This is a genomic window from Chryseobacterium sp. YIM B08800 (assembly GCF_026163565.1).
GTDB lineage: Bacteria > Bacteroidota > Bacteroidia > Flavobacteriales > Weeksellaceae > Chryseobacterium.
In genome coordinates this window covers 1-57,671 of record NZ_JAPDKN010000003.1, presented here as the reverse complement: position 1 = coordinate 57,671, position 57,671 = coordinate 1, and the positions used below count along the sequence as shown (strand labels likewise).

Genomic DNA, 57,671 nt, shown 5'->3' with positions numbered 1-57,671 from the left:
GATGTACAGCAGATAAAACACTTCCGGTTAATAAAATTCCTGCAATAATATCAGAAATAATTCCTTGTCCCATGAATCCTGCAAAGTAGTAAATTACAGCAAGAACGGGAAAAATATAGGTGTATTGTAAAAATTCTTTTGGCTTCATAAAGTGATTCTAAAATATAAAAAATCTATCAAATTCACAATATTAAAAGAAAATATTAATAATATTTTAATGACACCACAAAACAAAATCCTGATAATCAGTCAACATATGAAAGAGCAAACCGATGCCAATAATTCTTAAATTTCCTTTAAAAAAGAGCAGCAAAAAATAAACCGCAATTGCATAATAAGAATGCAAAAAATGAAAACCTACACTCATTCTGTCGGGATCGAAAATAGGATTCGCAAACAAATGGTCGAGATCAACCAACATGGTCGCCAAAAGAATAAAATACACTCTTTTCCATTGATTACGGTAAAAAACGAACGCAATAACTGCAGGAAAAGCCAAATGCAGAAAGTAATGTGTACATGTTTTAAGTAAAGCAATTTCAGGAGGACACATCTTATTTTATCTTAAAATTAATGGATATTTTTCTTTTTTAAATTTAATTTTCATCGTGTAATCCTGATTTTTATTTCCGTAAAAAAGGTATTCTATTTCTTTAAAAAATGGATTATTTAAAGTTTTAAATGCTGAAAACAATAAATGATTATTTTTGATGAAAATATAATTTTGTTTTTTGGTTTCGTTTAATGCAACTGATTTTCTGGTAGACATTATAGAAATCTGATCCTTATTTGAACTAATTAAATTAGGCTGAAAAGGAATTGCCGTCAACTGATTTTGCGCATTCATCCATTTTTTATGCTGGAAATACTCCAAAGTTTTATTTGGATTGGAAGATTGAAGCAGAATTTCATAATCGGGCTGAACGATTTTCTGATAAGAAATTTTTTCAATTTCATTAAAGTTATCGTCGTAACCATAACTGATAATCGTATCGTTTACTTCCGCAAGATTAGCACTCATTTTCAAACGATTAACTAATAAAGAATCTGAACTATTTTCTTTAAAAACAGAACTTATTTTTTTTATATTTTCTGAATCTAATTCAGCATTAAGAAATTGAGTTTCATTATTTAAATCTGAAATTAATGATTCAAAATCGATAGAATTCGTTTCGTTTTTTATTTCAATTTCGTCATCTTTTACATTGATTGAAAAGTTTTGTGTGCGCAATTCTGAAAGAAAAGAAAGGCTTCCCAAGCCATCATTCATAAAAGAATCTGCATTCAAAACCTGATTTCTGAATTTTTGAGATAATGGTTTTCCAATATTATTAAAATTCAGGTTTGACGTTCCTACAATACATTTTTCGCCATCAATTTTTATAAAAAACTGATCGTTTTTAAATTGATCTTTTCCATTATTTACAAATTGACGATTCTTTAAAAATTCTGAAAACTTCGCCTGATCTTTGATTTCTAAAACAGTGTACCATTCAGAAATTTTGGTATTGTTTAAATGAAAAATCTGCAGAAAATCCGGGATTTTTAAACCGGAATCAGAGACAGAGATTTTGTTTTTATCTTTTTCAGAATCTTCAAACCACTTTGAAGGATGCGTTAAAAAGCTGAAAATATATTGTCTTGTCGCTTTTTTAACATCAACCAAAACAACAACATCTGCATTTTCGGGAATGTATTTTAAGCTTTTATCTTTATGAAAAAACATAAAATAAATTCCAGCCGAAAGCAGGATTATAATGACAAGAAAAATATATTTTTTCTTCATGAATTTTTTACAAAATTATCTTTTTTGGCTACAGCCAATTTACATTAAAATTAAGAAAACGGGCTAAAGCCCGTTTCTATTGATACCTTTTAAAACGTTTTTGAAGGTTTTTCAGACTCTGAAATCTTGTATATTTCATCAAACAAATCGAAGAAATACATCAAACTGTTTTCTGAAGAATTTTTAATATTATAATTCATTTCCGTCTGAATGCTTCCGCCTTTTGCTTCAGTTTTAAAATAAACCTCACCTACATTTTTTCTTAAGAAATCTAGTGTTTTTCTTTCAGATTTACTTTTAAATTCTTTATCTAAACCAATCAAAAGCTTCTGAATATTTAATCTTCCGGACAAAGGATATTTAGAAGAATCTTTCATCCACTGCTTAGAAACTTCAGACTGATTATTCGCATTGACATTATCTTTCGAAGTCGTCACGTAAACAATTCCTTCTTTTACCGTGAAAAATAACTGATCAACATATCCGTTTTTATTTTTCTCATCTTTAAAGACGTAAAACTCGCCATTTTTAGAGAAATTTTTGGCAAAAACTTTATTGGAAGTCAATACATTGAAAACACGTTTCCAATAGTTTTCGTTTTCCGTAGCGAAGGCAAACGTAAAATCGGGAACCATCACATCTTTGGTTTTCTTTACTTCTTTTTCGTTATAATCGTCGTCGTAATCGTAATCGGTGTATTCTACGTTTTTAGATTTCAATTCATTCAGAACGAAAATTCCGTTTCCGGGAGCAATTTTTGCAATAGCTTCTTCATCCAAAACAATTTTCATCGTTTCCATCATCAGTTCCATTTCTTTCTGATATTCAGTTTCGCCCGTATTTTTCAGCAAGCCGTACATCATATCAAAATATTTAAAACCATTCACATTCATCACATAATAACCCACACTTTTATCATTGATTAAAGCAGTCAGTTTTTTGTTTTTCTTCCCTTTATAAACCTCAGAAATATTCTTTTGTGTTTCAGGATCTTTATGCTGATAATTATTAACGAGCCTTACTTTATCTTTATCGAAATACAGGTTGTAAGAAGTATTCGAATTATACATTTTGCCTAAAACACCCATAAAATTGAAGTTTGCAGGCATTTTGCCGTAGATTCCTTCGTTCACAATCTTTCCGTAATCTGCGTAGATAAAGACATCCGAATTAGGGTCTCTGAAACTTAATAGATCTTTGGTCACCGAAAGTTCACCGTTTGAATTGAAATACTCATTAAAACTATTTTCAGCAAACTTTTTAACGATTTTAAATTTTTCAATATTCAGCGAATCCATTTCTTTCTGATAAGCGGAATCTACTTCATAAGGATCTTCACTATAATAATCATCCTGCGAAACTGAAGGTGGCAAAATTTCTACGTTTGGAGTATAAACAGAATCTTTTACAGCTTCATCCGATTCGGGAACTTTCTTTTCTTCCGGATATTTGTGATGCTTTTCAAGGTATTTAATGTCTTTCTGGAGCTTTGAGATTTCAGCATTATTATCTTTAATGCTTTCTTTTAAATATTTAATATCATCTTTCAGATATTGAATTTCTTCTTTATAATCGAATGGTTTTTCTTCTTCCACATACGCACTGTCAATGGCAACAGCAGCACTATCTACCACCATTGCAGCACTGTCTGCAGCTGCAATATCATCCATCCAGCTTCCTTTATAAGGCTTTTCGTAGCTAATTAGGCTCAAAACAGCACGTTTTCCGTTCCAGCCAACAAAAATATTGTCATCAATATCGACGTATGAGTAATTATTTTTCTTAGTTACCTCCTGCCCTTTTTTCTTGATCGAATTGATAAACTCCTGAAATTTTTCAGGATTTTCTAAAGTAAAATGCGTGTTGTAAGACTTCACAGAATCATTCATCGTTGCATAATGATACTGTGTGGCATCGTATTTCACTCCTGTTTTAGAATAATCATTCCACGATGCTTTTTTATTTTTGTCTTTATCTTTTGTAATTTCCTGTAAGAAAGGATTGAATTTTTCCCAGTTAACTTTTTTATTAAGCTGTTTTCCGTTCACTTCCATGTAAAAAACCACATTCTGTGGAATTTTCATGTTATTTTGTGCAAAATTTAGCACAAAACAGAAAAAAATTAAAAAAATGGTTTGTGTTTTTAAAAGTAGAGATTTCATATTTGAGTTTGGTTATTGTAGAATAATATTGTTTTGAATCTGTTTTTTCTGAAGAATAAAATCTAAGATATTTCCGTTCAGCTTTAAGGCTTTCTTGTTGGGAGACAATAAATAAGCGGAATTAGATTGAGATTTAATGATACTTTCAAACTGTAAGATCGAAGTGTATTTTGCATCATTAAAAATCTCTTTATCAGCTTTACTCAGTTTGTCGTAATCACTTTTGAAAGTATTGATTTTATTTCTGGTGAAAGTCTTTTTGTCCGAACTTTGACTGTAAATTTGGGTAGGAACCATTTTTCCTAAAACATTTTTAGCCTTAAGTTGCTCTAATCCGGCATTTATATTTTCTATTTTTTTGAAATTACAGCTTAATTTAAGAATGTAATTATCAAAATCCATAGAAGTTTTAACGTTGGATATTCCGGGAACGCTTTTAAAAATTCTTGCAGCTTCGTTAATTTTAGCTTCAATTTCAGCTTTTTTAGGAACTTTTTTCCCATTTACGGTTTCCATTTTTGAGATGGAAGCCAATCTTGTTTTGCTTTTACTGGCATTCAAAATGAGCGAATATTCTCCGCTTCCGTCTGCTTTGACATTTACTTTATCAAGAATATCAAAACAGCTTGTCAAAAGAAATAAAGGGATCAGCAGAAAAATGTGCCTGAAATATATTTTCATAAGTTCGTGTTGAGAAGCAAATTTACTTAATTTTTAATTTACCTCTTCAAAAGGTGAAATCAATCATGTTTAAATTCTGCCTTTCAGATAATCCTGACGCAATTCTTCGTCTAATTTTTCGATGGCATAACGAAGGCAGGTTCTTGGCATTTTTTTGTAATATTGATTTAAATAGGATATTAACTCTGCCTCATTTTTGTTTCCCATTTCTCTTAAAAGCCAGCCGTTTGCTTTGTGCATCAAATCATGCGGATGATAAAGATTTTGCGTAACAAACTCTTTCGTCAGTTCAAATGAACCCTTTTTTATATAATGCATCGTTCCTACAACAGCAATTCTTTTGTGCCACATTTGGTCAGAATCTGCAAGTGTTCTCAAAAGGTTTTCTTTCTGATTTTCAAAAGCATATCTGCCTAAAATTTTATAACAGCTCGTATCAACCAGATCCCAATTATTAACAAAATCAAGATGTTTAAGATAGAAATTGATGATTTCTTCTTTTACGGATAGATCTTTTGTTTTTTCAAATTTTGAAATCAACATTATTAAAGCCGTTAAACGATGCTCATGATAAGGCGAAGAAAGCAACTCGCTCAATTCATCTAAAGAAATTTTAGCATAATATTCTTTGGCAACAGTTCGTTGATCGGGAACTTTTACTCCCAAAAACAAATCACCTTCCCCATATTCTCCTTTTCCTGTTTTGAAAAACTTAGGAAAAAAAGCTGCTTTTTCGGGAATGGATAAAACAACTAATGATTCTTTGATTTCTTTAAGAATTGTACTCATTGATTTATAAAAGATTAATGACCTTCTTCTAAAGCAATACTTTCCTGCTCTTGTTCTTCTTTGGCAATCTGCTTAGGATTGGCAACTTTAGCAATCGTAAGACCCTGAACAACAATAGAAAACACAACCACACAATAAGTAATACTTAAAATAGCATTGCTGTATTCGTTTTTCGGAATCGACATTGCCAAGGCGATGGAAACACCACCTCGAATTCCACCCCAAAACAAGACTTTTATTGTTTGCGGACTAAATCTCGTTCTGAAAGACATAAATTTTGTAGGTCCCCAAATTGAAGCAAATCTCGCACAAAGAACCACAACAATCGCCAATAATCCAGGAATCATGTAATGGTTTAAGTCTTTAATCATCAACAATTCAAACCCAATGAAAAGGAACAAAACAGCATTCAGAATTTCGTCAATCAGCTCCCAGAATTTAATCAGATAATCCTGAGTGATGGATTTCATTTTAAATTTAACATTAAAATTACCCATAAATAAACCTGCCGCAACCATCGTTAAAGGACCGGAAACATGCATTTGTCTTGCGACAAGATAACCTCCCATTACTACAGCAAGCGTTACCAAAACCGAAATAATATAATCATCAATCTCACGCATCAATCTTGAAGTTACCCATCCTAAAGCAACTCCCAAAGCCAAACCTCCACCCGCTTCTTTCGCTAATAAAACTGCAATATTTTCGATTCCTAAATCTATTTCTTTTCCTACAGCCAACTGTAAAACCACTGTAAAAACCACAACCGCCATACCGTCATTAAATAATGATTCTCCGGCAATTTTTGTTTCTAAAGATTTGGAAACATTCGCTTGTTTTAAAATACTTAAAACCGCAACTGGATCGGTAGGCGAAATCAATGCTCCAAATACCAAACAGTAGATAAATGGAATTTTTAATCCTACCAACGGCAACAAATAAAACATTCCGAATCCTACGATAAAGGTAGAAATAATCACCCCGGCTGTTGAAAATATAAGAACCGGCCGAAATTGTTCTTTTAAATCATTAATATTAATATGGATTCCTCCTGCGAAAAGAAGGAAATTAAGCATTGCTCCCATCAGAACTTCGGTAAAGTCGATACTGTTCATCAAATCATTCAGATGACCGAATGTTTTAGGAAGAAAGTTTTCACCAAACAAAACCAAAATGATCGATACCACAATGGCAATAACCATAATCCCGATAGTACTCGGAAGTTTTAAAAACCTGTAGTTGATATATGCAAAAATTGATGCTAATACGATGAGTGCTGAAAATGAATAATATAATTCCAAAAATTTGTTGTTTAAAAAATTAAGTTTAAATAAAGTACTTTGATATAAATTTTGTTGCCGTCTTTTTCCCAAACGTCAATAATACCGTCTTTCAGTGTTTTAGAACTTCTGGTATAACCTTGTCCTACATTCATCACATTGAGGAAGATATATTCATCTCCCACGTTGTTTACTTTATAGGCGGTTTTTTCTGATTTACCGTCTCCCGAATTTTTTATAGCACCTGTAAGAAGTCGCAGTTGTGCGATGTGATGCGAAAAGTTGCTTATATCTTTTGTCTGATCATAAGCACGGAGCAGAATAAGAATCACATCAAGGTTGGTAGGATCTTTTGCGTAAAGTATTTTACCAAGCCTGATGCATTCTGTAAAATTATTGCTCTTGAAAGCTTCTGCCAACTCTTTAAAATCGTCTCCCGTTTGAGAAACCAGATCGTTTCTGAAGTTTCTTCCGTAGTACAAATGCTCTGCTTCTGTACTGTCTATTGATTTTGGAAGCCCTTTATATTTAAAAATAAGTCTGTCGTAGTTGTAAACAGACCTTGGATTGCTAAGATTTTTTTCGATATTTTTCAAATCGAGCTTTGTCTTTTGGCTCAAACCAAAAAACGGAAGAATAAGTAAAAAGAATACAATTCTGTAATTCATTAATCTTCTTTTTCTGATGCTTCGTCTTCGTCGTTATCGAAATATTCGAAAAGAAAATCGTTGTACGGAAATCTTGAAATATGAATCTTCATTACCTCATCATACACCAGTCTTTTCATTTCTGGGAAATTTTCTTTCGTAAGAGCAGAAATGAAAACTGCAGGATGTTTAGATTTTGCCATCCATGTTTTTTTCCATTCTTCAAGAGAGACATTTTTGTTTGAACTTGGCGTAAGATCATCTTCATCTTTTTTCTCGTAGCTGAAATCATCAATCTTGTTGAAAACCATAATCATTGGCTTCTGATGCGCATTGATTTCCATTAAAATCTGATTTACAGACTCGATGTGATCTTCAAAGCTTTCGTGCGAAATATCGACCACATGAATCAAAAGATCAGCTTCACGTACCTCATCCAGAGTAGATTTGAAAGATTCGACCAACTGAGTCGGTAATTTTCTGATGAAACCTACGGTATCTGTTAAAAGAAAAGGTAAATTTCCGATTACTACTTTTCTTACTGTTGTATCTAACGTTGCAAAAAGTTTATTTTCAGCAAAAACATCAGATTTAGAAATAGCATTCATCAATGTTGACTTTCCTACATTGGTATATCCTACCAAAGCGGCACGAACGACTTTTCCTCGGTTGTTACGCTGGGTTGCCATTTGTTTGTCGATGATTTTCAGTTTATCTTTCAGCAAAGATATTCTGTCACGGATAATCCTTCTATCGGTTTCAATCTCTGTTTCACCGGGACCACGCATTCCGATTCCCCCTTTCTGTCTTTCAAGGTGAGTCCACATTCTTGTCAATCGGGGAAGAAGGTATTGGTACTGAGCCAGTTCTACCTGAGTTCTTGCGTAAGAAGTTTGAGCCCTCTGTGCGAAAATATCGAGAATAAGATTGGTTCTGTCGAGAATTTTTACTTCAATTTCTTTTTCAAGATTTTTAAGCTGAGAAGGAGATAATTCATCATCAAAAATAATGGTTCCTATCTCGTTTTCCTTTACATATTCTTTTATTTCCTGTGCTTTTCCGCTTCCTACAAAAGTTTTAGAATCGGGCTGGGTTAATTTCTGAGTAAAACGTCTGTCTACCGTAGCGCCTGCTGTGAAGGCTAAAAACTCCAGCTCGTCCATATATTCCTGCAACTTATCTTCATCCTGATTTTGGGTGACAACGCCCACCAAAACTGCCTTTTCGTAGTTATGTTGTTTCTTTTCTAGCATTAATTTCTGTATAATTTATGAGATTTACAAGATAATATTTTTAATCTAAAAATGCAACTCAAGTCTTTAAAAACAGGGATTTTCCGGAAAATATTTATATTATTTCTCTGGATAAGAAATACTTATTCTTATTTCAAAAGAATACTTTGTTTTTTTAGCTTCTGAAAACAAAAGAGAAATTAATCCCAATCTGCTGCAACAAATTTCATCTGAGCGCCTTTTTCATCATAAAGACTAAGAAAATGACCATTAATTTCATAACGAGTCATTTTTTCAAAAACTTTTGTAAACTTATCTTCGATTTCCATTTCCTGACAAGCCATCAATGTGCTACCCAATCCGGAAATTTTCACTTTGCTTTTAGACTTAAATTCTAAAGTAAAAAACATTCTGTTGCAACCCATCATGGCTGTACCTCTTATTTTTCCGTTTTTGATAGGTTCGGTAAGGTTGATTTCTGCTTTATTTTTCACAAGCTGTTCTTTGGTGAAACCATCAAACGAAACCATCATCCATTCTCTTTGATAGTGCTGATTATTCGGCTTTACAGCGGAACAATTTACAACTAAAACTAGAATAAAAAAGGCGAAAAGAAATGATAAAATGTTTTTCATATCACCCTCCCTCCCATTTTCATACCAATTGCTGACAAATTATCGTAAAAATTAGTAATTTAGCCCCACAAAAAATTATTTTATAAAATGAAAAGAATATTTTTACTATTCACTTTCTTATTAGGCTTTGCTCAAATGAGGGCAGACGAAGGAATGTGGCTATTGATGCTCATCAAACGACTTAATGGAGTAGATATGCAAAAAGAAGGTTTGCATTTAACTCCGGAAGAGATTTATTCTGTAAACAATTCTAGCTTAAAAGATGCTATCGTAAGCTTTGGAGGTTTTTGTACAGGAGAAATTGTTTCAGACAAAGGTTTGATTTTTACCAATCACCACTGTGGGTATGGAGCTATTGCAGCTGCTTCAACTCCTGAAAAAGATTACCTTAAAAATGGTTTCTGGGCAATGAACCAGAAGGATGAGTTTAACTCTAAAGATCTTTATGTAAGATTTTTAGTAAGAATGGATGATGCTACGCAAAGAATCAATTCTAAACTAAACGACAACATGTCTGGAGCTGAAAGAAAGGCAATCATCGATGCTGAAACAAAAGCAATCCAGTCAGAAAATTCTGAAAACGGAAAATATACTGTTGTAGTAAGAGATTTCTTCAACGGAAATGAATTCTATTATTTCGTTTATCAAGACTATAAAGATATCAGATTAGTAGGTGCACCACCATCATCTTTAGGTAAATTCGGAGGTGATACAGATAACTGGGAATGGCCAAGACATACTGCAGACTTTACAGTTTTCAGAGTATATGCTGATGCTGCAGGAAATCCTTCGGAATTTAAGCCAACCAACGTTCCTTTAAAGCCTAAACATTTTTTACCTGTTTCTCTTAAAGGAGTAAAACCTGGTGATTTCTCAATGATTTTAGGATACCCTGGAAGAACAAACCGTTACCTTACTTCTTACGGTATCGATCAGATGGTTAACAAAGATTATCCGGCTTGGGTAGAAGCTTCAAGACTTGCAATGGATGTGATGAAGAAGTATATGGATAAAGATAAAACAACTCAGCTTGCTTACGCTTCACAATATGCTTCTGTTGCCAACTACTGGAAAAACAGACAAGGAACAATTGATGCTGTAAAAAAGAACGGAACAATTGCCGATAAAGAAGCTTCAGAAAAAATCTACAGAGACTGGTCAGAACAACCTAATAACGAAAGCTATGATGGTGTTTTAGAAAACATCAAAGGGTACTACAAACAAGTATCTAATAGAAACGTTGAAAGAAACTATGCTTCTATTCTTACAAGAAATACAAAGTACATCAGTCTTGCTTATCAATTAAGCAGTCTTTTAGACTCTTATGCTTTGCAAGATATGAAAGGAAGATTGGCAATGAAACCAAAAGTAGAAGAAGCTATTAAAAATGCTTACGAAAGCATCAATACTGATCTAGAATCAGAAATGATTACTTCTATGGTTAAACTTTACCAAAGTAAAGTAAACCCAGATGTTGCTTCTAAAACAATTATGGAATTAGACGCAAACAACCTTTCAAAACTTGCAGCTTCATCAATTTTCGCCAACAAAACTTCAGCTACAAACTTCATGATGAACCCAGATCGTTTGAAACTGGATGCAGATCCGCTTTCAAAAATCGCAAAAGGAATCGTGGCTGATCAGAAATATTCTGCAGAAAGATTTGTAAAGGTTGACGATGGCTTTGCTAAAAACAACCGTCTTTTCTTAGGAGGTTTAATGAAAGCTATGCCTGAGAAAAAATTCTATCCGGATGCAAACTCTACCATGAGATTAACTTACGGAACGATTGATACATTACCAATGAGAGACGACAGAAACTACTTTGGTATTACCGAAAACTATTACACAGATATGAATGGTTTGGTAGGAAAATACAAAGCTGGTGACGAAGAATTTGATCTTCCACAAAGAGTAATTGCTCTTCATAACATGAAAGATTACGGTCAGTATGCAGATAAAGCAGGTTACATGCCTGTAAACTTCCTTTCTACTAATGATATTACAGGAGGTAACTCTGGTTCTCCGGTAATTGATGCAGACGGAAACCTTATCGGTATTGCATTTGACGGAAACAGTGAAGCATTGAGCGGAGATATCGTATTCGAAAACGAATGGCAAAAAACAATCAACGTTGATGTTCGTTTTGTTCTTTGGACAATCGATAAATATGCAGGTGCAAGAAGATTAATAGACGAACTAAAATTAGTTAGAGACGAAAATACTCCAGCTGATACAGGAAAATCTAAACTAAAAACTGTTGCTCCAGCAAAAAAGAAAAAATAATCTTTTCAAAAATATTTTTAAAACCGTGAAATTTATTTCACGGTTTTTTTGTTCCCTATTTTATTCATTTAAAACGAATAGTTTTTCATAAAAACACAATCTCATAAAATAATTAAAATTTTAACCACTAAAAATCAACACCTTACATGTTTCACTTCAATAAAATGATATTTTTTTGTCAGGATTTTTAAATAACTCCGACTATAATTATAAATCAATTATAACTATAAAAAATACTTTTTATGAAAAAGAACATTTTAAAACTAGCAACGCTTAGTCTTGGGTTTATGACAATTTTCGGACTTACCTCTTGTGATGATGACGATATGATGATGGAAAGCTCTATGGAAAAAACAATTACTTTTGAAAATATTGTCGCTCCAAAAGATTTTGTGGAAAGTGGAAGTTTTCAGGGAACCAATACTCCTGTCATTATGCCCGGAGAATCTGTTTCCGTTAAATTCAGCGCAGGCAAAGCACAATCTTTAATGTTTGCAACAATGTATGGTGCTTCGAAAGATTGGTTTTTTGCGTCAAAACAACCCGGAATAAAATTATTTGATGCTAACGGAAATGCCATTACAGGTGATGTTTCTTCAGAAGTTTTATTGTGGGACAATGGCACAAAAGATAACGCAACAGGAACTGCTCAAAGCAATCCTATCTCACAGGTAAACGTAAATGCCTCTCAATTGGTTAAGCTTAATCTTAGCTATGATATTACGAAATCTGAATTTACCTTAACCATATCAAATACTTCAGGCGGAACAGCCAACGAAACTCCTTTATCACCCGGAGTTTGGGCAGTTTCAAACTACAATGGTTCGCAATTGCTAAATTCGGCTCCGTTTTTCACACCTAATGCTTTATCAAATCCTGAAATTACAGATATAGCTCAAATGGGAGATATTACCAAAATGGTAACAAAACTCAATGCAAATACAGGAATAATGACCGGTCTTTCTCCAGCGTTGGTCGTGGTTTACAGTGGCAACCAAAATCCTATTTATCAATTAGGACAGTTGGATTCCGGGAATGGCTTAAAAGAAGTTTCTCAGACTGGAGATGTTACGAAACTTCAGAACAGCCTAAAAGCCATGTCTAATGTAAAAGGGGTTTATGTCGCAGGAAATGCTCCTGTAGCACCAGGAAACAAAGTGATGACCAATTTTAAATATACATCAGGAGATAAAATAGCTTATGTAACAATGTTTGGTTTTTCTAATGACTGGTTTTATGCGAATGAACAAAGTATTGACGCAAATACCACAGGAGATTTAACTTCAAAAACTGCTTTATTTGATTCCGGAACGGGTGTTAATCAATATCCAGGGGCAGGAAATCGCCAAGCTTTATTTGGTGGAACTCCGCAAGCAGAAAGCATTGTCATTTCAAAAGTCGGAGCACAATATCCTATACCTGCAGTACAAAATGTCTTAAAAGTTAGTATCAATTAATAAAACATCAAATGATTTCAATGAGCATCCCCGAATAATAATTCAGGGGTGCTTTTTATTTAGACAAAACTGGTATCAGACATTCCAAAATTCACGATCAAGGCTTCTGTATTGTATCGCTTCTGAAACGTGATGAGACAAAATATTTTCAGATTCTTCCAAATCAGCAATTGTTCTGGCAACTTTAAGAATTCTATCGTAGGCTCTTGCTGAAAGATTTAGTTTTTCCATTGCCATTTTGATAAGGTTAAAGGATGCATCATCCAATTCGCAAAATCGTTCCAATTCACGTGAACCAATTTGAGCATTATAACTGATTGACAAATCTTTATATCGTTCATTCTGTATCTCACGAGCAATTAAAACCCGCTTCCGAATGTCTTCACTTTTTTCGCCTTTTCTTTTTTCGGCTAATTGTTCAAATTCAACTTTTTGTACCTCAACATGAATATCAATTCTATCTAAAAGCGGACCCGAAAGTTTATTCATATACCGCTGCATTTCAAAAACGGAAGAGGTATTATTGGGGTCATCCGGAAAATATCCGCTCGGGCTGGGATTCATCGAAGCAACCAACATAAAACTTGAAGGATAATTTACCGTAAATTTTGCTCTTGAAATTGTGACTTCACGATCTTCCAACGGTTGTCGCATTACTTCCAGAACCGTTCTTTTAAATTCCGGCATTTCATCTAAAAATAAAACGCCATTGTGAGCCAAAGAAATTTCTCCCGGTTGCGGATAACTTCCTGTAACTTAGCCGAGTAGATGATAAAATTTGGCTAAAACTTACTATTTTTCACATAAGTATCTGATAATTTACCGCCATTTTCATTAGACTACACCATAAAATAACAAAACATGGTGATAATTAGTTTTAAAAAGTCAAGAAAAATTGGGAGAAATTCATTAAGCCTCACAGGACAAATAACAAGCATTAAAAATAATGACACTGTTGAATTTGAATCCCAGCTAGAGAGAAATTTAACTTACATTTTAGAACGACGATTAGACGTTGAAATGTATTGCGAACAACCAATTACTATTGAGTATTTTGAGGGGAGCGTAAAAAGATATTACACCCCGGATTTTTATGTCAAGTATTTTGGTGGATCTGAAGAGCTTATCGAAGTTAAATACCAAAAGGATTTGTTAGAAAAAAAAGAAGTTTTGGAAGGAAAATTTCGAGCAGCAAAAGAATTTTGCACAGGAAACAATATGTCTTTTCGAGTCATAACTGAAGAAGATATAAATTCCGATGAGCTTTTTAATTCTAAATTTCTTAGTAATTATAGAAGACCTCCAGTAAAAACAAACCTTGGTGATATTGAGTATATCTTAGAAACACTGGCAAGATTCGAAAAAATGACGGTTAATAATCTTTTGGATGAATGCTCAAAAAATGATCAGCGTAAAGCAGAATTATTATTTCATGTTTGGTATTTAATTAGTAATTATTTGATTAATTTTAATGAAGAAGAAAAACTTTCTATGAACACGCTAATTTGGAAATAATTATGGAGAGAGTTTATATCACTAAAGGAGAAAAGATTTACTATAATGAGGTAGAATGTATTATTACCAAAATTGTAGATATAAATACCGTTACTATAGAAGAAGTATATACTAATATTCCTCATACTGTACCTGTACATGAGTTGCACGCAAAGAATTCGATAAAAACTGATTTACTAGAGACACTTAACGATGTCGAATGGGAAAAAGCTAAAAAACGTTACGAAATTATCGTTCCAATTCTATCTAACAGAGGAAATTTAGATGCAATAAACGAAGTTGCAACAAGCAATAAAGTCAGCATCCCCACAATTTACCGATGGTTAAAACTTTTTGATGAGTCTGGTTTAGTTTCATCGTTAGCTGGAAAAAAGAAAACCGGAGGAGCTGGAAAAAGTAGATTAACTAATGCACAAGAAGAAATCATTAACAATAAAATCAATTCTGTTTATCTTAATCAATCACGTAAATCGGTTACTAAACTAATCAGAGAAATTCAATTAGAGTGTAGCAAGTTGGGGATTACATGTCCACATCCTAATACTATTCGGTCAAGGGTAAAATCAATCTCTGACGAAGAAAAATTAAGAAAGAGATTGGGCGTTAAAGAAGCAAGGTACAAGTTTGAACCACTAAAGGGACATTACAACGAAGCCACTTACCCCCTTTCTGTTGTTCAAATTGACCATACAAGGGTTGATATTATCTTAGTTGACGGATTTGACCGTAAACCATATAAAAGGCCTTGGATAACTGTTGCTTTAGATGTGTATAGCCGAATGGTCGTTGGGGTTTACTTGTCTTTCGAACCACCTGGGGCGTTAGGAACTGGAATGTGTATTGCCAATTCTATATTACCAAAAGAATTGTGGCTCGAAAAACATGGTATTAGTGCTGATTGGCCTTGCTGGGGCATTATGCACACAATACATGTTGATAATGCAAAGGAGTTTCACGGAAATATGCTAAAAAAAGCAAGCCATAATTATGGGATATCTCTACAATTCAGACCCATTGCTACTCCACATTGGGGAGGGCATATTGAGCGAATACTAGGAACATTTGCAAAAGAAATACACAATCTTCCTGGGACAACTTTTTCTTCAGAAGCTGAAAGAAAACAATATCAATCCGAAAAGAACTCTTCATTTACTCTTGACGAGTTTGAGAAGTGGTTATTAATTTATATAACGAAAATCTATCATCAACGGAAACACAGTTCATTGGGAATGTCTCCTTTGGAAAAATACAAAGAAGGTATTTTAGGAAATAATAATGTAATAGGAAGGGGTATTTCTCCAAGAATAAATGATTACCGCAGAACAAAACTTGATTTCATGCCATTCTTCGAAAGATCGGTACAAGAATATGGAATCGTTATCGATCACATTTACTATTATGATGATGTATTAAGACAATATATTCATACCACTAACAATAATGAAAGTAAAAAATACATTTTTAAACGAGATCCTAGGGATATAAGTGTTGTTTATTTTCTTGATCCGAAAACAAATACCTATTTTGATATTCCTTATCGGAATTCTTCCTACCCTCCAATGTCAATATGGGAGTATCGTGATATCATCAAAAAAATTAAGGATTCAAATGTTTCTGTATCTGAAGAAAAAATTTTTGAAGCCTACCGAGAATTAAATTATCTTGAACAAAAAAACGTTAAACAAACTGCCATAAAAAGGAGAAACATTAAAAAAGATGGTGATTTAATAAGTAATTCGTTTTCTGAAATTCATGAGAATTCGATTGACTCTCAGAGTGGAAGCGTTGAAATTATTTTACCTTTTGAAGACTTGGACGATGAAACATTTAACAGATAAAACAAAAAAATTTGTAGAGTCAGCTACAATTGAAGACAGGATTCATTCTTGCAGAAACAGCAAATGGATTGGGTACACCCAAGCTTCCAAAATTATGAATAAATTGGAAGAGCTGTTGATCTATCCGAAAACTGTCCGGATGCCCAATCTTTTACTTGTAGGAGATTCAAATAATGGCAAAACAGCAATTCTCGATAAGTTTAAACAGAAAAATTTATCCTATGTTGACGAAGATGTAAGGGTTATTAGCCCTGTTGTTCTAGTACAGGCTCCTCCCGAACCTGATGAACGACGGTTTTATAATGCCATTTTGGAAGTCCTCTATGCGCCATATCGAACATCAGAAAAATTAGATAGTAGATATTTAAGAGTTAAGAAACTATTACTTAACCTTAAAACTAAAGTTTTAATAATTGATGAAATACATCACGTTTTAGCAGGCTCTCCATCTAAGCAAAGAAAATTTTTGAATGTGATTAAGCATTTATCAAATGATCTGCAGATCTCGTTGGTTTGCGCGGGAACAAAATTAGCTTTCAATGCAATACAATCTGATCAACAACTGGCCAATAGATTTGATCCAAGAGTTTTACCTCGATGGAATAATGATATTGAATTAAAAAGGTTACTCGTGAGTTTCGAAGCTTTACTTCCACTAAAAGAAGAATCTCTTTTGATAGAACCCTCCATGTCAAATAAGATACTCTCATTGAGTGAAGGACTCATAGGAGAAATTGCCAAAATACTTGAATTAAGTAGTATTGAAGCAATCAAAAGCGGTAAGGAAAAAATAACAAAAGAGATTTTAAATAACATTGATTATATTTCTCCCGAAGACAGAAAGAAAAAATTCATTTCTTAATGGTTTACATTCCATCTCTAAAAAAGAATGTTCTTCCAATTATACTTAAGCCCAAGTATGATGAATTGTTCACGTCATGGCTTTGTAGAATGTCGGTTGAATATGGATTAAAGCCACATACTTTTTTGCAGAATTATCTCGAAGATAAAGCACCACCGCTAAGAAGAGATTTAGACTTGTTCGAAAACAATCATCTAATCAATTTTATAATTAACCATACTTCATTTCCAAAAAATAAAGTTAGAAGACTATTTTTAAACGACTTGAATCTGTTTGCATTTAAAGACTTTCAAGAAAAAAAGAGCTATATTTCAAACGTACTCCCTTTGGGTGTTTCAAATCGAAAAATTGGGATTAATACTGGAATTCAATATTGTCCTTCATGCTTAAAGCACCAACTTTATTATAAAATTAAATGGAGGTTGGTCACCTCAGTCATTTGTTTAAGATGTTACGTCCAGCTTAAAGATCAATGTCCACATTGCAAATCCCCAATAAACTTCATCAAAATTTATACTTCGAGTAATACATCTACTGTTGAGAAACTATTCCTAAATCAATGCTTCAAATGCAAGCAAAATCTTTCAGTCGATAGTGATTTAGTAAAAGCTACCTCCAGCGAAATTATCTATCAAAAGTTTATTAATGGTAGTATAAAAAACGGGTTTAACACTTTTTGCAATTACTCATTTCATTATATTGAGACTCTACTTCATTTCTCATTATTACTTGGCTCTTCACGTCAAAAAAATAATTTTAGAAATTATATTCTTGATATACATAAATTGGAGATAGAGCCAAACAAAGCCCATATTCATTATTGGTCAGTAGAGTACCGAAGAAAAATTTTGCCTGTTGTAAATCAATTTCTTCAGTCCAATCCAACCTACGAAGAACTAAAATTTTATCAAATCACAAAAAGTTATATCGACCCCGAAAACAGACTACCCTTTTGGGTGTATCAAAAGTTTAATCTATAGATGTTCTTTAAGTCTCTCAACAAGGTTTTTAACACTTTTATTGTGGTCATTTTCGATAATTTTATGATTAAATGAATGAACTAGAACAACACCCATACCTTGAAAAATATTCGTTAGTTGCTGTGCTGTTTTTATTTCAGACCAATTTAATTGGTATTCATTTATCATCTTTATTAAACATGTTTCGAGTATAGGATCTCTATTTAACACGAATCTAAGTCCTTTAACAGAATGTCTGACAAGCCCCATTCTTCCATAGTTGCCGACTGTTGAAATCAAACAGTAATTATAATCATTAATAAGAATAGATGCTAAAATGAGTGTTCCTACTTGCTTAATTTTAACTGGCGGATAACTCACATTTTCAAAATCTGAACGCTCAATCATTAAATATTCAGTTTCAGCTCCTTCACTTTTTAAAATATTAATAGCATCAAAAATAACCTGTATATAGTCAACCGTATTTTGACTGATAAAATTAATTCTAGAAACTTTATCTTTACTACTATGTTCTTTTATTAATTCTGAAACTTCTGCAATTTCGTTAATTTGCACTTGAGTCATTTGAAAATGATTTAATTGACTCTCCTTTTCAAGCTTTTTCACATTGGGTGATTGATAAAATCTTTTTCTAGAGTCATTAACAGAAACATTCAGAGGATTCAAGTTATGATTGGTTGGATTTGTAGTTGAATCAGCATCCTCGTCAAAATTATCAACCTGACCAGTTGTTGGATTCTTGTCTTCGGAGTCTTCATTTAATGATGATTTGTCCGAAATATCTTTTAATAGAAAATTATCATATTTGAAAATGCCTTCCCCAGATTTCAGACTAAAGTCTTCGATAGAAAAAGCTAAAAATTTATTTGCCGATATCTTTTTCCCAATCAATGTTAGGTTTACGTCATCACTATGTGGAATTCTAGAAGCTAAATAAGCCTTTCGATTATCCGGTTTACATTTTTCCAATGCAACATAAAAATCAGCCTTGATATGAGCTAAAGAATTAAACCCCTCTTTAATCAACATAAACTTTGCTATATTCTTGGCTTCATCATATCTTAAATATTCGGAATCGTATTTAATAATAGGTATCCCGTTTTTGTCAAAACTTGATATTGGCTGTAGCCCCGCAAAATAAACACCGTAAATAATGTTATAAATTGTAAGAGTAGATAAATAATAAAAGTAAGATAAAATGACATGTCCCGGTACAATAATCGTTGTACCATTGTGAACACTACTGTAGTAAGGTGCTCCTGAGTATATTTTGTCATCTTCGTTATAATAAGGAGGCATATAAGTATTTTGTAAATGTTTATACACCCAATTAGTCTGGTAATCTGCTTTTGGATTGAAAACAACATTTTCAAATTTTTCTATCGCTTTACTACTTTCCAGGTATTGGGGATTTTTTAAAAATCTCCCATTGTATTTAAAGTATGTTCCCAATTGGATAGTAAATGTTTGTTCTTCTAGAACGAATACTTTGTATTGCCTTTCTTTACCACTAAAATAGTAATGTACATTATCTATATTCGTAATAATTACCTCTCTTTGAATTCTATCATCTTTCCAGTAGCTATGACCTAGCCATGTCACTACCCAATAAGTAGCGGGATTATCAACTTGATCAAAAATTTCTTTTGGAATCTTTATTTTTCTATGAAAGTTTTTAAATTCTGGTAACATTTATGTATTTTTAATAAAAATACAAAAGAAGATGATATTAAATAGAATTGTTTTTCTAATAATTCTTTCTTTTCCAGCTTTTCTTTTTTCGCAAATCAAGGCAAAGGTTGTTGGAGTAAAGGATGGTGATACCATTGTTGTTCTACTTGATGGAGACCAACAAAAAACGTTAAGATTGGCTGAAGTTGATTGTCCAGAAAACGGACAACCTTTTGGAAAGAACTCCAAACAATTTACAAGCAATGAAGTCTTTGGAAAATTTATTACTTATTTTCCAACTGACATTGATAGATATGGAAGAACTATTGCTAAAATATATTATGACAATGAGAAGTACTTATCTGAAGAAATAATTAAAAATGGTTTTGGTTGGTGGTATTTTTATTTTTCTAAAAGTGAGAGCCTTGGGACTATGCAAAAAGAAGCCGAAAATAAAAAACTAGGACTTTGGATAGATGCAAAACCGATTAGTCCTTGGGAGTGGAGAAAAATATCACGAGAAAGATAGTTTTGTAAAACAATCTAAACACATGATGAGTTATTACATTATGTTAAATAATTATTTATCAGCACTTAACATAATTATTTTTTTTTCACAATTAATGAGAGTTATTTCAATTTTAATTTTATATTTGTCACTTAACATTAAATATTAATCTATGAAAAAAATTATTTTAGCGCTGTTTTTAACAGCTGGAATTTCAGGAATTGCTTTAGCAAATAATTCAGTACCTAATGTTTCTGAACATAAAATGGAAACAAAAGTTGTAACGAAGGAAAGCGGTGACAAAAGACAAGTTATAACTTATAACTATGTAAATGGAGTTTTATTTTCTTGTACAATTGCTACACATACAAGACAATATGATACTTGTGGAAATTACGTAGGTACAGTAAAAGAAGCATACGAAGCTTATGGAAGTGATTGCAGTGTAGCCGGTGAAGGTGGGTTACTAATTAAGGTAGAAAGAATGATGACAGGATTTGGAGATTGTCCAGCAAACTATAATGACAGTATATATTAGATTTATTATGATTTTGTTTTGTGTTTTTTATAAGGCACAAAACAATTTTATTGTTTACAATAAAATCATAGATGACGCAGGTGGAAATGAAAAAATTTATGAAAAAAACATCCTTGTTTTTGAAGATAAATGGTCTATTTTTTTTAGCTACAGAGGAAATTTGGAAGATGTGAATGATTTTTTAACAAATAGTGAAAAAATTAGAAGCAGCCAGATTATAAAAAATTCACTGGATGAGAAAAAATTTTATATAAAAGATAATTCTTTTACTAAGGATATTCTCTTTACGTTAGACAACTATCAAAAAATTGATTGGAATATTATTCAAAAAGACGAGGAGATAATTTTAGGATATAAATGTCATAAGGCTTTAGGAAAATTTAGGGGAAGAAATTTTATTGCTTACTTTACAACCGATTTGCCAATTGATTTAGGTCCTTTAAAGTTTAGAGGATTACCTGGTATAATTTTAAAAGTTTCAGATAAAGATAACTTGTTTACCTATGAAGCTTCTAAGATAGTATTAAATTTTCCACAGAAAATTGATATTAATTCTAAACTTCTTTTCTCATTTCCTAAAGAAAAGTCTGGATACATTGATTATAAAGAATATATAAATATTGAAAATAACTACTTAAGGGATATTAAGTCAAAAGTTGAAGCAAATAGACCAGCTGGAACAATAGTAGTAAGCTCTTCCAAAGAAAGAGACTTTAAGATAGAAAAATCTTTCGAATGGGAGGAGTCTAAAAAACCTTAATGAAGTACTTATGTTTATTATTCACCATACTATTTCTTAAAATCTTTGCTCAAACAGAGATAAAAGGTTTAGTATGGTCAGAAAATAAACAAACGGTTTCACAAGCCAATGTGATTCTTACCGATTCACATGATAACATTATAACTTTCGTCTTTAGTAATAAAGACGGAAGTTTTTTGCTTAATACAGACAAATTTGGAAGTTTCAATTTGCAGATTTCTGCTATGGGTTACATTTCCAAAAAAATTCCTGTTTCTATTATCAAAAGAGGTGAAAATAAAGATTTTAAAACAATCATTCTTGAAACCGATAAAGTAAAAGAAATAAAAGAAGTCGTGATTAGCAGAACTTCGCCGATCAAAATAAAGAAAGACACTATAGAGTATTCTGCTAAAAATTTTTCTAACGGAACAGAGCAAAACGTAGAAGATCTTTTAAAAAAACTTCCGGGAATTACTGTTCTTAGTGATGGTAAAATAAAATTCGGAAATAAAGAAGTTTCCAGAGTGATGATAGAAAATGATGATCTTTTTGAAAGAGGTTATCAGACACTTACTCAAAATATGCCTTCCAAACCTTTAGATAAAGTTCAGGTTCTTAAAAATTATTCAAAAAATAAGCTTCTCAAAAATATTGAAGCTTCAGAAAGTATTGCCCTTAATCTTACTTTAAAAGAAGATGCCAAAGGTAAGTGGTTTGGAAATATTTTATTAGCTTCCACAAGTTATAAGGAGGATATGCGACAGGGAAAAATTAACCTGATGAACTTTACAAAGAGACAAAAAATCTATTTTCTTTTGAATGCCAATAATTTGGGCTTAAATGAAATGAAGGGTGTAGAATATTTAATCAGTCCAAGCTCAGATAATGATGTTGAAAATGTTGGAACCAATATTAATACACTATCAATAATTAATCTTCATCAAAAAAACTTTCAGTTTGATGATAAGCGCACTAATTTTAACAATGATAAGTTAGTTTCACTCAATTATATTTATAACTTTAAAACCGATTGGAAATTAAAGTTTGTAACTATTTTTAATGAAATAGAAAATAAAAACTATATCAATTCTTTTTATAAATTTAATTTTAACGGTTTAGATTTTATTAATACTGAGGATAAAACGTGGAAGCAGAATAACAGAAATATTGTTGGGAAGCTAGAACTTTCAAAAGATTTTAAAAATAACTCAAACTTGCAATTCTATAATAAAGTTTCATCCTTAAATGAAAATAATAATAATATTTTTCTTTTTAATGAACAGTTGAATAATCAAATTGGAAAGAATGAACTTTTTGCCAACGAAAATAGATTGACTTACACCAAAAAAATAGATTCTTCTAAAGCTTTAGTCGCAGTAGCACGATATATTTTTCAAAACCGCCCATATGATTTTACTGATGAAAATGATGTTTTTTCTCAAATACTAAACAATCCTGATGCTCAAAAAATAAATCAGACTATTGATTCTAAAATGAATTTTGGAGGATTAAAACTTTCTTATCTTAAAAAGTATGCAGAAGAGCACAGATTAGAATTACAGTTAGGAAACGAGTTCAGAAAAGATTTTTTAAGCTCAGACCTTCATATTTTTAATTTAAATAACGAAGCGATAATTTTTGATAAATCTGAGTTTATTAATTTTACAGACTATATTCAGAATAATGTTTTTGCTCAGATTAAATATGACAAAAAAGGAAAAAATTGGAGCTATGGTTTTACAATATTAAATCAAATGATTCATTCTGATTTAAATAAAAATAAGCAAAATGGTTTCTATATTTCTCCGTTAGCAAATATTGGTTATCAAAACAGAAAAATAGGAAATTTTAATTTGAATGTGGGAAGAAAATTTTCTACAGTCAGTATCAACGATGTTTATACTAATTATATCTATCAGGGAAACAGAAACTTTAAACAGAGTAATATAAATTTTGCTGTTTTACCAGATTATAATTTAGGATTTAGTTACAACGTGGGAGAGCAAATGTCTCAATATCTTAATTTCAATATTAATTTTTTTAAAAGTGAAGATTATTTGTCTAATAATATGATTGTAAATCCTAATTACACTTTTAATCAAACAATTTTGGTGAAAAATAATAGCAATTTATCTGCAGACTTAGAATTAAGAAAATACTTAAAAATTATAAGATCAAGATTGAGTATTTTAAGCTCTTATATGCAGTCTGACTATGAAAATAGTGTAAATAATCAACCTTTAATAAAAACTAAATTTATCAATTGGAAGGTAGGTTTTGAAATGAAATCAGGCTGGACAAAATTTATTAACTATGAATGCGGTTATGAATGGGCATTCAATACTATTTCTTCGGAAGTAAATTCTAACAAATACATAGACCAAAAAGGTTTTGTTAATCTTTATTTTAATTTAAACACGCAGTTTAGAATAGAATCACTTATAGAATATTATAAATTCGGAAATACAGCTCAGAAAACTACTCAGTTTTGGGATATTAAAGCGAACTATACTTTAAAGAAGTATAATATGAGTATTTTTATTCAGGGCAATAATCTTTTAAATTCAAACAGTATTCAGAGATACTCAATAAATAATATAAGTGAGAGTTTATACACACAAAGACTGTTGCCACGCCATATAGTGTTAGGTATTAATAAAAATTTTTAACTTACAATTTTTTTAGCTTCTTCAATGACACTATAATAATTATCCTGCATTTCTTTGTCGGTTACAGGTACTTGATTCAAAAGTAATTATTATCATGTAGTATAGTTTTTATATCAAAAAAATTATCTAAAATTAAAGTTTGTAATGGTTATGAATTTACGGGAGAATATAGAATAAATGAGAAGTAACAAAAAACGTTCGTTTTATGAAACTACATATTTATTTAAAATTTGTAAAAGAAATTAGTATCATTAACCGTATTATTTATTAGTTTTGTAAATAAACCATTTTTGATACTAAATTATGATTGTAGGATATGCAAGAGTTTCTACTTCTGATCAAAATATTACCACGCAAATTGAAATATTAAAAGAAAAAGGTTGTGACAAGATTTTCACAGATATTGCAAGTGGTGTTCGCGAGGATAGGAACGGTCTCAACGAAATGTTGTCCTATTTACGTAAGGACGATATAATAATGGTATACAAAACAGATCGAATTTTTAGATCACTTAAAAATATGATCAATCTTATTGAAACTTTTAATGAAAAAGGTATTCTTTTTAAAAGTATTACAGAACCTGCATTTGATACAACATCTGCAAATGGAAAATTTATTATTCAAATTTTTGGAGCCGTGGCCGAATTTGAAAGAAATTTAATCAGCGAAAGAACTAAATCAGGACTAGAAGGAGCAAGAAAGAGAAAGAAGTTATTAGGCAGACCAAAAGGAGCGAGTCTAGCAAGTATAGAAAAATATCAATTTGCGAAACATTTATACAATAATAAAAACATTGCAATTGATAAAGCTTGTAAACAAGCGGGAATTAGCAAAGCTACTTTCTATCGTATAGATAAGTCATTTAGTATATAAGTTGAGACAAAATCTTTTGGAAAAGATTTAAAATGAAAGAATTATTAGAAAAACATAATCTCCCAGAAAGCTGGGAACTTGTCAAATTGAATGATATCGCTTATATCAATATGGGACAATCCCCTCCCTCAAATACCTATAATTATAATAAAGAGGGATTGCCTTTTTTTCAAGGGAAAGCAGAATTCGGAAAACTATACCCAACAGTAGTCAAATACTGTTCCCAGCCAATAAAAGTTGCTAAGAAGAATGATATTCTAATTTCAGTTAGAGCTCCAATAGGAGCAACTAATATTGCAACAGAAGATTGTTGTATCGGAAGAGGACTGGCAAGTATAAATACATTTGGAAAAATCCCACACCTATATGTTTTATGGTATTTGAGATTAATTGAAAATGAAATTATTGAATTTGGAACAGGTTCAGTGTTTAAAGCTATTTCAAAAATCACATTAGAAAATATAAACATTCCAATATCTTCAGTGAGTGAAACAGAAAGAATTGTTTTTAAAATTGAGGAGCTATTTAGCAAACTTGATGAAGCGGAAAAAGGACTAGAGAAGGCTAGCAAAGGTTTAAAAATCTATAGACAAACGTTATTAAATCAAGCATTTTTTGGAAAACTAACAGAAAGGTGGCGTAGGGAAAATAGCATTAATGTCTCTTCGAAACAGCTGATTGATGACATCAAAAAAGAACGTCAAACAAAATACGACTTAGAGGTATTAGAATGGGAAAAATCTCTAAAAAAATGGAAAGAAGAAAAAAAAGGTAAAAGACCTTCTAAACCAAGTAAGCCAATTGTTCCAGATAAACCAACCGAAGATCAGATGCTTAAGACGTGGAAATTACCAAAAGAATGGCAATGGACACAGCTTGGGTTAATAGCTTTCATAACAAAGCTAGCTGGATTTGAGTATACTGAATATGTAAAATACACAGAAAAGGGAGACTTACCAGTAATTAAAGCTGAAAATATTGGACAAGATGGATTCAAAAAAACAGTATATTCAAAAGTAATAGCTGAGTCAATAGAACCTTTAAAAAGATCCAAATTAGTAGGTGGAGAATTGATAATCGTATTTGTAGGTTCTTTAGGAAATGTAGGCACAATTCCTAAAAATCAATCTTTTTTCCTCGGGCCTAACATTGCAATGGCTAGGCCGTATAATGAAATAAATACTAAGTTCCTAGAGTATTTCTATCAATCCCATAGAGGTAAAAAACTATTACTAGCAACGTCTAAGGCTGTTGCTCAACCATCTTTATCTATGGGTAATATTCGACAAACTCCCATAGCTCTCCCATGTAAAGAAGAACAATTTCAAATAGTTCAAATAATTGAAAACCAATTTACTCTAATAAGCAATTTAGAAAAAAATGTTGATAATGTTTTAAATGAAATTATTGCCTTAAAACACTCAATCTTAAAAAAAGCATTTGAGGGTAGACTCGTTAATTATACTTCAAATGAATCTATAGAAAGCTTATTAAACGATATACAAATAGAAAAAAAATTATATCTTGAAAACCTAAAGGAACTGAATCGTAGTAAACCAAAACAAAAGAAAAAAATGGAAGAAAAGAAACCTATCCTTGAAATTTTAAAAGAATCCAATTCACCAATATCAGCGAAAGAACTTTGGGAAAAATCTACAAGCGAAGGAGATATTGAAAGATTCTATAACGAAATAAAAGAAATTTACCATCAAATAGATGAAGTAAAATCAAAGACAGAATCACTTTTAACCTTAAAAGATGAAGATAAATAATATACATATAAAAGGCAGATTCAAAAATTTAGAAGATTTCCATTTTGATTTTGGTGAAAATTCTATGGAAACCGTATTACTTGGGCTAAATGCTACTGGTAAGTCTAATTTTATGGAAGCTTTAGTTATAATCTTTAGAGATTTAGATTTAGAAAGAACCCCTTTCTTACATAAACAAAGTCAACCTTTTGAGTACACCATTAATTATATCTGTCGTAATAAAAGGATAGAAGTCAATTATTCTGTAAAAAATGAATATACATTCTCTATTGATGGAGAAAAACTGAAATCAAAAACACAGTTTTTTAAAAATAAAAATGAGTACTTGCCGAGCCATGTTTTTGTTTATTATTCGGGTTTAAGTGAACGCTTGAAATCTTTATATGCAGATCATAAGGTTTTACAATTTAAAAAGATGATGGATCCAAATTCGAAATATGAGGACTTTAAGGAAATGCCTCGTATTTTCCTAGTGGAACCAATCCATGCCTGTTTCGCCTTAATTGCATTTTATTTATTTGATGAAAGAGAAAAAGAAACAATTGATTTTCTAAAAAGAGAACTCAACATAGTTGATTTTGGTTCAGCTCTTTTTATGTTGAAGCAACCAAATTGGTCTAAATCTCGCAAAGAATCTGATCATTTTTGGAATACAGCAGGCTTAGTTCGTAGGTTCATTGAGGATTTGTGGAACTTCTCCATTGTGCCAATGTTCTACAAGGAAACTGTAAGGGGAGCTTTAAATAAAAGAGAAACACTAAACAGACTCTTTCTTTTCCTGAAAGATAAAGATGCTATAAGGGCATTTGTCGAAATGAAATATGAAAATAAAATCACCCTATTTAATGCTTTATGCAGTCTTCACTATTCTGAATTGGTAGAAGATGAGGACGTAAGAATAAAAGTTCTAAAAGAACACGTTGAAGGCGAGTTGGCGATGGGAGAATTAAGTGAAGGCGAAAAGCAATTAATTACAGTGCTTGGTTTGCTGAAATTTACAAAAGATGATGAAGCACTTATTCTTCTTGATGAACCGGATACACATTTGAATCCAATGTGGAAGTGGAAATATATTGAATTCTTAAAGGATGTTGTCAACAAATCAGATAAAACTCAAATTATTTTTTGTACGCATGATCCCTTAGTAATAGGTGGGTTAGAAAAAGAACAAATACGTGTTTTCAAAAAAGATGAGAAATTAGAGACCTCTGTAATAGAACCAGACATAAGTCCTAAAGGTTTAGGAGTTGCTGGTATTTTAACAAGTCCATTATTTGGAATGCCTACAACCCTAGATAGACCAACAAATAGATTGTTAGAAGAGAGAAACTTATTATTATATAAAGAAAGTAAAGGTAATCTTACAGTTGAAGATAAGGCAAGGCTTAAAGAGCTTTTTGAAATTTTGAGTAACGAAGGGTTTAACTACACTTTTAAAGATCCTGATTTCTCCGAATTTATTGCAAAAAAAATGCAAAATCAAAATACTAAAAATTTATGATTTACATTGATAATACTAAGTTGGACAAACCTAATCAGAAATGGTTGGACAAAGCAGCTATATTATTACAAAAGCTAGAAGAAGCAGTAAGCATTGAAGAAAGAAATCAAATCATTGATAAAAATCATCGTATATGGAAGCTTTTGAAAGATAGCCTTAAGAAGCTATCACATGGAAAATGCTGGTATTCCGAAACTAAAAATGTTTACTCACATCCCCATATAGATCACTTCAGACCTAAAAAACGATCAGAGGATATATTTGACAAAAAAAATCCTCTCAAGGATGGATATTGGTGGCTAACCTTTGATATAACAAATTATCGATTATGTGGTAGTGTTGGAAATGTTAAAAAGGGAGATCATTTTGCAGTAAAATATAATAGGGTTCTTCAACCTGGTCCTATTTCTGACGAAGTATATTATTTTTTAGATCCAACTGTGAAAGAAGATGTTAAGCTTTTAAATTTTGACAATAATGGAACGATTAAGCCATCGGCACCTGAAGCATTGGAAAAATGGGATTATGAAAGAGCAAAATATACTATTGAGTATTTAGATTTAAATTACCCTGATTTACAAGAAGCCCGGAGATTAAAATGGCAAGAAACAACAATTATTATAAAAGAAGTAAATAGATTAAATTCAATATTCAACAATGAACCAACTAACCAAAATAAAAATAAAAAAGAATCTGAAAAAAATAAATTGAGAGCCATGCTTTCACCTAAACAAGAATTAACCTCTACAGTTAGGTCTTGTTTAAGAGCATCTGGGGAAGATTGGGCATATAAATTACTTGAAGAATAAAAATATGGCATCTACAAACATATTAGTAGCAAAAATTTGGTCATTTTGTGATACCCTTCGTGATGACGGATTAGGGTATGGAGATTATTTGGAACAGCTTACATACTTGCTTTTTCTTAAAATGGCAGATGAAAACAAAAACCAATATCAGATTCCTAAGGGCTGTGACTGGCAAGAATTAAAATCGTCCAATCAAATAATAGAAACATATGAATCAATCTTAAAAAAACTTTCAAATTCAGGCGGAATGCTTAGCAAAATATTTGTAGGCGCATTAAACAAAATACATGATTCCGTTAAGCTAAAAAAGTTAATAAACTTAATTGATGAAGAAGACTGGACTTCACAGGAAATAGATGTTAAAGGTGAAATTTATGAATCCCTACTACAAAAAAATGCTGAAAACAGTGGGGCGGGGCAATATTTTACACCAAGATCAGTAATTAATGTAATGGTTTCTTGCATACAACCTAAACCCCAAGAAACGGTTGCTGACCCATCCTGTGGCACAGGCGGTTTCTTTTTGGGTGTTCTTAATCATTTAAGAAAAACTATATTAACTAAGCCCCAGCAAGAGTTTTTAAAATTTCACACATTCAAAGGATGGGAAATTGAAAAAGCAACAGCTCGACTTTGTTTAATGAACCTTTTTCTACATGGAGTAGGAGATTTAAAGGAAACACCTGAAATAGAGACTACTGACAGTTTGAAGAGAGCTAATGGAGAGGTTTTTGAAGCAGAAAAAGTTGACATAATACTCGCGAACCCCCCCTTTGGAATAAGTAGTAGTGATATACCAACTACAGATAAGAGACAAGCTGAAAAGGATGGTTATTTCTTAAGAAAGGATTTTTGGGTAACAACAAGTAATAAACAACTTTCATTTTTACAACATATAGTAACAATGTTGAAAGAGAATGGAAGAGCAGCTGTTGTATTACCTGATAATGTATTGTTTGAAGGAGGCGCAGGGGAAACAATTCGGAAAAAACTTCTTGAAAAGACAAATTTACATACAGTACTTAGGCTACCGACAGGTATTTTCTATGCTCAAGGTGTGAAATCAAATGTATTATTTTTCCAAAAGGAATTTAAATCTAATACTCCAGCAACTAAAGAAGTGTGGATTTATGACTACCGAACAAATATTAGGCACACTCCTAAAAAGAACCCATTAAAATCTGAGCATTTAGAAGATTTTATAAAATGCTACAAAGCTGATAATATATCAGAAAGAGTAGAGACATGGAATAAAGAAAATGAAAGCGGCCGTTGGCGTAAATATTCTTATGATGACATTATCGAAAGAGATAAAACAAACTTAGATATTTTTTGGCTTAAAGATGATAATCTAATTGACTTGGATAATCTTCCCGATCCTGAAGTATTGATTGATGATATTATTGAGAATCTCGAAAGTGCCTTAACTAACTTTAGAACGATTAAAGATTCTATATAATCGAAATCTTTAAATAATACTTAAGTCTAATATTATCAGGCTTAAGTATTATTTTATCATATTGAATTGTAAATTATCATTTACTTTTGTAATTGACATTTTACTTCAGAAAAATCGAACGGAAAATTATTAATCTTTTCCTGAAATTCTTTTCGAGTATCTAAAACCACTTTTTCAAGAGGTTTTCCTTCATTAAAAAAATCGATAACTTCTTTGATATTTTCAACGCCATAAACATCTAGGTTATTGACAATGGCTGCTTCTCTGGTGTTTTGTTTCGGTAAAACAATTCCTTTAAACCCTTCTTCACGAGCCTGAATGGCAATTGGGAGAACACCCTTTATCGGCTGCAAACTTCCATCAAGTGAAAGCTCACCCATGATGATATAATCTTGTACATTTTCACCAAGAATTTGGTCAGAGGCAACTAGAATTCCGATAGCGATACTCAAATCATAAGCTGCGCCTTCTTTCCGTAAATCTGCAGGCGCCATATTAATCGTAACTTTTTTTCCGGGAATTTTGTAACCGCAATTTTTGAGTGCCGCAGAAATTCTGTAGCTGCTTTCTTTAATTGCATTATCGGGAAGACCTACCAAATGATAACCTACTCCTCCTGTATCAACGTTGACTTCAATGGTTATAGTTTGTGCAGATACGCCGAAAATGGAACTTCCATATATTTTAATCAGCATTGTGTGTTTTTTGTAAAAATAATTATTTTTTCTGAATAAGTAAATGATTTACAGCACTTATTTAGCAAAAAAAATAATTCAGGACAAAATATTCTGTCCCGAATTATCAGTATAAAGAAAACTCCTTTTAAATTTGACGATAATTGATTCAATAAACCAATGTAATTCCTGCTCCAAAGCCCATATCGCTATCATAGTGGGTAGATAAGGATGCATTTCGGGTAACGATATATTTTAAGTCCAACATATATTCTTTATCGGTATTTACAGAAAAAGCACCGCGCAATCTTCGGGTAAGAGGAATATCTTCTCTTCTTAATTGCAACCTAACAATTCCGTCTGTGAAAACTTCTGCCTGAAAGTCGATCAACATTGGTAGTGTGTACAAAACCCCTGCGCTAAGTGTTGCTCTTTGGTCTTTTTTATTTTTTTGTCCGAAAAGATTTTTTTCTAATTCACCAGAACCATGTGAATCTCTGTATCTCCAATCGAAGCCAATAAAAGGCATTAACCACTGCATTTTGCCAATATAACGACCAACGTGTGTTTCTGTTTCATAACCGTGCATATTGTTGTATCCTAATCTCCATTCTGTACCAATGCTCCATCTTGCATTTTGTAACATTGCTTGCCCGTCATTTCCATTGGTTGCAAAGTCATTTTCTGCCATAAGATGCCACTCATTACTTTCATTTTGAAGCATTTTATATGCTTTTTCTTTATCCGGAAGTTCTGGATTTTTGTAATCACCTACCGCAACAACTCTGTTCATTCCTGCCATCATGTGATACAAGATATGACAGTGGAAAAACCAGTCTCCCTCAGTATTGGCTGCAAATTCTATAATATCCGTTTCCATTGGCATGATATCCAATACATTTTTCAACGGAGCTTGAGAGCCATTTTCATTCAGAACACGGAAATCAAAACCATGAAGGTGCATGGGATGTCTCATCATAGAATTATTGATCAATTTTATTCTTAATATTTCTCCTTTTTTCACCTGTATTTTATCAACTTCGGAAAGCACCTTATTATCCATACTCCATACATACCGGTTCATATTTCCTGTAAGGGTAAGGGTAATGTTTTTTATAGAATCTTTTTTCGGCAAAGAAGTATCATACGGGGATTTTAGCATATTGTAATTTAAGGTTACAATATCATTATTCTCTGCACCGTGTGAAGAATGGTCCATGTTCGCATCTTTATTCATTTCCATTTTTTGAGAATCTTTTGTTTTCTCTCCTGTGATTTCAGGATACATCACTGCATTCATATCCATTTTTTGAAGACTCATTGCCATTCCCATGTCTTTCATATCGCCATTCATCTTCATCATATCGTTCATCATTTTCATTCCTTCAAAATATTTAAGCTTAGGAAGCGGAGCATGAAGTTGCTTGATGCCTTCTCCTACATAAATTGAAACCGATTTTGTTCTATCTTCTGGAGTTACTAAAAGCTCATAAGAAGTATTTTTTTCGGGAATTGTCACCACAATATCATACGTTTCAGAAACACCTATAATAAGTCTGTCTACCATCAATGGTTCTACATCATTACCATCGTTTGCTACAACTTCAATTTTTCCGCCTGCGTAATTAATCCAAAAATAAGAAGAAGCTCCTCCGTTGGAAATACGAAACCTCACCCGGTCTCCTGCTTTAAATTGAGATAACTGTTGTTCAGATGTACCATTAATTAAAAATTTATCGTAATAAATATCGCTTACATCCATAGCAAGCATACGTTTCCATTCGTTGGTAACTTTAGTCCCAAAATGCCCTTCTTTGATTGCTTCCCAATAGCTCTGCGTACTGTTTTTCTTTATTGCAAACCAATCATTGGCATTATGAAGCATTCTGTGAACGTTATTAGGATTCAAATCTGTCCATTCACTTAAAATCAACGGAATTGCAGGAATATCATCAATTCCTTTTCTAAAAGTAGGATCATCATCTCTCTTTTTCAAAATCATCGATCCATACATTCCTATCTGCTCCTGCAAACCTGAATGAGAGTGATACCAATGCGTTCCGTGCTGAATAATTGGAAATTTATAAGTATAGGTTGAATGTGGCTTAATTCCCATTTGAGTAAGCATAGGAACACCGTCTTCTTTGTTGGGCAACATCAACCCGTGCCAATGCAGAGAAGTTTCTTCATCCATAAGGTTATGCACGATGATCTCCGCAGTATCGCCTTCCGTAAATGTAAGCGTAGGCATCGGAATTTGTCCATTAACTGCAATCGCTCTTTTCACTTTTCCGGTGAAATTCACCAATGTATCTTTTACATACAGATGATACGTTACTGTTTTACCGCCTGTTAACTTTTTTTCAGGAAAAGGAAGTACTTTTTTGTTTTCAGACCTCTTCATTTGCTCATTCTGAGCATTGTGCGCAGAATGATCCTGGTGAGTAACCGTTCCCTTCTTTTCCATTTTCATTTCTTGTGCTTTCGCAAAGAAAAAAGAAAACAAAACTCCGAGAACTATATATTTAGTTTTAAGCATATTATTTGTTATTTTATTAAAAATAAATTTATCTATCATTTTGTTGTTTTTGTATTACATTCAACCAATTTATCATTTCAACTTTTTGTTGGTCTGATAGTTTTGCATTTTTATGGAGAAGTGTATAAGAATCAAGCGGCATTTTGTCTTCTTTTACTTGTTCAATAATCCCGTTTAGTTTGTTACGTTGCTTACGGACACTATAATTTTTCCATTCATTAAAATTCAGCTCTTCTTTTCCTTCTTTAATATGTTTTTCCATAAAATATCTTGCAGGCTGAATATAAGAATAAGCCGGGTAATTGGTATTATTACTATGGCAATCATAACAAGAATTTTTTAATATATTCTGAATCTTAGTTGGAGCCTTGTAGAAGTTGGCAAAACCGTCAGACTGAGCCTGCCCTTTATCTATATTTCGGGCAGGCTGGTAGATCTGAATCAGTAGAAAAAGTATAAATCCTATGAGAAGAATCTTTTTAATAGCCTTTTTCATTTTACCATTCTTTTTGCACAGAACCACAAGTAAGCATCTTGCTTCCCTGATAAGGATTTACAATTTCCTTTTTCTCGCTTATCCAGATTGCTCCTTTATTGTCATTATACATGGGGCAAAAATCTTTATATAATTTTTGCTCGCTTCCGAAAGTTTCAATCAAATCATTTACATCTTTACTCAGCATATCAAAATGCTCACGTTGATGCTCAATACTTCCTGTACCTGCAGCAATATGCTCTGCATTTTCCTCCATGCTTTCTGCAATTTCCTTATAAAAAGATTTCTTTTTGGCATCTAAATTCTGGGTATCTGTTTTCTTTAAAGTCTCAAATAACATTTTTCCGGCATTTGCAGCAGCTTTAGAATCATCTTTTGCCAAAGAATTTTTAAGCATCAGATAATCTTTGATGATTGCTTTAGTAGAAAATGCAGTTTTTGCCTCCATTTTTTCGTCTGTTTTTGCTATAACTTCAAATGATTCAGAATCAGAAACTTGAGATCCAGAATTTTCATTCATAGAATCTTTTATTATTTCAGACTGATAATCTGTATTTTCTGTTACAGGTTCAGTTTTAGGTTTGCTACATGCGGCAAAAACAAATCCTACTATTACAATTGCTATTATATTTTTCATCTTAATTATTTTTTTATGTTTTTATTTTAAAGTTTCTACAGTACTTCCACAGGTAAGCATTTGTGCTCCGTAATATGGGTTTTTAACTGTATTTTCAAGACTCAGCCAATTAGCATCCTGCATCGGACAATACTGATAATAAATAGGAGTTGAATGCTTTGATGTTTTCAGTAATTCATACATATTTTTAGATAACGATTTAAAAGTTTCTCTTTGCTTTTTAATGTCTTGTATTTGAGAAATTGCTTTTGCATCAGTTCCTAAAGTATTCATCACTTTCATCCATGCATCATGTTCTGATGGAGACAGTTCCCCCATTTTTACTGCTGTAACCGTATTCATCAATTCTTTTGATTGAGCTGAAGCTGTTTTTGAATCTGCTTTTACAAGGGCATCTTTTATTGAAAAATAATGAGACTGAACATTACTCAAAGGTGAATCTGATTGTTTTCTTTCTTTATTCATTGAAGCGAGATCATGACCTTTTGACATAGAGTTTTCCATTGAAGAATGGTAATGTCCGTGATCGTTCATTGTTTTAGTCATTGTCTTATTTCTTTTGTACTGACAACAAGACGGAAGTTTAGCATAAACATCATCCGGAGCATAAAAAAATTCGCTATCATATCCTGCGTTGGCAATCCTTTTCAAAATTTCCTGTTGATTTGTTTTTGATGGATCATAAGTCAATGTTGCCATTTTAGAAGCTTTATCCCAATTTACGGTGGCTACATTTTTCACATTTCCAGATTTCTCAATCTTTGATTTGCACATATCGCAATTTCCTGAGATTTTTACAGTTTCGGTTTTTGCGTTTTTAATCTGGGCAGTATATACTAATGATACTAAAAGCATCATAACTGCCATTATTTTTGATATTGATTTCATAATATTTTTTTATTAAAACAATGAGAAGTAATGTTGATCAAATAAGGTAATGTCGTCAAAGTGACCTCATATTTTGTTTTTGAAACAACTAAGTTTGGTTAAAAACAAAATACTACATTACAATACGTATTACTAATCTATTGCGTAGAAAGAATTAAATTTAAATAATTGATAAAGTTGAAAACAGAGTCGTTTTCAAAAGTGCATAGCTATGGCTATACAATAAAGAGATTATCCTATTTTAGGGATCAACCAAATGGAATAGAATCCTTTGGAAATATTAGTTTCGTAATTAGAAAAAGAGGGCGTTACATCAACCTTTGCTTTTCCAAAAGAGAAACTATTAGAATAAAAACAAGATACATTGCTATTGGTAGGGCATTTACACAAAGCATTATTACAATCATTTCCACAATGATCTTTTTTGCTTTGCTCATGCGAACATGCATCTTTGCAATCCTCTTTTTTTGATGCAGAAGCGTGTGTGTTTGCTTTCTGCGAAGAGATATCACTCATGTTACATGCATAAGTTTGAGTGGGCATTAATAAAAAACCCCAACAAACGAAAAACAATATGTAAACACTTCGATACATCTTATTGCTAAGTTAATATTTTTTTATTTTAAAATAAAATTTTTAACATTTTTTAATCACTATGATCACCCTATTTCTTCAAGCAAAATTTATTTATATTTGTGAATAACCTTCTTTTAAGGATTTAAGAAAAAGAAAAAAGTATTCCATTATGGTAACAAAACCTGAAATCTCATGGGCAGATTTTGAAAAAATTGACATTCGATGCGGGACCATTATTTCCGTTAATGATTTTGAAAAAGCAACAAACCCTTCTTACCAACTCGAGATTGATTTTGGAGATTTAGGAACCAGAAAATCTGCTGCACAAATCACCACACTTTATAGCAAAGAAGATTTAGTTGGAAAACAAATTTTAGCAGTCGTTAATTTTCCAAAAAAACAGATTGCCAATTTTTTCAGCGAATGCCTGGTTTTAGGAGTTTATGGTGAAGATGCAAAAGATGTAACCCTTCTTTCACCGTCTCTTCCAACAAAAAACGGGTTGCAGGTGGGATAGATTTTAATAAAATAAACCTAATGGGTTTTTGAAACCCGTTAGGTTTGAATATGATAATAAAATTTAATTTTTAAAAATAATTAATCAAACACAGATATGATACAAAACATTCCATTAGAAAAAGTTTTATTTCTTGATATTGAAACCGTTCCTAACTCTGGTTCTTGGAAAGATTTATCTGAAACCGAACAAAAACTTTGGGACAAGAAAACAAGGTTTCAGAGAAAAGATGAAATTTCTGCAGAAGATTTTTACGACAGAGCCGGAATTATGGCAGAGTTTGGAAAAATTATCTGCATTACGATTGGAATGCTTGAGAAAAATGACACTTTAAGAATCAAAAGCTTCGCGGATGATGATGAAAAAAAAATGTTGACTGAATTTGGTGAACTTTTTAATAGCCCAAGACTGCGTGATGTAATTCTCTGTGCTCACAACGGAAAAGAATTTGATTTCCCGTGGATTGCAAGACGATTTCTTATTAACGGAATGATGCCGCCTACTCCATTCCAAATGTTTGGAAAAAAACCTTGGGAAATTCCGCATATCGACACCATGGAACTGTGGAAGTTCGGAGATTATAAAAGCTATGTTTCATTAGAATTATTAGCTCATGTTTTCGGAATTCCTACTCCGAAAGACGACATCGACGGATCAATGGTTTCATCAATCTACTACATAGAAAAAGACTTGCAACGAATAGTTGACTATTGTGAAAAAGATGTCTTAACTTTGGCCAATATTTTCAGACGGATGCGTCAGGAAGATTTATTAAAAAGAAATATCAATTTAGATTAAATAAAATGCCGTTAAAACGGTTAAAACGATAAAATGAAATTTACAGACGATCAGATTGCCGATATAGGAGAAGAGATTATAAGAGTATTAAAAACCGTTTACGATCCCGAAATTCCAGTGGATATTTATGAATTGGGGTTGATCTATGATGTACAGATTTCCGATGAAGCCGATGTAAAAATCATCATGACCTTAACGACGCCTAACTGCCCGGTTGCAGAAACTTTACCACAAGAAGTAAAAGACAAAGTAAAAGCTGTAGAAAATGTAAATGAAGTTGAGCTTGAACTTACTTTCGAACCAAGCTGGAACAAAGATATGATGAGTGAAGAAGCGAAGTTTGAGTTGGGAATGTTGTAATGTAAAACTTGGAAGATGGAAGTATGATGCTGGAAGTTTTTAAAGCTAAGCAACCAAACTATCTCTCTCCATTAAAATAATATAAGAGCTGTCAATATTTTTGGCAGCTTTTTATTTTTGACAAATCTTATCTCTATCTTTAATGTATGCTTGTCATTCCGTAGGAATCTCGACAATTTTTTTAATTTAGATTTCCTTTGCAATTTCTTTACCTTCTCTTCTACTCCATTCACTCCAGGAACCAACGTATAAATTTGGAATTTCAAAGCCGGCATAAGCAAGCGCCAAAATTGTGTGACAAGCAGTAACTCCTGAACCACAGTGAATGATTAGTTTTCCAGGCTTATTTTTCAATAATTTTTGATATTTTTCTTTCAAAATTTCAGGCTTCAAAAAGTTTCCGTTTTCATCTAAATTTTCAGAAAAAGGAATATTAATCGCTCCCGGAATATGACCTGCTACCAAATCGATTGGTTCAGACTCACCTTTATAACGATAAGCATCTCTTACATCGATTACAGTAGCAGATTCGTTTGTTAAGTCATTTTCAACATCTTCCAAACTCGAAACAGGTAGAAGCCAATGTTTTTTTGTAATGATTTCAGCTTTCTCAAAAGTTTCTTCTCCTGATGAAAAATTCAAATCATCTTTTTCAGCCTGCTGAATTCCGCCATCTAAAACCTGAACATTTTTCAGTCCAAAAGATTTCAACATCCACCAAGCTCTGGCTGCAGCATTTGCTCCGTTTTTATCATCATAAATGACAACATGAGAATCTTCTGAAATTCCTAAGCGGGAAACGATTTCGGCAAACTTTTGAATGTCTAGCAAAGGATGCCTTCCTCCAAAAGCTGCATTTTCATTTGTTTCAGCTAAATCTTTTTCTAAATCTACGAATCTTGCGTCTTTGAGGTGTTGATTCAGATAGTTTTGATAACTGTCTTTTCCTGTTCGTACATCAAGAATGATAAGTTTTTCAGTAGAAAGTTCTTTTAATTGTTTCGGTAAAATTATAGGAAGCATGGATGTTTAATTTAAATTTTCTCGCAGATTTTGCTGATTACGCAGATTAATTTATGTGAATCCGGTTTAAGCAGTAAAAATAAACCACTTATTGTGAAGTTGTTATGCATTTAACGCAAAGATTGATTTTTGCAAATCTTATTTTTAAGGAGCAAAGATGAATCAATAAATTGATTTTATGAAGCTCTCCTTTTATTCAAGCTTCATCAGCGACTTTGTCGCCATTCTTTGCTTCTTAAAATAATCAGCTTACTAATTAAAATCTTTGCGTGATAAAAGATTTTGCTCAATTTCTTATCCCAAATTCAGGTAGTTTTAGATTTTAAATCTGCTCAATTTGCAAAATCTGCGAGAGTCAAAAATAAAAAACCGCAGAAATTTCTGCGGTTTTGGTTATTGATAAATGAAAATCATTGTCTGTACCAGTTCCGGATGAAGGCTTTTTGCAACCGGACAATTATGAGCGGTTTCCTTAATAAAAGCTTTCTCTTCATCAGAATATTGATCTGAAAAAACAAAATTACAAACAATTTCACCAATTCTTCTTGGCTCGGGTTTCATAATTTTCTGAAGCGTACAGTAGGCTCCGTCAATATTTATATTTTTGTTTTTACCCAAAATCGCAATGGTTGTCAATGCACATTCTGCCAAAGAAGTGGCACACAAATCGGTTGGCGAAAATTTTTCACCCTTTCCGTGATTATCGGTTGGTGCATCACTTTCGATGATGGTTCCAGATTGTAAATGTTCTGCTGAACATCTTAAGCCTCCTATATATGTTATTTTTGATGTCATAATTTTTTATTTAAAATGAAGAGACGGTGTCTCTAGAAATGAAAAATATCTTTCGCTCTGTTATAAGAACTTTCGAAATTCAATAAGTTTAAATTGTGTTGCGCTTTTTCTATGCTCATAAAATTGATTACTTGCTCTGTTGGCATATTTCCTACCAAATCATCTTTTGCCATCGGACAGCCGCCAATTCCTTTTATCGCAGAATCATATCTTCTACAGCCTTTATCATAAGCTGCTTTCAGTTTAGAATAAGACTCTTCGTAACGGTTATGAAAATGTGCTCCAAAATCTATCTCAGGATATTTCGATGGAATTTTTTCGAACAATAAAGCAATCGTTTCCGGTGTTGCAACTCCAGTTGTGTCGGAAAGCAGGATGTTTTTAATTCCTATCTCTGAAAATCTATTCGCCCAAAAATCTACATCTTCCCATTTCCACATTTCGCCATACGGATTTCCGAATGCCATTGAAAAGTAAATATTAAGTTCTTTGCCTTCACTTTTGGTGAGCTCAACCATTTTTACAATATCATCAAAAGCTTCCTCCTGATTTTTATTGGTATTTCTGTGCTGAAAAGTTTCAGAAATTGAAAATGGAAAACCTAAAATATCTACAGATTGATGTTTCAAGGCTTTTTCAGCACCTCTATAATTTGCAATAATTGCAGAAACTTTGGTATTAGACAAAGATTTATCGATATTCTCGGCAACCTCAGCAGAATCTGCCATTTGCGGAATGGCTTTCGGAGAGACAAAACTCAGGCAATCAAGCACATCAAAACCTACTTCCATCAGTGAATTGATGTAATCTATTTTTTTATCGGTCGGGATAAACTCATCCCAACCCTGCATCGCATCTCTAGGGCATTCTGTAAGAAACATTTTACTTTTGATTTTCTCAAATATAATAAAACTAAACTATTTAGTTCTCGCTTCCAACAAAGCTAATATTAAATTGATTATCAATAATTTATTTCCGATTTAAAATTTCAATACAATACATTCACCAACAAATAACCTGTTCTGAATTTTGAATTTGCCCGTTTTTGTTTAAATATTAAAAAAAATAACGATAAATTATACTTTTTAATTTTTCATTTCAATCATCTTTTCAATTACATGAATTAATTTTTCTAAACCTTCTGAAACTTTAAGTAGTGCTTCTGATGTTTCAATCCGTAAATTTGAGCTATTACTTATAACATTCTGGCTATTTATAATATTAATAGGATTCTCAGTTGGAAGTAAATCATTAATATCAATATCATAAAGTTTAGCAACTTTAGACAAATTTTCAGCTTTAGGAAATGATCTATCACTTTCCCAATCACAGTAAGTGCTTTGAGAAATATCTAAAAGCTCCGCTACTTTTTGCTGAGAATAATTATTTCTATATCGGTATTCCCGAAGTTTTTTTCCTATTTCCATCTTTCTTTTTTAACAAAAATAGGAAATTATCGGAAATCCTATTGATTTTATCGGGAAAAGGTTATGGTGAATTAAGAATTGTTAGTAATTTTATTTTAAATAAAAACATAATGTATGAAAAAAATTTTATTCGTAGCTTCTATAGCTATAACTACAACTGTAAATGCTAAAGACTTTAGTGAGAAAAAAACTTCTGAAGAAAAAAAAGAAACCAAAGAAGATGTAAAAAAAACTAAAGCGGAGAGATGTCATACATACGGTATGGTAGCATGGTGCAAGCCTAATGATATGGTTTTGATTCTGTATGTTGGGATGACGCCGTTCCAGGCAGTTATGATCAAGCTAGAGCATGTCAAAGAGAAAATGCAGATTTATATAATATTTTCATGTGCAAAACACGTGACTTTTCCAGTGCAAGTACTAGTATATATTAATTTTAAGTTACCTGTAAATTTTCTTTAATTTTAATATTAAAAATATTATGAAATTTAAAATAATTTTTTTATTCCTTCTATCAAATTTATTTTTTGCGCAAAAACCAGACAGTTCTTTTATCGAGTGTAAATATTTAGCCTCTTTTCTTATTGATACTGCTAATACAAATACTTTAAAAAAAGAACTTGTTTATCTAAGAATAGGCGAGAATTCTTCTTTATTTAAAAGTGATTTTAAAGAAAAAGCGGATTCTATAACTTTCGCAGAAATAGACAAGAGTAATGCAAATCCTATTAATGGTATCTCGATATTAAAAACTGACAAATGGGCATCAGCAAAATATAATCCAGAGGTTTTTTATAATAAAGATAAACTTATTATATATGATAAAATATTAAATGTTACTTATAATTATCAAGCCGAAGAAAGAACTAAATGGGTCTTTTTAAATGAAACAAAAAAAATCAAAGGATATACTTGCAAAAAAGCAATTGGAAAATATCATAAAAAAACAATAACTGTTTGGTATACTTCAGAAATTCCGATTTCAGACGGACCATATACATTTAAGAATTTACCTGGTCTTGTTTTAGAAGCATATGATTCAAAAGATTATTTCCATTTTACTTTAGAAAGTTTAAAGAGAATAAAAAAACCTATTAAACCTTTAGAGGGTACTATAAGCACAGAATATAGTAAATTTGTAAAAAAAAGAACAGATATTTTTAATGATCCTATAGGAGCTTTTGTGGGAATATTTGGCAAAACCCCTCCAAAACAAGACCACGAACGCATGATAAAAAATATCAGAAGTATTAATAATTATTTGGATTAGCATTAAACAAAAAAACCTTCGTTATGAAGGTTTTTTTGTTTATTTGATTTAGTATATGCATCGTATATTTGTAAAAATTTAATTTAAAAATGAGTACAATAGAATTCAACTCGATGTGGAGAGAAAAACTGCTGAACCGTTTTCTCAGCTATGTAAAAATATATTCAACAAGTGATGCTGAAAGCGAAACCACTCCTTCAACAGAAAGACAATGGGACATCGCCAATTACATCACGGAAGAACTGAAAACAATTGGTTTGGAAGATGTTTCTATTGATGAGCACGGTTACATTATGGGCTACGTTCCATCTAATTTGGAAAACAATAATCAACCAACGATAGGATTTATTTCTCATTATGATACTTCACCGGATTTCAGTGGTGAAAATGTAAAACCTCAGGTTTGGGAAAATTATCAGGGTGAAGATTTAGTTTTAAATAAAGAAACAAATTTCACTTTATCACCTTCAAAATTTGAAAGTTTAAAAAAATATATCGGTCAGACTGTAATTACAACTGACGGAAATACCCTTCTTGGAGCAGATGACAAAGCAGGTTGCGCTGAAATCGTAACAGCAGCAGAATATCTAATTGCTCATCCGGAAATTAAGCATGGAAGAATTGCTGTAGGATTTACACCGGATGAAGAAATCGGAAGAGGAGCACATAAATTTGATGTAGCAAAATTCGGAGCTGAATTCGCTTACACAATGGATGGCGGAGAAGTTGGTGAACTAGAATATGAAAATTTCAATGCAGCCGGAGCGGTTGTAAAAATCCACGGATTGAGCGTACATCCCGGTTATGCTTTTGGAAAAATGATAAACGCAAGTCTTTTGGCAGCAGAATTTATCCAGTCTCTTCCTGCAAACGAAACACCTTCAACGACAAAAGGTTTTGACGGTTTTTATCATTTGATGGATGTAACTTCTGATGTTTCAGAATGTAAGCTTCAATATATTATTCGTGATCACGACGAAGAGAAATTTGAGGCTAGAAAAAAATTCATGGAAGAAAAAGTAGCTGAATTTAATGCAAAACATGGCGAAAAAACCGCCGAAGTGGAGATTAAAGAACAATACCGCAACATGAAGCAGCAATTTGAAGGCAAAATGCACATTGTAGATCTTGCTGCAAAAGCAATGAAAGAAGCCGGAATTGAGCCTAAAATTAAAGCAATCAGAGGTGGAACAGACGGAGCGCAGTTATCTTATATGGGATTGCCTTGTCCGAATATTTTTGCGGGCGGAATCAACTTCCACGGACCTTACGAATATGTGGCGCTGGAAAGTATGATGAAAGCAACTGAGGTGATTGTAAATATTGTGAAAGCGTAAAAGTAATTTACTTATTATATGAAAACCATTGCTTTTGCAATGGTTTTTTATTTCCAAATCATTTAAAATCAAAGAGATTCATTTTAATTTTCTATCTTTAAAAATGTAAAACATATTACATCTTAACCAAATACAAAACTTTTAATTTATGAAAAACATTAAAAAACTTCTGAGAAAAGATTTGTCAACAATTCTTGGCGGAGCCGGATCTGGTTGCCATACAAATGGAGATTCCGCTTATTGCTGGACTGATTGCGAATGTACTTTTGGAAAAGCATGCGAAATGAATGATGACGGAAATCCAGGACAATGCGTCGCTGTTGGAGGTGGCGGAGGCGGTGGTGGAACACCTTATTGTCCTCCCGGTGATGACCGTTGTACCGAACAACCTTTTTAAAACTATAAAATCTCTGCAAAACTGTAGAGATTTTTTTATGAAATATCTGGTTGATGATATCTGAATTTATTCTTACAGGAAAATTTTTCTTCTCGTCATTTAAACTTTAAGAATAGCTTTTCTATACTTGCCTTCAGGATTCTTTACAACATTTTTTATAAACCTTTTTTCACAAGCTCCGCATTCAAGAAAGTTTTTTCTGCCCTTTTCTAAAGTCATGTGATTTGGATGACTAATTTTTTCCAAGTCAAAACATCCATCATCTTCCCAAAAGCAGACATCGCAGATTTCATATTGCCCTCGTTCGGAAAGAGAAAAATATCCACAACAATAGCATTGAACATTTAAATCATTATTTTTTTCATCCATCTGTCAATATTAAACAAAAAAACCACTACGAAAAAATGCAGTGGCTTCACAATATTTAAAATTAAATTTTAATCGTTGTATTGGTTTCCTAAAAAAGCATCCCAACCTTGCGCCGTTAAAGCAACCAATTGATTAGAACCTCTTGCCACCATAAAATTACCCTCTTCTTTTTCAACAGCATGACCGATAATGGTAAAATCCGGGTGATTTTTTATTTTATCAAAATCCTCTGAAGCAATCGTGAATAACAATTCATAATCTTCACCACCGCTTAATGCCGTCATTACGGGGTTTAAATTAAAATCATCCGCAGTTGTAATTGTTAAATTATCCATCGGGATCTTCTCTTCGTACAATCTGAAACCAACTTTCGACTGGTCAGAAAGATGCAGGATTTCTGAAGCTAAACCGTCAGAAATATCAATCATAGACGTTGGTTTAATATCCAATTGTTCTAAAATTCCTTTCACATCCGTTCTTGCTTCAGGCTTTAACTGTCTTTCTAAAATATAGTCAAAACCTTCCATTTCAGGTTGCATATTGGGATTAGCCAAGAAAACAGCATGTTCTCTTTCTAAAATCTGAAGTCCCATATAAGCTCCGCCTAAATCTCCGGTTACCACCAATAAATCATTTGGTTTTGCACCGCTTCTTTTAACGATATTTTCTTCATTTTCAATTCCGACAGCGGTAATGCTCATCACCAAACCGGCATTGGAACTCGTTGTATCTCCGCCAATTAAGTCCACTTTATACCTTCCGCAAGCTGCTTGAATTCCTGAATATAATTCTTCTAAAGCTTCCACCGGAAAACGGTTTGAAACAGCCAAAGAAACCAAAATCTGGGTAGGCGTTGCATTCATTGCTGCAATATCACTTAGATTCACAACAACAGCTTTGTAACCTAAATGTTTCAATGGAACATATCCTAAATTGAAATGAACACCTTCTGCCAAAACATCGGTCGTTAAAACAACTTTTTTATTTCCGGGATTGATAACGGCAGCATCATCTCCTACTCCAAGTTCCGAAGATTCGTTGGATAATGGAAAAAATTCCGTTAAGTGTTTAATTAAACCAAACTCTCCCAATTTTGAGATCGGTGTTAATTCTTGATCTTTATCTTCAAACATAAATTTTATTATAAGTGATGCTTGATAAATGATAAATGATTTTGAATCGTTTTAGGTTATCAAACATCATTTATCTCTTATCATTTATTAGTTAAATGTTGCCGGGTCAATATTTTCCGGACGGAAAGGAAGTTTTTTAAAATCTTCTCTTGTCATCAAAATCGTTTCCGCAGTTTTATATTTATTCATTGCTTCTACCACATCATCCGGTGGTGATGTCATTTTTCTCAACATTGTATCAATCCAAACACCGGTTGCTTCAGAAGTCGCACAGTGTGAGCCATCAGGAAGATAAAATTTATGTACGAAACGGTAGATCGCTGCATCTTCTGCACATCCATCAATTTCTAAACTAACAATCACCTTCTGATCGGCGAAAATTTCCTTGAAAAAAGAAAATCGCTCATGCATAATTACAGGACCAATTCCCCAACGACTCATTTGGGTAACACCCATTTTTTCTTTTTTCATAAAAGCCATTCTCGTTTGCGCACAATATTGCACGTAAGATGAGTTGGCCAAGTGTTTATTTGCGTCTAAGTCGCTCCAGCGAACTTCGAATGTATGATAAAATGTCATTTATTAAAAGTTTAATTTGAACTTTATTTGCCACAAAAGTCACAAAAGATAAATTGTAATTTTAAAGTTTAAATACGATTACGTAAAGTTCACAACAGATGAAAATCTAAGATTTTCAAAAAAACTAATGTGTTCTTTTTTACAAAATCAATTAAACTTAAATAACTAATGTTTTAAAAAGCTTTTGCGACTTTTGTGGTTAGAAAAAATTCAAAAAATTATAATCCCCAAAATTACTCAAATAAGATGGTTTATAAAAATTGTAGTTTTGCAAAAATAATCCGTTGCATAAAAGCTTGTGAATTTTCAAATAATTAAAATGATTTCACATCCCTTTTTTGTTCTTTTGACAAACTCAAAATAGCGTTAAACTTTTGTGCCTTTTGTGGTTAATAAAAAATTATGAAGCAAATTATCATTATCGGAGGTGGTGCCGCAGGTTTTTTTTGTGCAGCAAATCTTGACGAAAAGAAATATAAAATCACCATTCTTGAACAGAATTCGGATGTTCTTCAGAAAGTGAAAATTTCCGGAGGTGGTCGCTGTAATGTGACTCATGCCTGTTTTGACCCACGAGAATTGGTTCAGTTTTATCCTCGTGGTAACAAAGAATTACTGAGTGTTTTCACCAAATTTCAGCCAGGAGATACCATGGAATGGTTTGAAAGCCGAAATGTTTCGTTGAAGATAGAAAAAGATAACAGAATTTTTCCTGAAAGCAATTCTTCACAAACGATTATTAATACTTTTCTTAATGAAATACAACAGAAAAATGTTGAAGTAAAGACGAAATGTTCGGTAAAAGAAATTGAAAAATTAGACGGCAACTATTTAGTAAAAACAAGTTTAGGAGATTTTGAAGCTGATTTTGTAATCTACACAACCGGAAGTTCGCCAAAGTCTTTAAAAATGATTGAAAATCTGGGACATAAAATTATAGACTTGGTTCCTTCCCTATTTACATTTAATATTAAAGATGATTTACTGAAAGATCTTTTGGGAACAAGTTTTGAAATGGCAGAAACCTCTATTCCAAAATTAAAAACTGAAGAAAGCGGACCGTTATTGATTACGCATTGGGGACTTTCGGGACCAGCAATTTTGAAAATTTCGGCATGGGAAGCGATCAATTTGGCGAAAGTAAAATACAATTTTGAGATTCAAGTGAATTTTATTTCAAAAGATATTGATGGTGCAGAAGAGTTATTTCAGAATTTCAAACAATCAAATCCAAAAAAATCAATTGGACAATCAAAGATTTTTGAGGTGACGAATCGTTTTTGGCAAAGAATTCTGGAAGTTTCAAAAGTTGATTTGAATAAACAAATTGCGAATATTTCAGGAAAAGAGATACAGACAATTCTTGAAAATTTGTGCAAAAAGAAATTTCAGGTAACCGGAAAATCAACATTTAAAGATGAGTTTGTAACCGCAGGAGGTGTAGATTTAAAAGAAATTAATTTTAAAAATATGTCTTCGAAAATTTTACCTAACTTTTACGTTGCCGGAGAAGTGCTGAATATTGATGCCGTAACCGGCGGATTTAATTTTCAAGCTTGCTGGAGTGAAGCATGGTTGATTGCGCAGGATTTGAATAATTTATAACAAGAAAAAGCAATATGAAAAAAACATTAATCGTAACTCTCTTTTTAAGCTTTGGGATTTTCTTTTCTCAAAATCACACTTCAGCACTTAATAAAACATTTGAACTTGAAAAAAAAGACAGTTTATATCAAGACGCTGATGAACTTCCAGTCTATCCGGGAGGAATAAATGCTTTTAGAAACAATTTTGCAAAAACCTTCAATAGCAGTAAAATTAATGCTAATGGTTTAGCAAAATCCGAAGCTCGGTTTGTAATTTCAGAGGAAGGAATAATTACAGACATTGTAATAATAGGGGAAAATAAATCGATGAATAAGGAAATGGAGCGTAGTATAAAATCCATGTCAAAAACCAAATGGAAGCCTGCCATACTCAACGGAAAACCCGTAAAATATTTGTTTAGGCTACCTATTGCAATGAATTTTCATAATTAAACGTGTCTTTAAGTATAAGAAATAACACATTTTTTAAAATCCTTCTCATCATCGGATTCGGGTATTTCTTTTGGCTGATGCTGAAAATCACTTTAGAATATATTCCTTTAGATTCCAAGGTCAGTTTTTTAATGATTAAACAAACTGAAGTTGTAGAAAGACCGGAATATCTTTATTTCTTTTACACCCATGTTTATACAAGCATTTTTGTTTTATTAACTGGTTTTTTAGCTATTTTAAGAAAAGATTTCAGACTGAAAAACTTTCACAGAAACACCGGGAAAGTTTATATTTTTTTGATTCTACTATTTGCTGCACCTTCTGGAATTTATATGGGAGTTTTTGCAAATGGTGGATTTTTATCAAAAATTTCTTTTGTCATTTTAGGTTGTCTTTGGTGGTTTACTACGTTTAAAGCTTTTCAATTAGCCCGACAGAAAAAATTTAAAGCTCACAAACAATGGATGTGGCGAAGTTTTGCACTCACAATTTCTGCCATCACTTTGAGAATGTGGAAAGTAATTATTGTATATTTATTCCACCCAAATCCAATGGATGTTTACCAAATCATCGCTTGGCTCGGCTGGGTTCCAAACATTTTATTAATTGAATATTTAATCACAAAAAAGCACATTTAATTTATATGAAAATTTTAAAATTTACCTTAATCACTCTCTTTACCATCAGCTTAATAAGCTGTAAAAAAGACGCTACCGTTACTGAAACTCCCAAAGATTCTTTAACGGCAAAAAAAGATTCTGTGGTAATCCCTGAAGTTCATAAAGAATATTACGGAATTTACACCGGAGAATTTGCAGGAAAAGGAGAGCTTTATGACAACGAAACCAAAGAATATTACGAAGGGACAGATTATAAAAGACTTTCCTTAAAAATCAATAGGATTACTCAAGATTCTGTTTACGGACAAAGCATTGTAAATGGAACTCAGCGCCCTTTTCGTGGGGTTTTCAATGAAGGTTCTCAATCTTTTATTTTGGATGAACCAGGAAATGATAAAACCGACGGAAGATTTGAAATCAAGCTAAAAAATGACAGCATTACCGGAAAATGGACCGCTTTTAATAAATCTGCTGTAAAAGCTCCTTTAAAAAACTTAAAACTGATCAAAAAAGAGTTCGTTTACAATCCGAATTTTATGCTGGATGAAAATTCAGACCTGATTGATTGGGAAAATCCTAAAGATTTTAAAGAAAAATATACCGACGAAGAAACCGGAAAAACAGAAACTTACACTGCTTCAAAAAACAGAATTGCTTCTGATGCCGTTTTTAAAATCAATGCTTCTAAACAGAAACTAAGCGAAAAAGACCTTAAAAATCTAAGAAAATTGGATATGGAAATCATCAAGAATGCAGTTTTCGCAAGACATGGTTATTCCTTTAAAAAACAAACGTATAGAAACTTCTTTGAGCAGACCGACTGGTACATCCCTGTTTCTAACAACGTTGACAGCGAATTATCACCTATGGAAAAAGACAATGTGGCTTTACTCAACCGCTTCATCAAGTATGCTGAAGATAAGTACGATTCTTTTGGAAGGTAAATGATTATGAAAAAATATTGCGCTCTTTTACTGATATTATTTTGTCTAATTTCTATCGATGCTCAAAAAGATTCGATAAAATATGCTGAGGTAAAAGCAGGCTCTGATTATGGAAAAAAATCGTCTTTAGATAAAATCCCTGAATTTCCGGGAGGGCATGCTGCATTTATGAAACAGATTATCAATAATTTCAACACGACTCCATTATGGAAACAGAACATTGCAAGAGCAAGTGCAATTGCCGTTTTTGATATTGATAAAGAAGGAAATATGATTAATCTGAGAGTAGAATCTTATGACTATGCAGCTGTAAAAACAGAGTTTCTAAGTGCGCTCAACAAAATAAAAACAAAATGGATTCCCGGCGAAAAAAACGGTGAGAAAGTAAAAATGCGTATGCGACAACCTCTTCAGTTTAATTTAGAATAATACTATCAATTTACCTTTATTTTTGTGAAGATGTATAAAATAATACACCCAACTCCGTAACATAAAATATCAATCCACGAGAAAGAATTTCCGATTACAATATACATCAGGCTTCCCGGTTGGAAGCCTAATTTATCCGCAATATGGAAAAACTGGGCAAACTCAACCAGACATGAAAAAACAAAAATCCCGATGATTAACTTTGTTTCGTTGATGATGACAAAACTTTTCACAAAAGTATACAGCAGCATTACCACAATTACATCTCCCAGATAAGCTCTGATAAAGAAATTGTCTTTTAAAACCGTTGCAATTAAAACCTCAACAAGGAAGATAAGGATGGTTAAAAGGAAATATTTCGGGCTAAATTTAAATTTCATCATGATGAGTTGGGCTAAGTCTTTATATAAAAAAGAGCAGACTAAAAGCCTGCCCAATATCTCAATTTAATTTTAAAAATAAAATTATTTTTTCACTTTTATTGTACAGCCTATCGCAACTGTTTTAGTATTTGCAACCGGTTTTCCGCTCAATAAAGCATCCATTGCATCTTGTACATAATGCTCTGAAACATCATTAGGATCATCATAATTATTGTCGATGGCTCCAATATATTTTACGATATTTTTCGCACCTTCTTTCTGAAGAATAAAAACGTGCGGCGTTTTTGTGGCACCATATTGAGGATAAACTTTCTGTCCTTCATCCACTAAATACGGAAATGTAAAACCTTTTTCCTTAGCTCTGGTTATCATTTGCTGGAAACCATCTTCTGGCTGCACATTCGGATCATTTGGGTTAATAGCAATTACAGGATAACCGGCATCTTTGTATTTTTTATCAAGTGCAACAATTCTGTCTTCATATTTTTTTGCATACGGACAATGATTGCAGGTAAAAACCACGATGAAACCTTTTGCTTTTTTAAAATCGCTCAACGAAACCATTTTTCCGTCGATATTTTTAAGCTTAAAATCGGCAGCTGCATCCCCAACTTCATAGCCTTTTGAAGCGCTAACCTTTTGCTTCGGCTCTTCATTATTTTTATTGAATGCCGTAAAGCTTAGTAAACTGAAGCCTAATATTGTGGCAGCTAATAATGTTTTAATATTTTTCATATTTATAGATTTTTTGTGATTACGTTTTCCAATTCGGTTTTTGTCATTTCGCCATCATTAAAATGTACTTTTTCTGAGTTTTTATAAACAATGGTGACAGGAATGTTTCCGTCCCAGTTTTTTTCAAACCGTGGGATCCAGGTATTCATCCTTTTAATATCATCAAGAAGAATAACTTCTGCGCTAAGTTTCTTGTTTTTAATAAATTGTACAACACGCTCTTTATCTTTCGGGCGGTCTAAAGACACCAAAAGCATTTTAAATTTAGGATTGTCTTTGTATTTGTTATTCACCTCCATAAAATCCGGAAGTTCCTTCACACAAGGAGCGCAGGTTGTAGACCAGAAATTCAGAACCAGCAAAACGTCTTTTTTTTCCTGAATTTTCTTTTCGAGCACTTCATATTTAATCATTGGAACATCATTTACAAAAACCTGTTCTTTATTCTGAATAGAAATCTCTTTAGAAGGAGGATTTAATTCTTGCGAAAAATAAAAAGACATACTAAAAACAAATGCCGTTAAACTCAAAATTTTCTTCATACTCAAAATTAACTAATGAATTTGAAAGCCAGCAAAATAGGGCTGTTAAACTTTGTTAATTAATCAAATACAATTTAAATTTAAGAGTCTTATTTTTGCTAAAAATTAATTGATGAAAAAATTTATTTTATTTTCGGTATTCTTATTCAGCTATTTCGCACAAGCTCAAGAAGTTGCAGGAACGACCGAGTTACAAGAATTAGGTTTGAAAAAACATAGATCTGAAATTTTTAATGAAGTTGAAAAACCGGCAGAATTTCCTGAAGGCATCAATGTTTTCAGACAAAAACTGCTTAAAAATTTTAAATTTAAAAATATAGCGAGCAAAACTTCCGAAAAATGTGAACTTACTTTTGTTATTGAAAGAGATGGTACTCTTACAGACATTAAAGCCTCCGGAACTAATGAAAGTTTCAATAATGAAGCTATTCGAGCGGTTTCTAAAATTAAAGGTAAATGGATTCCTGCCACAATTAACGGACAAAAAGTAAGGTATCGTTTTAGAGTACCTCTCAACATAAACTTTGAATAATTGGTATTAAGTTTGATTCTCTCAATTTATAAAATAATAAATCTGATATAACTCAGAATCAGTATTATTAAAGTTTAAATTGAATGAAAAAAATTATTTTTTTACTTGGTATTTTTTTTACTTCTTTTCTATTTGCTCAGGAAACTGCTGCGAAAAACCCTGTTCAGAATACCATTTCCGACGTTTCAGCTTTGCCTGATTACAACATCATTAAAACCAAATTAGATTTAAAGCAAGTCGTAACAAAAGCAGACAGTCTTCCCGAATTTCCGGGTGGAATAAATGCTTTTAAAAGAAAATATTTCGAAAATATTGAAACTTTAGACCTTAAACAAAACGAAAAAGTAGATACAAGACTCTATTTTATCGTTGAAAAAAACGGATACGTAAGAAACGTTACTGCTGTTGCAAAAAACAAGAAACATGCAGAGGCAGCAGAACTGGGAGTAAGAAAAATTTTTGCCCGCTGGAAGCCCGCAAAAATCAATGGTGAGCCTGTACGTTACTTATTTTATTTTCCTTTGACGAGTAAAAAGTATAATTAAAAATAATTTTATTTGTTTAAAAACTTCAATCGATGTCATAAAATTGACGTCATTTTTTTTATTTTTGGAGAAATTTAACGATGAAAAACCTTACTTTAATTATCATAATGATCTTTAACGGGGTTGTTTTTGGACAGATTATTCCAGTCCCTCCCGCAACGCCATCAATGCCGAAAGCAATAGAGATTGTTGATGTAGCTACAGTATGTCATGATTATCCTGATCATGAAGCCTATTTTCCTAATGGCACAGAAGCTTTCACCAAAAACGTTGAGGATGCTATCATATTGGATTCAGTAAAAATCAAAAAGAATGAAAATATTCTTAAAGCGATCCTTAATTTTACCGTAGAAAGAGATGGAAATATTACAGAAACTCAGGTTATCGGATCAAACAAAAGCTTTAATAATACTGTAGAAAAAGCCATAAAACGCATCAAAGGTAAATGGATTCCCGCAAAACATAATGGAAATTTTGTAAGAACTAAACTTCAAATTCCTATTATCATAAATTTCAAATAATTATTTGATAAAACGGCAAAAGTTATTTCCCAATCATCTTTTTAATTGCATTCAGCTTCATTAAAGCTTCAATCGGCGTTAAAGTATTGATATCAATCTTCGTTAATTCTTCTCTGATATTTTCCAAAACCGGATCGTCTAACTGAAAGAAAGAAAGCTGCATATTTTCATCAGTTACTTTTTTAATACTTTCAGAAGAACCGCCTTGAGAGCGACTTGCTTCCAAAGTTTTTAGGATTTCATTGGCTCTGTTCACCACTTTTGCAGGCATTCCCGCCAGTTTTGCCACGTGAATACCAAAACTATGTTCGCTTCCGCCAGGAATTAATTTTCTTAAGAAAATGATATTCCCTTTATTTTCCTGAATAGAAACGTGGAAATTTTTCACACGCTCAAAATTTACCGTCATTTCATTCAGCTCGTGATAATGCGTTGCAAACAATGTTTTAGCCTGAGTCGGATGTTGGTGAAGATATTCAGCAATTGCCCACGCGATAGAAACCCCATCATAAGTAGAAGTTCCACGCCCGATTTCGTCTAATAAAATCAAGCTTCTTTCAGAAATATTATTCAGAATATTCGCAGCTTCATTCATTTCCACCATAAAAGTAGATTCGCCTGCCGAAATATTATCGCTCGCTCCCACTCTGGTAAAAATTTTATCTAAAAGCCCTATTTCTGCATGCTTTGCAGGAACAAAACTTCCAATCTGCGCCATTAAACAAACAATTGCAGTTTGACGAAGAATTGCCGATTTACCCGCCATATTGGGTCCGGTAACCATAATAATCTGTTGAGAATCTTTATCTAAAAAGATATCATTCGGAATATATTTTTCGCCTAAAGGAAGCGCATTTTCGATAATAGGATGCCTTGCTTCTTTTAAATCGATACCAAAACCATCGTTCAAAACAGGTTTTGTATAACTTTCAGAAACCGCTAATTCAGAGAATCCTACTGCAACATCAAGCTGAGCAATAATGTTTGAATTTTCCTGAATTCTGTCGATGTAAATCATCGTGTCTGAACAGACTTTTCGGTACAGTTGATTTTCAAGAACGCTGATTTTTTCTTCAGCACCTAAGATCTGGCTTTCGTATTCTTTCAACTCTTCGGTAATGTATCTTTCGGCATTTACAAGCGTTTGCTTTCTGATCCAATCACTCGGAACTTTATCTTTATGTGTATTTCTTACTTCAATAAAATACCCGAAAACATTATTAAAATCAATTTTCAGACTGGTAATTCCAGTGCGCTCCACTTCACGTTGACACATTTCGTCAAGAAAACCACGACCTTTATTTTGAAGACTTCTCAAATGATCGAGTTCTTCAGAAATATTTTGCTTGATGACGTTTCCTTTCGCAAGATTGACCGGAAGCTCTTCATTCAAATGATTTTCAAGCAATTCAATCAATTCGTCTAATGAATTTAATGGTTCCAGCCAAGCTAAAATATCGGCATGAGGGTGAAGTAATCCTTTAATTTTCTGAATATTAATCAAACTTTGACGCAGATAACCCAATTCTTTAGGTGAAATTTTTTCTGCCGCCAATTTTCCCATCAATCGATCCAGATCTGAAATTGCTCTTAATAATTGCGAAATTTCATATTTTAATTGATCATTTTCGTTTAAAAAATCAATCAGAGAAAGACGTCTTCCAATTTCTTCGACAGATTTTAAAGGAAGAATAATTCTTCTTCTCAATAATCTTCCGCCCATTGGTGTGGACGTTTTATCGATAATATCTAAAAGAGATTTTCCTTTCGGATTGCTTGGATAAACAATTTCAAGATTTCTCAGCGTAAAATGATCCATCATCAGATAATCTTCCTGCGGAATGATCTGAATTTTGGTAATGTGCGCCAATAATTTGTGGTGCGTATCTTCAACGAGATAAGCGAAAATAGCTCCTGCTGCCGTAATTGCCAGAGGAAGCCCCTCTACTCCAAAACCTTTTAATGAATTAGTTTTAAACTGATTTGTTAGTTTTTCGTAGGCAAAATTATATTGATACGCCCAGTCTTCCAGTTTAAAAACATTTCTGTTCTTCAGCTGATCCGGGATCTGTACACTTCGCTGATAAATAATTTCACTCGGATCGAATGTATTGATGATGTGTAATATCTTATCTAAATTTCCTTCACTTACCAAAAACTCTCCGGTGGAAACATCAACCAAAGCAATTCCGTATTTTTCTTTTTCCTTGTGAAGCGAAAGCAGAAAATTATTCTTTTTTGAACTTAAAACCTGATCATTGAACGTCACACCCGGTGTCACCAATTCTGTTACGCCACGTTTTACAATTCCTTTGACGGTTTTCGGGTCTTCCAATTGGTCGCAGATCGCCACACGAATTCCCGCTCTTACCAATTTTGGCAAATAGGAATCTACCGAGTGATGCGGAAAACCCGCCAACTCGATATGACCTTCTCCGTTGGCTCTTTTCGTAAGAACAATGCCTAAAATCTGAGAAGTTCGAACGGCATCCTGCCCAAAAGTTTCGTAGAAATCTCCCACTCTGAAAAGTAAAAGTGCATCAGGATATCTCGCCTTGATGGTGTTGTACTGCGTCATTAACGGGGTTTCTTTCTTCGTCGCCTTTGCCATTGAGATCGTTCTTAAAATTGGGTTGGTAAAAGTATGAAATAAAAAAGAAGGAGGGAAATGTTGATTTTAAGTTTCCCACAGATTTTCACGGATGATTGAGGAAAAATTGCCACGAATGCACGAATTAGTTTATGATCATTTTCCCTTAAATGTTGTTTAAAACAATTTTACGTGTAAAAATTCGTGCATTCGTGGCATAATAATCTGTGAAATCTGAGGGAATAAAAAAGACTGTTAATTCTGATTTTTTCTTGACTTTCTCTCAAACTTTTCCAAAGCTTCCGTCGCTTTTTCATATGCCCATTTTTGCTTGAAATTCACCCAATTGGCTTTAAAAAGTTTTCTCATTAGTTTATCCGTATATCTCATGATGAAAACATGATACATCATATTGGCAAAAACTTTAGGTTTATTAGGTAAAGCCCTTAACGACATTGAAAAACCGGGTTCCAAATATCTGTTGAAATGCCAAAAAGCTCCGGGAATAAAAAGCGCATCGCCATGTTCCATGAAAATCTCAATGCCTTTTGCATATTTTAAAGCAGGAAATTTCTCGTAATCCGGATTTTCGTAATCGATATCGTAAACCGTGTGAACTGAAAGCGGAACTTTATATAAAAACTTCGACTGTTTCTGGTCAAACAAAAGAATTCTCTTCTTGCCTTCAAAATGAAAATGCATAAAATCTCCCAAATCGACATCATAATGCATTAAAACATGCGCATCACTTCCGCCAAAAAATAATGTAGGAAGTCTTTTGAAAAATTTAATTCCCAAATCTGGATACGTGAAGTTTTTGAGAAGCTCGGGAAGACGGTCGGTGATAATATAAAAGAAAATACGAAGGTCGGATGGTTTAGACTTTATTGTTTCAATATAATCTTTCATTTTCATCTTTGCGACGGGCGCATCAGAACTTTTTTTTGCATCTGCTGGTTTGTTATCATACAACGGAACTTCCTGTTCACCCGCTTTTTCTTTAATGAAATCAAAATTCCATTTGTCGAAAGCTTCCCATCGGCTCGCATAATTTTTTATGAGCAGTGGTTTCTGTTTTTTGAAATAATTTTGCTGAAAATCTTCTTTCGTTATATCGTTTACAACATCTACGTTTTCGAGAATCATGGGTTTGTAATTTAATGCGAAATAAAAATAGTGTTTTTTTGAAATTTATAAAAATTTTGATGTTAATTCCCACAGATTACTCAGATTTGCACAGATTTTAAGCATAAATTTAATTTTAATACATATTACTAAAACCCA

General features: G+C 32.5%; 58 protein-coding genes and 2 pseudogenes (1 of these 60 running past the window's edge). 30 read left to right on the top strand and 30 right to left on the bottom strand.

The genetic code is table 11. From position 1 onward, the window contains the following. The 10 genes from OEW74_RS01665 to OEW74_RS01620 all read right to left on the bottom strand — a co-directional run. Positions 1 to 148: the beginning of a calcium:proton antiporter gene (locus OEW74_RS01665; protein ID WP_265426831.1), read on the bottom strand. It extends 923 nt beyond the left edge of the window; the window shows 148 of its 1,071 coding nt (coding positions 1-148); the start codon lies at positions 146 to 148; its stop codon lies beyond the left edge, outside the window. A gap of 66 nt (positions 149 to 214) precedes the next feature. Beyond that, a complete protein-coding gene (locus tag OEW74_RS01660; protein WP_265426830.1) occupies positions 215 to 553 on the bottom strand; it encodes a DUF6122 family protein in 339 nt (112 codons plus the stop codon). Positions 554 to 559: 6 nt separating this feature from the next. Further along, positions 560 to 1,786, bottom strand: coding sequence for a hypothetical protein (locus OEW74_RS01655; protein WP_265426829.1), 1,227 nt, complete (start codon positions 1,784 to 1,786; stop codon positions 560 to 562). A gap of 89 nt (positions 1,787 to 1,875) precedes the next feature. Beyond that, on the bottom strand, positions 1,876 to 3,870 hold the full coding sequence (locus OEW74_RS01650; protein ID WP_265426828.1) for a hypothetical protein: 1,995 nt from the start codon (positions 3,868 to 3,870) through the stop codon (positions 1,876 to 1,878). Positions 3,871 to 3,960: 90 nt separating this feature from the next. Beyond that, the gene (locus OEW74_RS01645; protein WP_265426827.1) at positions 3,961 to 4,629 is read right to left on the bottom strand and encodes a hypothetical protein; all 669 of its coding nucleotides are present in this window, start codon (positions 4,627 to 4,629) and stop codon (positions 3,961 to 3,963) included. A gap of 69 nt (positions 4,630 to 4,698) precedes the next feature. Then, positions 4,699 to 5,418 (bottom strand): DNA alkylation repair protein, encoded by a 720-nt coding sequence (locus OEW74_RS01640; protein WP_265426826.1) that lies wholly within the window; start codon positions 5,416 to 5,418, stop codon positions 4,699 to 4,701. Positions 5,419 to 5,432: 14 nt separating this feature from the next. Then, the gene (locus OEW74_RS01635) at positions 5,433 to 6,719 is read right to left on the bottom strand and encodes a cation:proton antiporter (protein WP_265426825.1); all 1,287 of its coding nucleotides are present in this window, start codon (positions 6,717 to 6,719) and stop codon (positions 5,433 to 5,435) included. Between the two features lie 11 nt (positions 6,720 to 6,730). Beyond that, positions 6,731 to 7,366 (bottom strand): DUF4919 domain-containing protein, encoded by a 636-nt coding sequence (locus OEW74_RS01630; protein ID WP_265426824.1) that lies wholly within the window; start codon positions 7,364 to 7,366, stop codon positions 6,731 to 6,733. Beyond that, positions 7,366 to 8,598, bottom strand: a complete 1,233-nt coding sequence (gene hflX / locus OEW74_RS01625; RefSeq protein ID WP_265426823.1) for a GTPase HflX — start codon at positions 8,596 to 8,598, stop codon at positions 7,366 to 7,368. Before hflX ends, OEW74_RS01630 begins: the two co-directional genes overlap by 1 nt. A gap of 179 nt (positions 8,599 to 8,777) precedes the next feature. Then, on the bottom strand, positions 8,778 to 9,212 hold the full coding sequence (locus tag OEW74_RS01620; protein ID WP_265426822.1) for an META domain-containing protein: 435 nt from the start codon (positions 9,210 to 9,212) through the stop codon (positions 8,778 to 8,780). An 87-nt stretch (positions 9,213 to 9,299) separates the two neighbouring features. Here OEW74_RS01620 and OEW74_RS01615 point away from each other — a divergent pair, with 87 nt between their 5' ends. Then, positions 9,300 to 11,498: a S46 family peptidase gene (locus OEW74_RS01615; RefSeq protein ID WP_265426821.1), complete on the top strand. Its 2,199-nt coding sequence runs from the start codon at positions 9,300 to 9,302 to the stop codon at positions 11,496 to 11,498. Positions 11,499 to 11,740: 242 nt separating this feature from the next. After that, positions 11,741 to 12,955, top strand: coding sequence for a spondin domain-containing protein (locus OEW74_RS01610; RefSeq protein ID WP_265426820.1), 1,215 nt, complete (start codon positions 11,741 to 11,743; stop codon positions 12,953 to 12,955). A gap of 75 nt (positions 12,956 to 13,030) precedes the next feature. On the opposite strand, the pseudogene OEW74_RS01605 reads toward OEW74_RS01610, so the two are convergent. Further along, positions 13,031 to 13,705 (bottom strand): annotated as a pseudogene (locus OEW74_RS01605) (ATP-binding protein); the annotation flags it as partial. A 111-nt stretch (positions 13,706 to 13,816) separates the two neighbouring features. On the opposite strand from OEW74_RS01605, the gene OEW74_RS01600 reads away from it, so the two are divergent. Genes OEW74_RS01600 through OEW74_RS19660 form a run of 4 tightly spaced genes read left to right on the top strand, consistent with a single transcriptional unit; the run spans position 13,817 to position 18,150 of the window. After that, a complete protein-coding gene (locus OEW74_RS01600) occupies positions 13,817 to 14,470 on the top strand; it encodes a TnsA endonuclease N-terminal domain-containing protein (protein ID WP_265426819.1) in 654 nt (217 codons plus the stop codon). 2 nt (positions 14,471 to 14,472) lie between these two features. Further along, positions 14,473 to 16,308: a Mu transposase C-terminal domain-containing protein gene (locus tag OEW74_RS01595; protein ID WP_265426818.1), complete on the top strand. Its 1,836-nt coding sequence runs from the start codon at positions 14,473 to 14,475 to the stop codon at positions 16,306 to 16,308. Beyond that, positions 16,289 to 17,170 carry a TniB family NTP-binding protein gene (locus OEW74_RS01590; RefSeq protein WP_265426817.1) on the top strand — a complete coding sequence of 294 codons (882 nt, stop codon included), beginning with the start codon at positions 16,289 to 16,291 and terminating at the stop codon, positions 17,168 to 17,170. Before OEW74_RS01595 ends, OEW74_RS01590 begins: the two co-directional genes overlap by 20 nt. Continuing rightward, positions 17,170 to 18,150, top strand: a complete 981-nt coding sequence (locus OEW74_RS19660; protein WP_416207894.1) for a TniQ family protein — start codon at positions 17,170 to 17,172, stop codon at positions 18,148 to 18,150. The genes OEW74_RS01590 and OEW74_RS19660 overlap by 1 nt, the downstream gene beginning before the upstream one ends. Here OEW74_RS19660 and OEW74_RS01585 read toward each other — a convergent pair. Continuing rightward, positions 18,145 to 19,842 (bottom strand): hypothetical protein, encoded by a 1,698-nt coding sequence (locus OEW74_RS01585; protein ID WP_265426816.1) that lies wholly within the window; start codon positions 19,840 to 19,842, stop codon positions 18,145 to 18,147. The two genes, OEW74_RS19660 and OEW74_RS01585, sit on opposite strands and share 6 nt — an antisense overlap. A 31-nt stretch (positions 19,843 to 19,873) precedes the next feature. On the opposite strand from OEW74_RS01585, the gene OEW74_RS01580 reads away from it, so the two are divergent. The 9 genes from OEW74_RS01580 to OEW74_RS01540 all read left to right on the top strand — a co-directional run bounded on the left by OEW74_RS01580 (position 19,874) and on the right by OEW74_RS01540 (position 30,692). Continuing rightward, complete coding sequence (locus tag OEW74_RS01580; RefSeq protein ID WP_265426815.1) at positions 19,874 to 20,350, top strand: thermonuclease family protein; 477 nt, start codon at positions 19,874 to 19,876, stop codon at positions 20,348 to 20,350. Positions 20,351 to 20,501: 151 nt separating this feature from the next. Then, complete coding sequence (locus OEW74_RS01575) at positions 20,502 to 20,867, top strand: hypothetical protein (protein WP_265426814.1); 366 nt, start codon at positions 20,502 to 20,504, stop codon at positions 20,865 to 20,867. Next, positions 20,851 to 21,627, top strand: a complete 777-nt coding sequence (locus OEW74_RS01570) for a GLPGLI family protein (RefSeq protein ID WP_265426813.1) — start codon at positions 20,851 to 20,853, stop codon at positions 21,625 to 21,627. The genes OEW74_RS01575 and OEW74_RS01570 overlap by 17 nt, the downstream gene beginning before the upstream one ends. Then, complete coding sequence (locus OEW74_RS01565; protein ID WP_265426812.1) at positions 21,627 to 24,278, top strand: beta-sandwich domain-containing protein; 2,652 nt, start codon at positions 21,627 to 21,629, stop codon at positions 24,276 to 24,278. Before OEW74_RS01570 ends, OEW74_RS01565 begins: the two co-directional genes overlap by 1 nt. Positions 24,279 to 24,581: 303 nt before the next feature. Continuing rightward, a complete protein-coding gene (locus tag OEW74_RS01560; RefSeq protein ID WP_265426811.1) occupies positions 24,582 to 25,151 on the top strand; it encodes a recombinase family protein in 570 nt (189 codons plus the stop codon). Between the two features lie 32 nt (positions 25,152 to 25,183). Further along, positions 25,184 to 26,923, top strand: a complete 1,740-nt coding sequence (locus OEW74_RS01555) for a restriction endonuclease subunit S (protein WP_265426810.1) — start codon at positions 25,184 to 25,186, stop codon at positions 26,921 to 26,923. Then, entirely contained in the window at positions 26,910 to 28,424 is a 1,515-nt protein-coding gene (locus tag OEW74_RS01550) for an AAA family ATPase (protein WP_265426809.1), read from the top strand. Before OEW74_RS01555 ends, OEW74_RS01550 begins: the two co-directional genes overlap by 14 nt. After that, complete coding sequence (locus tag OEW74_RS01545; protein ID WP_265426808.1) at positions 28,421 to 29,233, top strand: hypothetical protein; 813 nt, start codon at positions 28,421 to 28,423, stop codon at positions 29,231 to 29,233. Before OEW74_RS01550 ends, OEW74_RS01545 begins: the two co-directional genes overlap by 4 nt. A 4-nt stretch (positions 29,234 to 29,237) precedes the next feature. Further along, positions 29,238 to 30,692 carry a type I restriction-modification system subunit M gene (locus OEW74_RS01540; protein ID WP_265426807.1) on the top strand — a complete coding sequence of 485 codons (1,455 nt, stop codon included), beginning with the start codon at positions 29,238 to 29,240 and terminating at the stop codon, positions 30,690 to 30,692. Between the two features lie 92 nt (positions 30,693 to 30,784). Here the strand turns inward: OEW74_RS01540 and OEW74_RS01535 are convergent. The 6 genes and pseudogenes from OEW74_RS01535 to OEW74_RS01510 all read right to left on the bottom strand — a co-directional run. After that, positions 30,785 to 31,387 (bottom strand): annotated as a pseudogene (locus tag OEW74_RS01535) (magnesium chelatase domain-containing protein); the annotation flags it as partial. A gap of 148 nt (positions 31,388 to 31,535) precedes the next feature. After that, complete coding sequence (locus OEW74_RS01530; protein ID WP_265426892.1) at positions 31,536 to 33,770, bottom strand: multicopper oxidase domain-containing protein; 2,235 nt, start codon at positions 33,768 to 33,770, stop codon at positions 31,536 to 31,538. Between the two features lie 163 nt (positions 33,771 to 33,933). Then, on the bottom strand, positions 33,934 to 34,401 hold the full coding sequence (locus tag OEW74_RS01525) for a heme-binding domain-containing protein (protein WP_265426806.1): 468 nt from the start codon (positions 34,399 to 34,401) through the stop codon (positions 33,934 to 33,936). Between the two features lies 1 nt (position 34,402). Continuing rightward, the gene (locus tag OEW74_RS01520) at positions 34,403 to 35,038 is read right to left on the bottom strand and encodes a DUF3347 domain-containing protein (RefSeq protein ID WP_265426805.1); all 636 of its coding nucleotides are present in this window, start codon (positions 35,036 to 35,038) and stop codon (positions 34,403 to 34,405) included. Positions 35,039 to 35,059: 21 nt separating this feature from the next. Beyond that, complete coding sequence (locus OEW74_RS01515) at positions 35,060 to 35,926, bottom strand: DUF3347 domain-containing protein (RefSeq protein ID WP_265426804.1); 867 nt, start codon at positions 35,924 to 35,926, stop codon at positions 35,060 to 35,062. A 231-nt stretch (positions 35,927 to 36,157) separates the two neighbouring features. Next, on the bottom strand, positions 36,158 to 36,442 hold the full coding sequence (locus tag OEW74_RS01510; protein WP_265426803.1) for a hypothetical protein: 285 nt from the start codon (positions 36,440 to 36,442) through the stop codon (positions 36,158 to 36,160). Between the two features lie 229 nt (positions 36,443 to 36,671). Between OEW74_RS01510 and OEW74_RS01505 the strand changes: the two genes are divergently transcribed. From OEW74_RS01505 to OEW74_RS01495, 3 genes are all read left to right on the top strand, one after another. Beyond that, positions 36,672 to 37,019 (top strand): tRNA-binding protein, encoded by a 348-nt coding sequence (locus OEW74_RS01505; protein ID WP_265426802.1) that lies wholly within the window; start codon positions 36,672 to 36,674, stop codon positions 37,017 to 37,019. Positions 37,020 to 37,115: 96 nt separating this feature from the next. Beyond that, entirely contained in the window at positions 37,116 to 37,817 is a 702-nt protein-coding gene (locus OEW74_RS01500; RefSeq protein WP_265426801.1) for a 3'-5' exonuclease, read from the top strand. 33 nt (positions 37,818 to 37,850) lie between these two features. Beyond that, positions 37,851 to 38,177 carry an SUF system Fe-S cluster assembly protein gene (locus OEW74_RS01495; protein ID WP_265426800.1) on the top strand — a complete coding sequence of 109 codons (327 nt, stop codon included), beginning with the start codon at positions 37,851 to 37,853 and terminating at the stop codon, positions 38,175 to 38,177. 186 nt (positions 38,178 to 38,363) lie between these two features. Here OEW74_RS01495 and OEW74_RS01490 read toward each other — a convergent pair whose 3' ends face one another. The 4 genes from OEW74_RS01490 to OEW74_RS01475 form a co-directional block, all read right to left on the bottom strand. Beyond that, entirely contained in the window at positions 38,364 to 39,200 is an 837-nt protein-coding gene (locus OEW74_RS01490; protein ID WP_265426799.1) for a sulfurtransferase, read from the bottom strand. Between the two features lie 393 nt (positions 39,201 to 39,593). Beyond that, positions 39,594 to 39,995: an OsmC family protein gene (locus OEW74_RS01485; protein ID WP_265426798.1), complete on the bottom strand. Its 402-nt coding sequence runs from the start codon at positions 39,993 to 39,995 to the stop codon at positions 39,594 to 39,596. Positions 39,996 to 40,027: 32 nt separating this feature from the next. Next, entirely contained in the window at positions 40,028 to 40,876 is an 849-nt protein-coding gene (locus tag OEW74_RS01480) for a hydroxymethylglutaryl-CoA lyase (RefSeq protein WP_265426797.1), read from the bottom strand. Positions 40,877 to 41,080: 204 nt separating this feature from the next. Then, the gene (locus OEW74_RS01475) at positions 41,081 to 41,422 is read right to left on the bottom strand and encodes a helix-turn-helix domain-containing protein (RefSeq protein WP_265426796.1); all 342 of its coding nucleotides are present in this window, start codon (positions 41,420 to 41,422) and stop codon (positions 41,081 to 41,083) included. Positions 41,423 to 41,536: 114 nt separating this feature from the next. On the opposite strand from OEW74_RS01475, the gene OEW74_RS01470 reads away from it, so the two are divergent. From OEW74_RS01470 to OEW74_RS01455, 4 genes are all read left to right on the top strand, one after another. Then, entirely contained in the window at positions 41,537 to 41,884 is a 348-nt protein-coding gene (locus tag OEW74_RS01470; protein WP_265426795.1) for a hypothetical protein, read from the top strand. Positions 41,885 to 41,903: 19 nt separating this feature from the next. Continuing rightward, complete coding sequence (locus OEW74_RS01465; protein WP_265426794.1) at positions 41,904 to 42,692, top strand: GLPGLI family protein; 789 nt, start codon at positions 41,904 to 41,906, stop codon at positions 42,690 to 42,692. Between the two features lie 89 nt (positions 42,693 to 42,781). Further along, the gene (gene pepT, locus OEW74_RS01460) at positions 42,782 to 44,029 is read left to right on the top strand and encodes a peptidase T (protein ID WP_265426793.1); all 1,248 of its coding nucleotides are present in this window, start codon (positions 42,782 to 42,784) and stop codon (positions 44,027 to 44,029) included. Between the two features lie 148 nt (positions 44,030 to 44,177). Further along, a complete protein-coding gene (locus OEW74_RS01455) occupies positions 44,178 to 44,426 on the top strand; it encodes a hypothetical protein (RefSeq protein WP_079463499.1) in 249 nt (82 codons plus the stop codon). Positions 44,427 to 44,525: 99 nt separating this feature from the next. On the opposite strand, the gene OEW74_RS01450 is transcribed toward OEW74_RS01455, so the two are convergent. From OEW74_RS01450 to OEW74_RS01440, 3 genes are all read right to left on the bottom strand, one after another. Next, complete coding sequence (locus tag OEW74_RS01450; RefSeq protein WP_265426792.1) at positions 44,526 to 44,795, bottom strand: CPCC family cysteine-rich protein; 270 nt, start codon at positions 44,793 to 44,795, stop codon at positions 44,526 to 44,528. 68 nt (positions 44,796 to 44,863) lie between these two features. Next, the gene (gene thiL / locus OEW74_RS01445; protein ID WP_265426791.1) at positions 44,864 to 45,928 is read right to left on the bottom strand and encodes a thiamine-phosphate kinase; all 1,065 of its coding nucleotides are present in this window, start codon (positions 45,926 to 45,928) and stop codon (positions 44,864 to 44,866) included. Between the two features lie 87 nt (positions 45,929 to 46,015). Further along, a complete protein-coding gene (locus OEW74_RS01440; protein WP_066677105.1) occupies positions 46,016 to 46,507 on the bottom strand; it encodes an acyl-CoA thioesterase in 492 nt (163 codons plus the stop codon). A gap of 402 nt (positions 46,508 to 46,909) precedes the next feature. Here OEW74_RS01440 and OEW74_RS01435 point away from each other — a divergent pair, with 402 nt between their 5' ends. The 5 genes from OEW74_RS01435 to OEW74_RS01415 all read left to right on the top strand — a co-directional run bounded on the left by OEW74_RS01435 (position 46,910) and on the right by OEW74_RS01415 (position 50,539). After that, positions 46,910 to 48,112: an NAD(P)/FAD-dependent oxidoreductase gene (locus OEW74_RS01435; RefSeq protein WP_265426790.1), complete on the top strand. Its 1,203-nt coding sequence runs from the start codon at positions 46,910 to 46,912 to the stop codon at positions 48,110 to 48,112. Positions 48,113 to 48,126: 14 nt separating this feature from the next. Next, a complete protein-coding gene (locus tag OEW74_RS01430) occupies positions 48,127 to 48,546 on the top strand; it encodes a hypothetical protein (protein WP_265426789.1) in 420 nt (139 codons plus the stop codon). 77 nt (positions 48,547 to 48,623) lie between these two features. Further along, positions 48,624 to 49,184 carry a DUF2306 domain-containing protein gene (locus OEW74_RS01425; RefSeq protein WP_265426891.1) on the top strand — a complete coding sequence of 187 codons (561 nt, stop codon included), beginning with the start codon at positions 48,624 to 48,626 and terminating at the stop codon, positions 49,182 to 49,184. A 5-nt stretch (positions 49,185 to 49,189) separates the two neighbouring features. After that, a complete protein-coding gene (locus OEW74_RS01420; RefSeq protein ID WP_265426788.1) occupies positions 49,190 to 50,110 on the top strand; it encodes a YARHG domain-containing protein in 921 nt (306 codons plus the stop codon). A 6-nt stretch (positions 50,111 to 50,116) separates the two neighbouring features. After that, positions 50,117 to 50,539, top strand: a complete 423-nt coding sequence (locus OEW74_RS01415; protein WP_265426787.1) for a hypothetical protein — start codon at positions 50,117 to 50,119, stop codon at positions 50,537 to 50,539. 5 nt (positions 50,540 to 50,544) lie between these two features. Here OEW74_RS01415 and OEW74_RS01410 read toward each other — a convergent pair whose 3' ends face one another. From OEW74_RS01410 to OEW74_RS01400, 3 genes are all read right to left on the bottom strand, one after another. Then, positions 50,545 to 50,919, bottom strand: coding sequence for a DUF2809 domain-containing protein (locus OEW74_RS01410; protein ID WP_265426786.1), 375 nt, complete (start codon positions 50,917 to 50,919; stop codon positions 50,545 to 50,547). A gap of 84 nt (positions 50,920 to 51,003) precedes the next feature. Next, the gene (locus OEW74_RS01405) at positions 51,004 to 51,657 is read right to left on the bottom strand and encodes a thioredoxin family protein (RefSeq protein ID WP_265426785.1); all 654 of its coding nucleotides are present in this window, start codon (positions 51,655 to 51,657) and stop codon (positions 51,004 to 51,006) included. Between the two features lie 2 nt (positions 51,658 to 51,659). Then, a complete protein-coding gene (locus OEW74_RS01400; RefSeq protein WP_265426784.1) occupies positions 51,660 to 52,199 on the bottom strand; it encodes a TlpA family protein disulfide reductase in 540 nt (179 codons plus the stop codon). 112 nt (positions 52,200 to 52,311) lie between these two features. Between OEW74_RS01400 and OEW74_RS01395 the strand changes: the two genes are divergently transcribed. The 3 genes from OEW74_RS01395 (at position 52,312) to OEW74_RS01385 (ending at position 53,797) form a co-directional block, all read left to right on the top strand. Continuing rightward, positions 52,312 to 52,731 (top strand): energy transducer TonB, encoded by a 420-nt coding sequence (locus OEW74_RS01395; RefSeq protein ID WP_265426783.1) that lies wholly within the window; start codon positions 52,312 to 52,314, stop codon positions 52,729 to 52,731. Between the two features lie 83 nt (positions 52,732 to 52,814). After that, positions 52,815 to 53,276: an energy transducer TonB gene (locus OEW74_RS01390; protein ID WP_265426782.1), complete on the top strand. Its 462-nt coding sequence runs from the start codon at positions 52,815 to 52,817 to the stop codon at positions 53,274 to 53,276. A gap of 80 nt (positions 53,277 to 53,356) precedes the next feature. Further along, positions 53,357 to 53,797, top strand: a complete 441-nt coding sequence (locus tag OEW74_RS01385) for an energy transducer TonB (protein WP_265426781.1) — start codon at positions 53,357 to 53,359, stop codon at positions 53,795 to 53,797. Positions 53,798 to 53,819: 22 nt separating this feature from the next. On the opposite strand, the gene mutS is transcribed toward OEW74_RS01385, so the two are convergent. After that, entirely contained in the window at positions 53,820 to 56,408 is a 2,589-nt protein-coding gene (gene mutS, locus OEW74_RS01380) for a DNA mismatch repair protein MutS (RefSeq protein WP_265426780.1), read from the bottom strand. 234 nt (positions 56,409 to 56,642) lie between these two features. Further along, positions 56,643 to 57,533 carry a cupin-like domain-containing protein gene (locus OEW74_RS01375; protein WP_265426779.1) on the bottom strand — a complete coding sequence of 297 codons (891 nt, stop codon included), beginning with the start codon at positions 57,531 to 57,533 and terminating at the stop codon, positions 56,643 to 56,645. Positions 57,534 to 57,671 lie beyond the last annotated feature (138 nt).

Bases quoted from the DNA above. Each gene is read 5' to 3' on its own strand.
- OEW74_RS01485 (WP_265426798.1), bottom strand. From the start codon at position 39,995: ATGACATCAAAAATAACATATATAGGAGGCTTAAGATGTTCAGCAGAA.
- OEW74_RS01550 (WP_265426809.1), top strand. From the start codon at position 26,910: ATGAAGATAAATAATATACATATAAAAGGCAGATTCAAAAATTTAGAA.
- OEW74_RS01400 (WP_265426784.1), bottom strand. From the start codon at position 52,199: ATGAAGAAAATTTTGAGTTTAACGGCATTTGTTTTTAGTATGTCTTTT.
- OEW74_RS01580 (WP_265426815.1), top strand. From the start codon at position 19,874: ATGATATTAAATAGAATTGTTTTTCTAATAATTCTTTCTTTTCCAGCT.
- OEW74_RS01590 (WP_265426817.1), top strand. From the start codon at position 16,289: ATGAAACATTTAACAGATAAAACAAAAAAATTTGTAGAGTCAGCTACA.
- OEW74_RS19660 (WP_416207894.1), top strand. From the start codon at position 17,170: ATGGTTTACATTCCATCTCTAAAAAAGAATGTTCTTCCAATTATACTT.
- thiL (WP_265426791.1), bottom strand. From the start codon at position 45,928: ATGTTTGAAGATAAAGATCAAGAATTAACACCGATCTCAAAATTGGGA.
- OEW74_RS01565 (WP_265426812.1), top strand. From the start codon at position 21,627: ATGAAGTACTTATGTTTATTATTCACCATACTATTTCTTAAAATCTTT.
- OEW74_RS01505 (WP_265426802.1), top strand. From the start codon at position 36,672: ATGGTAACAAAACCTGAAATCTCATGGGCAGATTTTGAAAAAATTGAC.
- OEW74_RS01455 (WP_079463499.1), top strand. From the start codon at position 44,178: ATGAAAAACATTAAAAAACTTCTGAGAAAAGATTTGTCAACAATTCTT.
- OEW74_RS01435 (WP_265426790.1), top strand. From the start codon at position 46,910: ATGAAGCAAATTATCATTATCGGAGGTGGTGCCGCAGGTTTTTTTTGT.
- OEW74_RS01475 (WP_265426796.1), bottom strand. From the start codon at position 41,422: ATGGAAATAGGAAAAAAACTTCGGGAATACCGATATAGAAATAATTAT.
- OEW74_RS01510 (WP_265426803.1), bottom strand. From the start codon at position 36,442: ATGAGTGATATCTCTTCGCAGAAAGCAAACACACACGCTTCTGCATCA.
- OEW74_RS01595 (WP_265426818.1), top strand. From the start codon at position 14,473: ATGGAGAGAGTTTATATCACTAAAGGAGAAAAGATTTACTATAATGAG.
- hflX (WP_265426823.1), bottom strand. From the start codon at position 8,598: ATGCTAGAAAAGAAACAACATAACTACGAAAAGGCAGTTTTGGTGGGC.
- OEW74_RS01575 (WP_265426814.1), top strand. From the start codon at position 20,502: ATGAAAAAAATTATTTTAGCGCTGTTTTTAACAGCTGGAATTTCAGGA.
- OEW74_RS01385 (WP_265426781.1), top strand. From the start codon at position 53,357: ATGAAAAACCTTACTTTAATTATCATAATGATCTTTAACGGGGTTGTT.
- pepT (WP_265426793.1), top strand. From the start codon at position 42,782: ATGAGTACAATAGAATTCAACTCGATGTGGAGAGAAAAACTGCTGAAC.
- OEW74_RS01465 (WP_265426794.1), top strand. From the start codon at position 41,904: ATGAAATTTAAAATAATTTTTTTATTCCTTCTATCAAATTTATTTTTT.
- OEW74_RS01495 (WP_265426800.1), top strand. From the start codon at position 37,851: ATGAAATTTACAGACGATCAGATTGCCGATATAGGAGAAGAGATTATA.
- mutS (WP_265426780.1), bottom strand. From the start codon at position 56,408: ATGGCAAAGGCGACGAAGAAAGAAACCCCGTTAATGACGCAGTACAAC.
- OEW74_RS01440 (WP_066677105.1), bottom strand. From the start codon at position 46,507: ATGACATTTTATCATACATTCGAAGTTCGCTGGAGCGACTTAGACGCA.
- OEW74_RS01375 (WP_265426779.1), bottom strand. From the start codon at position 57,533: ATGATTCTCGAAAACGTAGATGTTGTAAACGATATAACGAAAGAAGAT.
- OEW74_RS01620 (WP_265426822.1), bottom strand. From the start codon at position 9,212: ATGAAAAACATTTTATCATTTCTTTTCGCCTTTTTTATTCTAGTTTTA.
- OEW74_RS01540 (WP_265426807.1), top strand. From the start codon at position 29,238: ATGGCATCTACAAACATATTAGTAGCAAAAATTTGGTCATTTTGTGAT.
- OEW74_RS01610 (WP_265426820.1), top strand. From the start codon at position 11,741: ATGAAAAAGAACATTTTAAAACTAGCAACGCTTAGTCTTGGGTTTATG.
- OEW74_RS01390 (WP_265426782.1), top strand. From the start codon at position 52,815: ATGAAAAAAATTATTTTTTTACTTGGTATTTTTTTTACTTCTTTTCTA.
- OEW74_RS01405 (WP_265426785.1), bottom strand. From the start codon at position 51,657: ATGAAAAATATTAAAACATTATTAGCTGCCACAATATTAGGCTTCAGT.
- OEW74_RS01645 (WP_265426827.1), bottom strand. From the start codon at position 4,629: ATGAAAATATATTTCAGGCACATTTTTCTGCTGATCCCTTTATTTCTT.
- OEW74_RS01450 (WP_265426792.1), bottom strand. From the start codon at position 44,795: ATGGATGAAAAAAATAATGATTTAAATGTTCAATGCTATTGTTGTGGA.
- OEW74_RS01525 (WP_265426806.1), bottom strand. From the start codon at position 34,401: ATGAAAAAGGCTATTAAAAAGATTCTTCTCATAGGATTTATACTTTTT.
- OEW74_RS01480 (WP_265426797.1), bottom strand. From the start codon at position 40,876: ATGTTTCTTACAGAATGCCCTAGAGATGCGATGCAGGGTTGGGATGAG.
- OEW74_RS01520 (WP_265426805.1), bottom strand. From the start codon at position 35,038: ATGAAAAATATAATAGCAATTGTAATAGTAGGATTTGTTTTTGCCGCA.
- OEW74_RS01395 (WP_265426783.1), top strand. From the start codon at position 52,312: ATGAAAAAATTTATTTTATTTTCGGTATTCTTATTCAGCTATTTCGCA.
- OEW74_RS01410 (WP_265426786.1), bottom strand. From the start codon at position 50,919: ATGAAATTTAAATTTAGCCCGAAATATTTCCTTTTAACCATCCTTATC.
- OEW74_RS01545 (WP_265426808.1), top strand. From the start codon at position 28,421: ATGATTTACATTGATAATACTAAGTTGGACAAACCTAATCAGAAATGG.
- OEW74_RS01640 (WP_265426826.1), bottom strand. From the start codon at position 5,418: ATGAGTACAATTCTTAAAGAAATCAAAGAATCATTAGTTGTTTTATCC.
- OEW74_RS01415 (WP_265426787.1), top strand. From the start codon at position 50,117: ATGAAAAAATATTGCGCTCTTTTACTGATATTATTTTGTCTAATTTCT.
- OEW74_RS01615 (WP_265426821.1), top strand. From the start codon at position 9,300: ATGAAAAGAATATTTTTACTATTCACTTTCTTATTAGGCTTTGCTCAA.
- OEW74_RS01600 (WP_265426819.1), top strand. From the start codon at position 13,817: ATGGTGATAATTAGTTTTAAAAAGTCAAGAAAAATTGGGAGAAATTCA.
- OEW74_RS01425 (WP_265426891.1), top strand. From the start codon at position 48,624: ATGCTGAAAATCACTTTAGAATATATTCCTTTAGATTCCAAGGTCAGT.
- OEW74_RS01655 (WP_265426829.1), bottom strand. From the start codon at position 1,786: ATGAAGAAAAAATATATTTTTCTTGTCATTATAATCCTGCTTTCGGCT.
- OEW74_RS01560 (WP_265426811.1), top strand. From the start codon at position 24,582: ATGATTGTAGGATATGCAAGAGTTTCTACTTCTGATCAAAATATTACC.
- OEW74_RS01570 (WP_265426813.1), top strand. From the start codon at position 20,851: ATGACAGTATATATTAGATTTATTATGATTTTGTTTTGTGTTTTTTAT.
- OEW74_RS01630 (WP_265426824.1), bottom strand. From the start codon at position 7,366: ATGAATTACAGAATTGTATTCTTTTTACTTATTCTTCCGTTTTTTGGT.
- OEW74_RS01420 (WP_265426788.1), top strand. From the start codon at position 49,190: ATGAAAATTTTAAAATTTACCTTAATCACTCTCTTTACCATCAGCTTA.
- OEW74_RS01500 (WP_265426801.1), top strand. From the start codon at position 37,116: ATGATACAAAACATTCCATTAGAAAAAGTTTTATTTCTTGATATTGAA.
- OEW74_RS01430 (WP_265426789.1), top strand. From the start codon at position 48,127: ATGAAAAAAACATTAATCGTAACTCTCTTTTTAAGCTTTGGGATTTTC.
- OEW74_RS01470 (WP_265426795.1), top strand. From the start codon at position 41,537: ATGAAAAAAATTTTATTCGTAGCTTCTATAGCTATAACTACAACTGTA.
- OEW74_RS01490 (WP_265426799.1), bottom strand. From the start codon at position 39,200: ATGCTTCCTATAATTTTACCGAAACAATTAAAAGAACTTTCTACTGAA.
- OEW74_RS01650 (WP_265426828.1), bottom strand. From the start codon at position 3,870: ATGAAAATTCCACAGAATGTGGTTTTTTACATGGAAGTGAACGGAAAA.
- OEW74_RS01515 (WP_265426804.1), bottom strand. From the start codon at position 35,926: ATGAAATCAATATCAAAAATAATGGCAGTTATGATGCTTTTAGTATCA.
- OEW74_RS01585 (WP_265426816.1), bottom strand. From the start codon at position 19,842: ATGTTACCAGAATTTAAAAACTTTCATAGAAAAATAAAGATTCCAAAA.
- OEW74_RS01555 (WP_265426810.1), top strand. From the start codon at position 25,184: ATGAAAGAATTATTAGAAAAACATAATCTCCCAGAAAGCTGGGAACTT.
- OEW74_RS01660 (WP_265426830.1), bottom strand. From the start codon at position 553: ATGTGTCCTCCTGAAATTGCTTTACTTAAAACATGTACACATTACTTT.
- OEW74_RS01530 (WP_265426892.1), bottom strand. From the start codon at position 33,770: ATGAAGAGGTCTGAAAACAAAAAAGTACTTCCTTTTCCTGAAAAAAAG.